Genomic DNA, 55,876 nt, shown 5'->3' on the forward strand with positions numbered 1-55,876 from the left:
TCGGCGGGCTGCTCGCGGGGGAGTGGGGGCTGCGCACCAGTCTGGCTACGACGGCCGCGGGCATGATGCTGTCCCCCGCGATCATGGCGCTGTCGCCCCTGGCCCGCCTGGGCCGGGAACTGCCGTCCCTCCACCGGGAGTCGGGGTCGGCTCGGCGGTCGTGAGACGCCGGCGGTCTTCCCGGAGCCTTGGCCCGGCGAGACGGAGTCCGCAGACGAATTCGAGTCAGTGACGTTTGTGCGGCCGGATTCGGCGCACCCGTTGAGTTAACAAGTTCTTTATACGACGAAGTGGAGACGGACCATGGGCATCATTGCTTGGATCTTCATCGGGCTTCTCGCCGGCGCCATCGCCAAGGCCCTGATGCCGGGCAAGGACCCGGGCGGCATCATCATCACCATGCTCATCGGCATCGCCGGCGGGCTGCTCGGCGGCTGGCTCGGCAAGGTCATCTTCGGTGTCGACTCCATCGACGGATTCTTCAACCTCTCCACCTGGATCGCCGCGATCGTGGGCTCGCTCATCCTGCTGGCCCTCTACCGCGTGATCACCGGCAACCGTCACTCGCACCGTCACGCGTAACCCGCTTCGCCCGGCATACGCCCCCTGGGCTCTGCCCCCACTCCGAACGGCTCCCCTCCCCTCGCGGGACGGGAGCCGTCGGTGCGTCCGGGGTCGTGGACGGCGTCGCCCACCCGGTCCTGCCGAGCCCACCGAGCCCGGGTCGACCGTGTGACACGGTGCCGGGTGACGGCCCCGGTTCCCGGATCCCGACGAGGGGTCGGGGGCATGCTGGGAGCCGTCGCCGAGGACGCTCGTCGCGGACGCCGCGGCGACCGGCGGGCTGCATGGGGCACGACAGGCGAGGGGCACGGGTGACGGACGACCGGCAGGCCGACGGCCCGCCCGCGGCGGACGCGGGTGAGGTGGAGGCGGACAACGCGGATGCGGGCGTCCTGGCGGACCGCCTGAAGGAGCGCATCTACGCGACGATCACGATGATCGCCGTGGTGGTCGGTCTGTCGCTCGGCGACGTGGAGTCCCTCGGTGCTCTCGCCACGGTCCTGACGACGGCCCTGGGCCTGTGGCTGGCGGCGTTCGTCGCCGACCAGCAGGCGCACCGTACGGTCCACCGCCGCTTCGCGACCGGTCGCGAGCTGCGGCGCATGCTGTACGTCAGCAGTCCGTTGCTGTCCTGCGCCGTCGGCCCGGCGCTGCTGATCGGACTCGCGGCCCTGGAGGTCCTGCCTCTGGACACCGCGCTGTCGGCCGCGGCGGGCGTCGCCGTCGTGTCGCTGTTCCTCTGGGGCTGCCTGGGCGGGCTGCGTATGGGAGGCGGTGTGCCGACCGCGATCCTGGCCGGCGTCGTGGACGCGGCGATCGGCGTGGCCGTCGCCCTGGTGAAAGCGGCGGCCGGGCATTGACGGGGCTGCTTCCCGCAGGGGGATCCCAGGGGTGGGCGCCGCCGTGGGGCGTCAGCCGTTCTGCTCGACCAGCCGGCTGAAGGAGGACATGCACGGCGTGCAGTGCCGGTCGGCGTCGATCTGATCGGGTCGGGCCGGCTCCAGCGGCCGTCCGCACAGGGTCACCGTGCCCTGCTTGGCTTTCACGTGCCACACCATGGCCGTGCCGGGCTCGTCGGGGCCGGGGCACATCTCGTACATGCTTCCCCCATAGGACAGGCATTCGTTCCGTCCAGCTGACCGCACCGGGGGGTTCCGCGCCGTGTGAGGGCGGCCGTTCGGGTGAGGCGCTCCGGAAGTCCGGGGCGTCAAGGGTCGAGTGGATCGGTGGTCGACCAGGTCCAGGCAATCCACGACACGGTCGACGCCGCCTCCTCCTCCTCCTGCCGCGGCACCGGCGCACGGGTGAGCCGCCCCCCCCCGGGCCGCATCCAGGGTGGCTCGGTCCGCCGCTGTGCGTGCTGGTGGACCCTCGCGGACCACGGTCACCGGCCGACGCAATACAATCCGGTCGCATGCCGAAGCCTGACGAGCTGATCGTTGACATCGCCGCCCGTGTGGAGTCCGGGCAGAGCACTCGGATGTCCCTGACCGTGGTCACCGGTGGTGCCGTCATCACCGGTCGCCTGGCACCCGAAGCCGTGTGGCGCCAGCGGGTGTCCGAGGTGCTGACCGACTCCGCCCACCTCGGCGAGTTCTCCGCCGTCTTCGAGGCCCCCGACAAGAAGGACGGGCCGCCGACCCATCTGCACTTCCACGTCGCCCGGATCCTCCAGGGGACCGTGGGCATCCCCGAGACGGGCGGGATGTACCGGGTGGCCATCGAGGACGTCAGCGCCTGGACGGTGGGTGACTTCAGCTACTCGGACCAGACGACGCGCTGATCCGCCCTCGTCCGAAGAACCCCCGGCGCCCCTCGCGGCCCGGCCGGCTCCATCCGGCCGGGCCGTTCCCGTCCGCGCGGTGGTCACCCGGCACGTGGCGTGTGGCGCCGCCTGCTTCCCGACAAAGTGACGTCCCGACGCGTTGCAACGGCGCCGGGGTCCGGCCGGTACGACGCGGGTGTTCGTGTGGGAAGACGGCGGCGGCCTGCCGGCGAAGGGCCGCAATGGTTGAAGCCTCCGCCCAGCGGTGCGCCGCGTGAACTGCGCCCCCACGCGGGGCATCTCCCCGCACCCCTGCAAGACGCCGCCTGTCCGAAACGGACGCCCGCTTTTGCGTACGGGGCCGAGGCAGGACAAGTTCAGTTCTCGAACACACCGTCAGCGGAACCGCGGTGGTTGTCGACACTCCTCGAACCGACCTCCCTACGAACGTGAGGATGATCCATGATCAAGCGGGTCATACGGGCCGGCGTCGCTCTCTTCGCCGTCACCTTGTCGAGCTCCGTCCTCTCGGCCCCGGCCGCCCAGGCAACCTCACTCACCCCCGCCCCGGCGTGTGTCGCCGTGTACGAGAGCTGGCGGTATCTCAGCGCCTCCAACAACTGCGGTGACACCGTGCGTGTGAAAGCCGTCTACCAGGACGGCGCCACGGGCCCGTGCCACACGCTCGCCCCGGGAGCCGTGAGCACGGTCGGTGAGGGCTATCTGGGTCAGCACGGCCACGTCGATCACCTCGCCCTCTGCGAGGACGTCTGAGGTGCCGGCTCAGCATGGGCTGCGCCACACTCCGAGTTCCGGCTTCTTCACCATGGACGACAGCCCCAGCCTGCGGGACTCGGCGCAGAACTTTCTCCGCGGCTCGGTGTACTCCACGTGGAACACCGCCTTGCCCGCCTCGACGAACGGGGAGAGCGCGGAGCACTCCTCGTACTGGGCGCACTCCTCGTTGACGGCGAAGTCGAAGTGGTCCACGAGCTGGGGGATCTGGGGCAGGTCGTTCTTCAGCCCCACCGACAGCCCCCGCTCGTGGGCGACGGCCGCGATCATGCGGTTGTACGTCAGCTGATCGCGGGCGGTGAGCGGGAAGCCGGTGTCGTTGCCGTAGCCCTCGACCAGGTCGGGCTCCACCGCGTCGAAGCCCTTGTCGCGGCACATGTCGAAACGGCGCTCCATGATCGGCCGCAGTACGTCCACCTGCCGGATGTCCAGCCACCGTTCGCCCTTCCAGCCGTTGGGCCGGCCGAGCACGGAACGCGGGAACGCCGTGTGGTCCGGCCGGAAGTCCTCCCACGCGCCGACGTTGACGTAGCAGATGACCTTCCGGCCCGCGCGATGCAGCCGGGCCACGTCCGCGGCGGAGTTCTCGAAGCCGTCGATGTCGTACACGGGCACGTCGGCCGACGGGTCCGCCCGGCCGTCGAGTTGCCACTGCCAGGCCAGGCCCGGGCGCGGCTTCCAGCGGGGCCCGGCCGGCGCCGTCTGCGGCGCGGTCGTCGCCGTGCCGTGCGCGTCGGGGGTCCGTCCCTCGCCGCCGGAGCATCCCGTCAGCGCGGCGGCCGCCGCCAGCACGGCCAGCAGGGCGGCACGGGACCGGGCGCCCGTCACTGTTCCGCCCCACGGAGAGCCGGTGTCAACCGGGCCCAAGGATTGGGTGGTTCACCCGTCACCGGGCCGCACACCGCCGCTCCGCGCTCGTGCGCGGTGCGCACGGCGAGCGGGACCAGCGCGTCGGGCACCCCGTAGACGAGGTGGCACAGCCGCTCGGGTGGCCGGCGTGCGGCCCAGGCCGGGCGGCTGAACGCGGAGACGTACGTCGACCAGTGGCCCTCGAAGGTGACCGTCAGGTCGGCGAGGCGGGTGTAGCCCGGCTCCGGGTGGACGCCGGGGTTGAGGACCACCGTCGCCGAACCCGCCCTGCGCAGGGTCCGCACGAGCCGGCGGCAGGCCGCGAGCCCGTCGGCCGTCGCGGTGACACGGTCGAGGAAGCAGCCGTCCGTCGCGTACCACTCCTGGTGGCGGCGCACGTCCTCGACCACGTCCCCGGGATCGCGCACACCGTAGTCGGTGTCGACGTAGCCCAGCAGCCGCGCCCCCGCGTCCCGCAGGGCGGCGGCGGCCGCGGTGAAGGCCGGGTCGGGGGCCTCGCCCGGGCCGCTGGCCGGGTTCAGGACGACCCCGTAGGTGCGGGGCGCGGCACTGATCAGCCGGTGCCACGCGCCCGGGTCCTCGGCCGGGTGGACGTACAGGGGGATCAGCAGGCTCACGGTGTGCGGCCCCCTTCCCACAGCGCGGTCAGGGCCTCGCCGAGGGTGTGGGCCGGGCGCCAGCCCAGGGCCTCCTCGGCGGCGGCGATGTCGGAGCACTGCCACGACACCCGGGCGGAGCGGGCCGAGCCCGCGGTGCTCGCGGTCGTCTCCTCGATCCGGCCGCGGAACCCGGCCAGGGCGGCCAGGTCCCGTACCAGGTCGCGGACGGGGACGGCCCGGCCCCCGCCGACGTTCAGGACCGGCGGCAGGGGGGCCGGGGCCGTGGCCGCGAGGACCGCGGCCCGGGCCACGTCGCGCACGTCGACGAAGTCCCGGTGGGCGGACAGGTCGCCCAGCCGCAGCACCGCCTCCGGGTCGTCGCCGGCCTCGCGCAGCAGAGCGGCGATCCGGCCGGGCAGGCCGGTGGGCGGCGCTCCCGGACCCACCGGGTTGCCCACGCGCAGCACCACCGCGTCCAGGCCGGATCCGGTCACGGCGAAGGTGCCCGCGAGCTTGGTCGCGCCGTAGGAGCCGACGGGACGGGTGGCCGCCGACTCCGTGTCCCTGCCGCCGGGCGCTCCCGGGCCGTACTCGGCAGCCGAGCCCAGGTGCACCAGACGGGCCGCGGGGGCCGCCTCGCGCAGGGCGGCGCACAGCACCGCGGGGCCGCGGGCGTTGACCTCGGCCAGGGTGACGGCGTCGCCGCCGGTCGCGCCCGCGCAGTTGACCACGGCGTCGGGCGCGGCCCGGGCGAGGGTCTTCGCCAGCTGCTCCGGGCCGACGCGGGCCAGGTCCACGTCGACGTCGGCGGCCGGCGACCGGCCGCCGCCGAGGACCAGCGCGCCCGGCAGCGCGCGCAGCCGCTCGGCGACGTGGGCGCCCAGGTAGCCGGTGGAACCCAGGACGAGGATGCGCATAAGGTGCTCAGGCTCCCTTGAGCAGAAGGGACTTGCGGGTGGTGAACTCGGCGTTGGCCTGGTCGTAGTCGTCCGGGCGGCCGATGTCCAGCCAGTAGCCGTCGAACTCGTAGGCGTGCGGCTGGTTGTCCGACTTCAGCAGGTCGAGGACCAACTCGTCGAATCCGAGGGGCAGTCCGGGCGTGTAACCGTCCAGCGTGGCGCGGGAGAGGCCGTAGACGCCCATGGAGACGCGGTAGTCCATGCTCGGCTTCTCGGTGAACGCCACGACCCTGCTGGCGTCGGTGGTGAGCACCCCGAAGTCGATGTGCACCTTGCGGGCGTAGGTGGCGATGGTCAGCGGCGCGCCGGAGCCGCGGTGCCGGTGCAGGACGTCGGCGTAGTCGAGGTCGGTCAGGACGTCGCCGTTCATCACCAGGAACGTCTCGGGCAGCCGGTCGCGCAGGGTGAGCAGCGGGCCCATGGTGCCCAGCGGGCTCTCCTCGGTGGCGTAGTCGACGGCCAGGCCCCACTGCGAACCGTCGCCCACGTAGGCGCGGATGATCTCGCCGAGGTGGCCGATCGCGATGGTGCAGCTGGTGAAGCCGGCGGCGGAGAGCTGGCGCAGCACGATCTCCAGGATGGCGTGCTGGTCGCCGATGGGGACGAGCGGCTTGGGCAGCGCCGTGGTGTAGGGCCGCAGCCGGACGCCCTTGCCTCCCGCCAGGATCACTGCGTGCATCGTGGGCTCCTCCTTCGTGAACGCTTCGGGGACGTGGGTGACGCATGACGTACGTGACCTGCATGACCTGCATGACGCGCATGACCCGCATGCGATGCAGGAGATGCGAGGACGGGACGGACGAGGTCCTCGGGGGTCAGATGTTGTAGATGCCGGTCTTGTAGCGGGCGAGGTTGGCGGGGTCGCGGAAGAACGCCACCGTGCGGTCCAGGCCCTCCTCCAGGGTGTGGGCCGGCTGCCAGCCGGTCGCGGCGGCGAGCCGGCTCGCGTCGGCGACCAGGCGCATCACCTCCGAGTTGGCCGGGCGGATGCGGCTCTCGTCCTCGCGCACGTCGAGCGGGGTGTCCATCACCTTGCCGATCAGGGCGACGAGGTCGCCGACCGAGATCTCGCCGCCCGTACCGGCGTTGAAGGTGCGCCCCACGACCTTCCCGGCCGGTGCGGTGCCGACGGCGAGGAACGCCTGGGCGGTGTCCTCGACGAAGGTGAAGTCCCGGGTGGGGCGCAGGTCCCCGAGGGTGATGGTGCGCTCGCCGGCGGCGACCTGGCCGATGACGGTGGGGATGACCGCCCGCATCGACTGGCGCGGCCCGAAGGTGTTGAAGGGCCGCAGTGTGACGACGGGGGTGTCGAAGCTGGCGTGGTAGCTGTCGGCGAGCCGGTCCCCGCCCGCCTTCGAAGCGGCGTACGGAGACTGGGTGTTGATGGGGTGGTCCTCGGTGATCGGCACGGTCTGCGCGGTGCCGTACGTCTCGCTGGTGGAGGTGTGCACCAGCCGGGGCGTGCCCAGGGCGCGCACGGCCTCCAGCACGTTGAGGGTGCCGGTGACGTTGGTGTCCACGTAGCTGTGCGGCGCCTGGTACGAGTAGGGGATCGCGATGAGGGCGGCCAGATGGTAGGCGGTGTCGGCGCCTTCGAGGAGGCCGCGGACGGACCCGGGGTCCCGTACGTCGCCGAGGACGATCTCCACGTGGTCCAGGACGTCCGGGTGCAGGGTCTCCAGCCAGCCGTAGGAGGAGAAGGAGTTGTACTGGGCCATGGCCCTCACGCGGTGGCCGGAGGCGACCAGGGCCTCGGTGAGGTGCGAGCCGATGAAGCCCTCGGCTCCGGTGACGGCGGCGAGCGGTGCGGAGGTCAACTGGATGGTCCCTTCGATCGGTCGGGAGGTGAGCGGAGGAGGAGCCGGATCAGATGTGCGGGGAGGGCCGGCCGAGCAGCCGCAGCGCGCACGCTGTCAGGCACACGGCGGCGGCCCCGCACGCGAGCGGAAGCGCCGGGCCGATGCCCGGTGGCAGACGCAGGAGCACCACGGCCGCCGGCCCTGCGGCCGCCGCGAGACAGATCGCGGCCGACGGCCAGGCCGCCCCGAAGGCCTGCAGCAGCAGTGCGGTCCACAGCACGGCCGCCAGGAGCAGCAGGGTGACCGGATCGGCGCCCGTGAGCAGGGCCGCGGGCAGCAGCGGGGCGAGGTACACGAGCAGGCAGAGGCCGAGGACGCCGGCCGAGCGCAGCAGGAAGCCGGCGGGTGTGGCGGTGGCGCGCAGCGCGGCGACCGACAGCCCGCGGTAGCGGTACAGCAGCCATTCCGCGGGCCCCATGCTCAGCGTCAGGACGATCACCGCGTACGGCTCCTCCCGCCCCTCCAGCAGCACCAGCACCCCGGCGGCCAGTCCGAACAGGCCGTACGGCAGCGACCACCGCAGGCGTGGGCTGCCCGCCCCGGCGACGGCCGGGACGGCGAGGACGCCGTGCAGGACCCGTGCGGTGACGGCGAGCGTGGCGAGCAGCGCCAGCGCCGGCAGGCCGGTGCGGACCACGGGGCCGGGATCCCACCAGGGCAGCACGGCGGCACCCGCGGGCAGCGGGCCGAGCGCGGCCAGCAGCAGCCGTTCCCTGCCGAGCACGAGAAGCACACCGGCGGCGGCCAGATAGGCGGACTGCGCGGCGGCCACCAGCGTCACCCACCCGCCCTCGGCGAGCAGCGCGGCGACCGCCGTGGCCACGACCGCGCCGGCCGGGGCGCCGGCCAGGAGAGTACGACCCGCCTCCCGGCGCCCGGTCGCCAACCGCAGGTGCGCGCGGTGACCGAGGGCCTGCCCCCCCGCCCAGGACACCAGCCCGGCGACGACGAGTGGGGGAACGTTTCCGCCGGCGTCCCACAGCGGAGCGGTCAGCAGGTAGGCGAGCCCCGGCAGGGCGAACAGCACACCGCGCAGCAGGCAGCGCACGGTGTCGGGGCGCCACGGGTCGGCCGCGGCAGCGGGCTCGGGGAAGGTGCGCGGCACCCGTTCGTACAGCGCGGAGGCCAGGGAGAACAGGTTCGCGTGACCGTAGCGCTCGTTGATCACGGAGGCGGACAGCCCCTCCGCCTCCAGGAGCGCGGCCACCTCGTAAGGGTGCACGGCAGGCCCTATGCGGTCCGCGAGTTCGGCGGCCAGTTCACTGACCGCCCGCTCGTCGGGGCCGCTGCGCGGGAGCCGGATGGCGAGTGTGGCGTCGTCGAGGGCCCAGCGCGGGCGGCGGCGCGGCGGGCGGGGGCCGGCCAGCCGGATGGCCAGGGTGTCCTGCTCGGAGCCCCCGGGTTCCAGGGATATCGGCCCGCTCACAGGGCGAGACTTCCGGTGCCGTGGACGGCCGGTGCGGGGATCCTGACGGCGGTGGGCATGGCCGTCGACTCCTGTTCGGGGTGGGCGAGTTCCAGGTACACGGAGCGAAACGTGTCAATGGTCTGGCGGAGGGTGAACTGTTCGATGACCCGCAGCCGGGCCGCCTCGCCCATGGCCCGGCGCCGGCCGGCGTCGCCGAGCAGTTCCAGCGCGGCCGCGGCCATCGCCTGCGGATCGCGCGGGGGGACGACGAGCCCGGTCTCCCCGACGGCCTCGCGCACGCCGCCCACATCGGTCGATACGGTCGCCCGGCCGCAGGACATGGCTTCGATCAGCGTGAACGGGAAGCCCTCGCTGATGCTGGAGAGCATGACCACGTTCCCCGCCGCGTAGGCGTCCTTGATGTCCTCGACGCGCCCCTCGAAGGTGACGGCGTCCGCGTGCCCGAGTTCGGCGGCCAGCGCCTCGCAGCGTTCCCGGTAGGCCTCCCCACCGCGCGGGGTTCCGCCGAACAGGCGCAGCCGCGCCTGGGGAAGGCGCGCCCGGACGAGGGCGAAGGCGCGGATCAGGGTCTCCAGGTCCTTGATGGGGTCGACGCGGCCCGCCCAGCTGAGCGTGGGGACCTCGGGCTCCGGGCCGGCCGCCGGGAAGGCCGCCGGGTCGACGCCGTTGTAGACGGTGCGGATCGACCCCGGGTCGGCGCCGCCCTCCTCCTCCCACAGCCGGTTGTAGCGGTTGCCCGGGGTGATCAGGGCGGCCCGCAGATAGCTCTCCCGCGCCAGCAGCCGGAAGAACCCCAGGATCACGGCCTTCACCGGCCACCGGTAGGGCGCGGTGCGGTAGCCGAGGTAGCGCTCGCGCAGATAGACGCCGTGCTCGGTCAGGAGCAGGGGCACACCGTGGTCCGCCAGGGCGGCCAGTCCGGGCAGCACGGCGACCCCGCCGCTGACCGCGTGCGCCACCCCGCTCTCGGGTGCCGGGGCGGCCAGCGGGCGCAGGGCGTGCTCCAGCAGCGCGGTCGCGGTGAGCGCGTCGTGCAGGGTCGGCCGGGCCTCGCGGACGGCGAGGCCGGGGCGGTTCCACAGGGCGGTGAGGATCGTGACGGCCCGGTCACCGCGCAGGAAGGCGCTCAGCGTGCCGTCCGACGCGGTCCGCGCCAGCGCGTACAGGGCGGGTGCGAACCCGTCCTCGGCGCCCGGGTCCAGCAGCGCGGTCACGAACTGCTCGTAGGCGGCGGCGAGTCGGCCGCGCGCCCGGCCCCGGGGCGGCCGTCCTTCGGGCGGGGCGCCCCACATGGGGACGGACAGCACGCCCGACACGTGCGCGGGCAGGTCCCACACGACCGGCTCCCGTCCGGTGCCGGTGACGGCGATGACGTCGAAGTCGAGGTCGGGCATGCCCTGGACGAGCTGGTCGCACCAGACGCTGACACCGCCGTGGCTGTGCGGGTAGGTGCCTTCGGTGAGCAGGGTGACGCGCGTCGCTCGGGTGGGTCGCGCGCCCTGGGGAAAGGGCATCGATGTGCTCCACGGCTGAGGTGTGGGGTGGTTCGGGCCGGACCCGGCCGCCGCCCAGGGGACGGCCGGGACCTTCGGTCGGTGCGGGGCGCGGGTGCGCCGCTCAGCCGTCTGCGGTGTGGCCGACCGGGCCGGTGATGCCCGGCGTGACACGCGCCGGCGCCTCGGTCACGCCCGCCGGGACCCGGGTGCGCGGCGCGGGGCGGGTCACCCGGGCCGGTCCGGTGGTGTCGTCGACCGCCCGGGCGGCGGACGCCGGCAGGGTGAAGACGAGAGGCGTGCCCGTCGAGGAGGTCCAGCCGGACACGGCACCCGCGTACGCCTGGCCGAACGCCGTGCCGCGCAGGGTGCTGCCGGCCGGGAGGGTCGCGGTGACCGCCAGGCCGGCCGGGGCGTCGACGCTCACCGTGGTGCCGATGCGGTACGCCGTGACGTTCCCGGCGCGGAGCGCGGCCCGCCAGTCGGCGCGGCGCTTCAGCTCGACGCCGATGTCGCGCATCCGCGGGTTCAGCAGCGGCGTGTTGTCGGCGAACAGGGCCTTGTAGCCGTCCAGGACGCCGTCGAGGACGGGGTAGGCGATGCGGTCCTCGGCGAGGTTGGACTGGTGGATGAAGTGCGGCTTGGGATCGTTGGACAGCACGTGGCCGAGGGCGATCCGGGTCTCCAGCGGCACGATGTGGCCGGCGTAGCCGGTGGCGGTGTCCAGGGGCGCCGGCAGGCAGGTGGTGGTGCCCGGGTTGTCCTCGCAGATGCCGCTGCCGCCCTGGGCGCGGCTGGTGTAGATCCAGTTGTACTCGTCGACCTGCTCGGCCGCCCGGCCGGCGTTGTAGAAGATGTTCATCGGGTAGCGCGGCACGGTCGTGGCCGGGCCGACCCGGCGCTGGTCCGGCTCGCGGGAGTTGTCCGAGCCGAGCCAGGCGATGCCGTTGTCGCCCAGGGCGGGGGCCAGGTTGGGGTTGTCCTGGGGCTGCTGCGGGAGGACCTTCATGCCCGAGTGCTCACCGGTGACCAACTCGTCGTTCACCAGCGGCAGCAGGGCGAGCTGGCCCCAGACCCGGTTGACGGCGATCTCGTCGGAGATGTCGTAGCGGCTGGTCCAGCGGGTGCTGCCGTCGGGGTTGGTGGCGCACTTCCACGGCACCACGGAGGTGTCCTGCACACAGCCGAGGAAGGGGTGCGAGTAGGTGTGGTTGATCCAGCGGAACTCGCCCCGCCGCGCGATCAGCCGGTCGGCGAGCGGATCCCGGCCGTTGTTGTCCTCGCGGTGGTCGACGCTGCCGGCGCCGTTGTAGGCGAAGTCGAGGGTGAAGCCCTTGCTGTCCTGCCACGTGACGGCGTGGTCCACGTCGGCGGCCGTCATCCGGATGGGGTCGGGCGTCGCGCCCGGGTCCGTGCAGTCGACGTCGCCCGGTGTGCAGTTGAGGGCGCTGTTCCACCGGTCGTCGGCGGCGAAGACGTCGTCCACGTGCACCGAGAAGTAGTTCCGTGCGGCGCCCAGATGCACCCCGCCGGTCATCCATTCCACGATGCCCCGGGCCAGGAGCCGGAACTGCTGCTGGTACCGGTTGTAGACGAAGGTGACGACCAGTTCCCGTCTCCCGTCGTGCCGGTACTCGCCGACCAGCGTGCCCTTGGCCGTCTGGCCCGGGATCGCGGCCTCCACGTACGGCGTGAAGTCGGCCCCCGCCACGGGCTTCGACAGATAGGCGTAACTCTCGCCCACGGCAGGGTCGTTGTCCTCGAAGGGCACCGCACCGTCGAGGTAGCCGAAGGGGCCGGACCGGCCCGCGGCGGTCACCTGGGCCTGCTCGCCGTCGAGACTGCCGGCGTAGCCGCCGTTCACCGGGTACTGGAGGCCGGCCTCGGGACGTGCGTAGGTGTAGGCGTCCACCTGCGGGATGTCGTACGTCCGCTCGTAGGCCGCGAGGGCGGCCATCTCGGCGGAACCGGCCGGGAACGGATTGTCGTTGGGGAGCACCACGGCCTGGAACCTGGCGCGCGGCCGGCCGTCGACGGTGTCCGCGAGGAAACCGGCGTCGATCACGGTCCGGCCGGACTGCGTCAGGTCGATCGTGGTGTACGGCGTGCCCGCCGCGGCCAGTTCGGCGGCGATGGCGTCGGTGGACGGTCCGCCGTCGCTCACCACCAGCACCCGCAGATCGATGCGGGGCGTGGGATCGGCGTGCGCCGCGCCGGCCGGCAGGCCCAGTGCGGCGATGAGCGCGCCCACCGTGACCGCGGTGGTGCGTATGGTCCGCTTCATGCGGTGATGTCCCCTCCCGGGCAGGGGTGGGCACGGCTCCCGTGGAGCGGACGCACCCCCTTGCGCGCCGCCGGCGTCCCCCTCAGAAGCCGGTTCGTCACGCATCCGTCGCGTCACATAGTGAGGTCTGTGTGGAGATTTCGAGGTCCTGTTGCACAACATGACGAAAAAGCGCAGGTGTCGAACGGGGGCGTTCCGGAAGGGAGGGGGAGCGCCCCGGATCGCCGGGGGAGCCCGGAGCGGGCGGTGGTGAGGGCGTCGCCGCTGGTCCGGGCCGTGTGCGGCGCACCGGCGGGCCGCGGGGGCCCACCGGTCGTCGTGCCAGTGGTCCAGACCGGTGCCCGGAGCCGGGCAGGGCGACTTTCAGGTCACGCGTGCCGGGCTCCCCGGGGAGGTCAGGCGCAGAGCACGCGGGTCACGGGGCTGTACACCGGACCGCCGCTGACGTTCGTGGAGTCGCTGAACTCGGCGTAGAAGTAGGAGTAGAAGCCGATGTTGCCGTTGCAGCCGGAGTCGGCGGCGATGTCCAGCTTCAGGGTGACCGTGCGGCTCTGGCCGGGCGGGATGGTGGTGCCGTAGTTGCCGCCGAGGTTGGCCGGGCCGGTCCCCGCACAGGGCGTGGCGCCGTTCGCGGTGGCCAGGGTGCAGCCGGAGAAGCTGAACTTCAGGTCGGGCCGCTGCGTGGTCAGCCAGGTCGGCTCGATCGTCTGGTACACGAACCAGACGTCGTAGGTGTGGTGGTTGGTGAGTGTCATCGACAGGTTGACCGTGCCGCCCGGGGTGGCGGTGGCGCTGTCGGTGGCGAAGGTCAGCTCGGCCGCGGCCGGATCGACCGCGGTCGCGGAGGGGGCCAGGCCGAACACGGCCAGCACGGCGGCGAGGACGGCGCCGAGCCCGAAACGTCTCATCAGGGGTGATCGCATGGCCAGGGAGGCTAGGCAGGGCCCGTCCGCACCGTCTGCCCCACGCGGCACCGCCCGCGGAACGCCCGGCCGGAAGTGTTCAGGGCGTGCGTGAAGTGTGACGCAGATGTGGAGTCGCGGGGACGTGGGCGATCGCCCAGGTGATCGGCGCGCAGCCGGAACCCGCGGAGCCCTGCGTGGCACCGGCTGTTGCCGGGGCGCCGGAAGATGACATTGGCGCGTATGAGCCGCGACCCGCCCACCCGGCCTCCGTACGGCCCGTGGCCATCTCGGCCATCCGTCGGTTTCCGGACGGTGGCCCGGTGGCCCGGTGGCCCGGTGACCCGACGCAGGTGCCGCAGGTGATGCAGGCGGCGGGCCGAACCGGTCATCCACCGGACCAGGTCTCACAGCGCCCGGATCGCCGCGTGCAGCGCGTCCGCCGTGGGGGCGATGACGAGGCCCCCCTCCCGCAGCCCGGCCGGGAGGTGACGACGGTCGTCCTCGTCGAAGATCAGCGCAGGCCCGTCCTGCGGCACGATCACGGCCCCGAGGGCGGTCGCCAACCGGGCGAGCACACCGGTCATGGCGCCGGTCGTGACGTGCGTCGCCGTCACGCACGACATGCCGCTCCCGCCGCGGCGGGAGTGATAGAGGTCAGCCCCGCCGCCGTCCTCCCCGCGCAACTGCGAGAAGTCCTCGTCCGCGCCGCCGACCACCACATACGGTTGCGTCACCTGCCGCAGCCGCTCGGCGTCCAGGGGCACGGCCTCCCCGTCCCGGAAGCGGAGCAGGAAAAGGCTGTAGCTCATCCGCACACCCTGCCACCTCCGTGATCCGCCGGGCACCCCCTTCTGACATGCGGCGATGTGACGAGCCGCATGGAGCCGCGCGGCCCGGGCCGGGCGTGCTTCGCGCGGTTCGGGGGACACGAGGCGGTATGGCGAGAAATGGCGGGAACAGAGTGCTGGCGGAATCGGCGGGCCAGGGGGCGGCCCCGGAGGGAACGGCGCTCAAGCGGGCGCTGACGACCCCGCTGCTGTACTTCTTCATCCTGGGCGACGTCCTCGGCGCGGGCGTCTACGTACTGGTCGGGCAGGTGGCGGCCGACACCGGGGGAGCGGTGTGGGTACCGCTCGTCGTCGCCCTGCTGCTGGCACTGCTGACCGCCGCCTCCTACGCCGAGCTGGCCACGAAGTACCCCCGGGCCGGTGGAGCCTCGCACTACGCCACGCGCGCGTTCGGACCGTTCGCCGGTTTCGTCGCGGGCTTCTGCATGCTGGCCGCGGGCATCGTCTCCGTGGCCGCACTCGCCCGCGGCTTCGGCGGCGACTACCTCTCGGCCTTCGTGACCCTGCCCGTCGGCCTCGTCGCCGTCCTGTTCCTGGCCCTCCTCGCCCTGGTCAACGCGCGGGGCATCAAGGAGTCGACCCGGGCCAACGTCGTCGCCACCGTCATCGAGGTGGGCGGGCTGATCGTCATCGTCGTCCTCGGCGCGTGGCTGCTGCTCCGCGGCGACGGCGACGTCGGACGGCTCACGCAGCTGGGCACGCCCGAGAAGGGCGCGGCCGCCGCCGTCCTGAGCGGCTCGGTGCTGGCCTACTACTCCTTCGTCGGCTTCGAGACCTCCGTCAACGTCGCGGAGGAGACCCGCAACCCGAGGCGCTCCTACCCCCGCGCCCTGTTCGGCGCCCTCGCCACCGCCGGAGCGGTGTACGTCCTGGTGGGCATCGCCGCGTCCGCCGCGGTACCGACCGCCCGGCTGGCCGGGTCGAGCGGCCCGCTGCTGGAGGTCGTGCGGGAGGCGGGGGGTGTGCCGACCCGCCTGTTCAGCGCCATCGCGCTCGTGGCCGTCGCCAACGGCGCGCTCCTCACCGGCATCATGTCCTCCCGCCTCGCCTACGGCATGGCGAGGGACGGGCTGCTGCCGGCCGCGCTGACCAAGGTGCTGCCCGGTCGTCGCACGCCGTGGGCCGCGATCGCCGTCACCTCCCTGCTCGCGATGCTGCTGGCACTGACCGGCAGCGTCGCCACCCTCGCCTCGACCCTGGTCCTGCTGCTCCTGATCGTCTTCCTCATGGTCAACACGGCCGTGCTGGTGCTGCGCCGCGACACCGGCGAAGCCGACCACTTCCGGGCCCCGACCGTCCTGCCGGTCCTCGGTATCGCCTCCTGCGTCCTGCTGGCCACGCAGATCGAGGCGGACGTGTGGCTGCGCGGCCTCGTGATCGTCGCCGTCGGCATGGTCCTCGGCGCGGTGAGCGCGGCGCGGCGCGGCAAACGGGCCGAGCAGGGCGCGCGCGACACCGCCTGAGCCCGGTGCGGGAAGCGGCTGCCCGGCCGGAACGGGCCGGGAGTGAGCGGCGGGAGCCGGGGAAGACGTGGTCGAGGTCGGAGTGCTCGACGCGGGCTGTGCCCGCCCGAAGGGAAGGACGTGGGTGTGCCCGGGGTGCCTGGCCTCCTGCTCAGGAGAATGACCGTGGTGTCGTGCCGGACGAGACGGACGGTGCGCACGACGGTGCACAACGCCCTGTCCACTCTCAGTCGGGTTCGCCCCTGCCCCTACTGCCGGGCCTGGATCGCACCCCGGAGCGTCGTCTGCCCCGGCGGCCACCGCCTGGGCTGAGCACCCGGCGGCCACCGACCGGGCCGAGCACCCGGCGGCCACCGACCGGGCGAGCACCCCCGGCGCGCGCCGACCCCGTGCCCTCGACCGCGGCCCCGCGGGAGGCCGCTTCGCGGACGGCGGTCGCCGAGTGGCCGCGCCGGGCGTTTCCGGGGGACGCTGGAGAAGGGCTGCGACCGGCATGCCCCGGCGGTCCTGGGTCACCGGGAGGGCGGCGGCCGGCCCGGCGGCGGATGGGAGAAGGCCATGAGGGTCGGAGTGCTGACCGGCGGCGGCGACTGCCCCGGCCTCAACGCCGTGATCCGCAGCGTCGTGCGCAAGGGCGTACAGGAGCACGGGTTCGACTTCCTCGGCGTCCGGGACGGCTGGCTCGGCCTGCTCAAGAACGACGTCGTCCCCCTCGGCATCGACAGCGTGCGGGGCATCCTGCCCCGGGGCGGAACGATCCTCGGCTCCTCGCGCACCAACCCGCTCAAGCACGACAACGGACTGCAGCGGGTGCGGGAGACGCTCGCCGCGCACGAGATGGACGCGCTCGTCGTGATCGGCGGGGAGGACACGCTGGGCACGGCCACGGAACTGAGCCGTCAGGGCATCGACGTGGTCGGCGTGCCGAAGACCATCGACAACGACGTCTCGTGCACCGACTTCACCTTCGGCTTCGACACGGCGGTGGGGATCGCGACGGAGGCGATCGACCGCCTCCACACCACCGCCGAGTCCCACATGAGGGCCCTGGTGGTGGAGGTGATGGGGCGGCACTCCGGCTGGATCGCCCTGCATGCCGGGATCGCCGGCGGCGCCAACGTCATCCTCATCCCCGAGCGGCCCTTCGACCTGGACCAGGTGTGCGAGCAGGTGATGCGCCGCTTCGAGATCAACTACGCGCCGATCGTCGTGGTGGCCGAGGGGGCGGTCCCGAGGGAAGGGCAGCTGATCGTCAAGGACCAGTCGCTGGACGAGTTCGGTCACGTGCGGCTGTCCGGCATCGGCGAATGGCTGGCGCAGGAGATCACGGCACGCACCGACAAGGACGCCCGTACCACCGTCCTGGGCCACATCCAGCGCGGCGGCACCCCCAGCGCCTTCGACCGGTGGCTCGCCACACGGTTCGGCCTGCACGCCATCCAGGCGGTCGCCGACGGCGACTTCGGCCGCATGGTGGCCCTCGAGGGCACGCGGATCGTCCGGGTGCCGCTCGCCGACGCCACGGCACGGAACAAGGTGGTGGACCCGTCCCTGTACGACGAGTTCGAGGTGTTCTACGGCTGAACCGTCACGCTCCGGGCGGCACGACCGCGACGGGACGACGCACATGGTGCAGCACGGCATGCGCCACCGGACCCAGTCGCCCCGCCGGTTGCGCCTCGGCGGACCGTCCCACGACGAGGAGGTCCGCGTCCCGGGAGGCGTTGAGCAGCGCTTGCGCCGGGTGGAGCAGGCGCAGGTCGAGCGTGGCCCTCACCTGCGGGTACTTCTCCTGCCACGGGCGCAGGGCGTCGGACAGGTCCAGAACCTCCCGGTCCTCCCAGGTGGCGCGGTCCTCCTCGGTCACCACGAACGAGCGGGGGGAGACGGACTCGGCGGGCAGGACCCACGCCTGCACCACGCGCAGGCGGGACGCGCGCAGTTCGGCGGTGGAGAAGGCGAAGTCCACGGCCGCGCCCACCGGACGGTGGGCGTCGAAGCCGAGGACGACCGGAGGGGCGCCGCGGCCCGTGACGGGGCCGCCGGAGAACGCCCCCGGGCGAGGAGGCACGAGGACGACGGGGCAGGGGGCCGCCGCCGCGAGGCGCAGCGCGGTCGAGCCGACCACCAGGTCCGGGAAGCCGCCCGTGCCGCGGGTGCCCGCCACGAGGAGCCCGGCGCCCCGCGCCGCGTCGTCGAGGACGGCCTCCGCGGGGTCCCCGTCGGTCTGCACGCCGTCCACGTCGAGCTCCGGGCAGCGGGCGGTGAGGTCCTCCGCGGTCCGGCGCACCAGCCGGGTGCCGATCTCGCGCAGGCGGTCCGCGGCCGACACCGGGACGGCGGCTCCGGGAAGGCGGGGCGAGACGTGCAGCAGCCGCAGCGCCACGCCCCGCAGCCTCGCCTCACCCGCGGCCCACGCGGCCGCCGCAGCGGCACACTCGGAGCCGTCGACGCATGCCAGTACAGGGGAACGCATTCGGCCTCCTCGCCCGGCCCGTGCCGTCGCAGGTGGCTTCTCCTGTTCTCCACTGTTCCACGACAGGCCGGGTCCGGCTCCACGAGGGCCGGCTACCGCCGCACGCGGTACCGCAGGTAGACGACCTTCGAGCCGAAGGTCCGGGTCTCGGCCAGTTCGAGACCCACCCGGCGCTCGTGCCGGGGGAAGAAGGGGATGCCGCCGCCGAGGAGCACCGGGTGCACCATGATCCGGTACTCGTCGATCAGGTCCGACGCGGCGGCCTCGGCGGCGAGAACCGCACCCCCGATGGCGATGTCACCGTCCCCGGGCTCGGCCCGCAACCGCTCGATCTCCTACGCCACCGGGCCGGAGGCCAGGCGGGCGTTGCCCTGCACCGTCGTCAGCGTCCTCGAGAACACGACCTTCGGCAGCGGGTTCCACAGCGCCGCCCACTCCCGCTCCGCCTCGTCGAGCGAGGACTTCTCGTCGGCGTCCTCCCAGTACAGCATCGTCTCGTACAGCCGCCGCCCCATCAGGTGGACGCCGACCTGCCGGATGTCGTCGATCCAGAAGCGGAAGACCTCCGGATCGGGCGTCGACCAGTCGATACCGCCATCGGGCGCGACGATGTAGCCGTCGAGTGAGACGCTCATCGAGTACGTGACGCTGCGCATGAGTACTCCTCCTCCGTGCCGGGTTCGACAGTACGACCGCGGGACGCCGCAGAACTCATCGGCCGCGGAACCCTCGCCCCGACGGCCCAGCGGCATCCCTCACCGGGCCTCGCGCAGCCGCAGGAGATACGTGGCGGTCAGGGCGACCGCCCGGTCCTCGTCGTGGGACAGCCGCGTCAGGGCCTGCGCGGCGGTCGCGCCGGGGATGTCCGCCAGGGCCTGGGTCAGACGGCCGCGGGCCGGCGCCGCCGTACCGTCGCGGGCGAGGCGGTCGACGAGTGCGGTCGCGATCCGTTCGGCCGTCGCCGTGTCGCTCGACAGGGCGCCCAGCGCGTCGGCCGCATCCGTGTCGTTCCTCCCGGCCACGATCATGTCGACGAGGGTCGGGATCGCGTCCCCCACACCCCGCGTCCCCAGTGCCAGAGCCGCGTACCCCCGCACCCCGGGGTCGGGATCCGCGAGGGCGTGCCGCAGATGTGCGGCCACCTCCTCGCCGGGCAGCTCGGCGAGCGACTGCACGGCACGGGTCCGCACCGCGGCCACCGGCGAGCCCAGTCCCTCGGCGAGCAGCGCGGGTGCGCCGTCGGCCGACTGCGCCAGCGCCCAGCGAAGGGCGCCGGCGACGTTCGGCTCCGTCTCGTGCAGCGCCGCGTCGACCAGGGCCTCGACCGGGACCGCGCCCCCGTCGGCGGACGAGAGGGCCGCACGCTGACGGACGTCCGCGCTGTGCGAGCCCAGCGCCTGGAGCAGCGACACGGTCCGCAGGACCCCCTCCCAGTCGGTGGGGTCCGCGGAGTCGATGCTGCTCAACCGCGTCAGCAGCTCGGTCTCGGCGGCGATGCGCTCGCGTGTGCGCCGGATGAGGTCGCCCACGAGCGCCGAGGGCGTGAAGTGCGGATCGTCCAGGGCACGCCCGATCTCCCGCAGGGACAGACCCAGCGACCGCAGGCTCTCGACGTGGAAGATCCGGCGGATGTCCTGCGCGGAGTACTCCCGGTAGCCGGAGCCCGTGCGGCCCGAGGGCCGCACCAGTCCCAGCGCCTCGTAGTGCCGGAGCATGCGGGCGCTGACCCCGGACCGTCGCGCCACCTCACCGATCAGCACGGTCCTATCCTCCTCCCTTCGGGGCCCCGTTGAGGGCCACGATGCGCTTGGCCTCCTCGAGCGCCGACTCGAACCCCGCCTCCGGGTCCTCCAGCAGCCTGCGCGTGGCCAGTGCGTGCGCCCGCACGTCCGGCTCCCCGGCCACCGCCGCTTCCCGCAGCACCGGCACGATCACCTCGCCGAGCCCGGCCAGCGCCTGGCTGAGACTCAGCTGGACCGTGCGGTCACCGCGCCCGAGCTGCGTCGCCAGGACGCGGGCCAGGCCGGCCTCCTCCCCTTCCGGTACGAGGACGACCGCCGTCCGCCAGGCACTGCGCGCCACCTCGTCGTCGGCGTCGGACAGCAGGGCGTGGGTGATCGCCGGCCATGCCCGCCGGTCCCCGATCTTGGACAGGGTGTGCAGCGCCTGGCTGCGGGCCTGCGGACGTTCCGAGTGCAGCTCCCGCAGCAGCCGCGGGAGGGTCAGCGGCACGGGGTGGCGGGTGAGCGCCCAGGTGAGCATGTCCCGCACGAAGAACTCGGGCTCGACGGCGCACCGCTCGACGAGCTTGCCGACGAAGGCGGGGTCGGGCGTCGAGCCGACCGCCATGGCCGCACGCAGCCGCACGGGCGAACGGCCGTCCTCCAACGCGTGCAGCGCTCGCTGCACGTCTGCGTCCCGTGATGTCGTGGTCATCGGACCACCTCCTCGGGCAGCAGTGAAGACCTTGTCACGGTGTCAAGGTCAAGCGGCGCCGACCGCCCGTCCCGCCGGACGCGCGCGAGCCCGCCGCCGTCGTGGTCCGGGACGGTGGCGGGCCCGCTCGGTGCTCTCGCGTCGGGTGGTCAGGCGGTGTGCAGTCTCAGCCCGTAGCGGTTGAGGATCTCGTTGACCGGCTGGTGCCAGGTCTCGCCGCCGCTGCTGCAGTTGCCCCAGCCGCCGGAGGTGACGCCCTGGGCCTGGTCACCGCTGATGAAGGAGCCGCCGGAATCACCGGGTTCGGCGCAGACGCTCGTCTTCGTCATCTGGTGGACGGCGCCCTGGCTGTAGTTCACCGTCTCGTTCTTCGCCAGCACCCTGCCGCAGTGCCAGTGCGTGGTGGAGCCGGAACGGCAGATGGAGGCGCCCACCGGAGCCTCGGCGGAGCCGCGGACGAGCTGGTCGGAGACCGTGCCCCAGCCGAGCACGACCGGCACGGTCCACCAGCCGCTGCCGACGTTCACCCAGGCGTAGTCGTTGTCCGGGAACGACGACCCCTGGAAGTTGCCGACGTACGACCGGTCCCAGCCGTACACGGCCGAGCCGGGCGAACCGCAGTGTCCGGCCGTGACGAAGCCGCCCTGCACGGAGAAGCCGATGGAGCAGCGGACGTTGCCGGTGTAGTACGGGTCGCCGCCGACGGTTCCGGCGGCGAACGTGCGCGGTGCGGCGGCGGTCTGGCGGACCGTCACCGGACCCGCCTCGCGGGCTCGGGCGAGGAAGGCCCGGACATCGTTGTCGTCCCGATGCTCGCCGACGACGTTCACGACGACCTTGTTGGCCTTCGGGTCCACGTGCCAACTGCCCACACCGGCAGGCGCGGACAGGGCGTCGATGCGCTTCATCGCCGCGTCGAGCTGCCGCGCGCTGTGTCGCACGAGGCGTACGGACGCTCCCGTCGCGCGCACGGCGTCGGCGCGCTCGTCGTCGGTGAGGGCCACGGTGAGGCGGCCGCGTTCGGCGTCGAACCAGGAGCCGCCGTAGGCGGAGCCGGCGACGTCGCGCGCCGTGCGATCGGTGGCCGTGGCCTTCTTCTCGGCCGCGAGACGTGCCTCGGCCGCGTCGCGGGTCAGGCCCAGGTCCCGCTGCATGGCGTCGAGAAGCCCCGGGGAGGCGGGAGCCTGGGGGGAGCGCGCGGGACCCTCGGCGGCGGAGGCGGGCAGGGCGCTGGCGGTGGCCCAGGTACCGAGCAGGAGGAGTGCGGACAGCGCGGTGCGCAGGGTCGTGGTGCGTCTCAAGGGATGCCCCTTCGTTGTTCCAGCAGGGTGGGGGTGGAACAGCAGAGCTTGAGAGCGCTCTCTGGCATGCGCGGCAGAGCCTAGCCCGTGATCAAGGAAAGGTCTATGCCATGGGCGCGGTCGTCCCGGGCGGGGGTGCCGACCGGTCAAGTGCGCGCGTCTGGCCCGGGGTTGCGAACCGGTGCACGGTCGTCTGTCAGGATGGCGCCATGGGTGCCGATGTCCTGCGTCTTCCCGAGCCTCCGGCGCGCGAGGCCGACTTCCACGACGACTTCGCCGCTGCGGACCTCCGGCGGGACCGGTGGGTCGATCACTACCTGCCGCACTGGACGACCCCCGAGCGGTCGCGGGCCCGGTACGACATCGACTCCGCCGGACTCCGGCTGCGGATCGACGCCGACCAGCCGGACTGGCGCGAGGAGGACGCCCCGCTGCGGGTGTCCAACGTGCAGACCGGTGTCTTCTCCGGCCCTCTCGGCTCGCGCCGGGGGACGCATCGGCATCGGCCGGACGGACTGGCCGTCCGCACGGAGACCCCCGAGCGGCTGCTCTGGGCACCCACCGCCGGACGCGTGGACGTGACGGTCGGTGCGAGCCGGGACGAGGGGTGCATGCTCGCGGCCTGGCTCGTCGGGACGGAGCACCTGTCGGACCGGGACACCGGTGAGATCTGCCTCTTCGAGATCGACGCCGCAGCCGTCGGTGAGCGGGAGAGCCGCGCCCGCTGCGGGGTGAAGGCGCATACGGACGGGCGGCTGACGACCGACATGGCGGAGGTGGTCCTGCCCCTGGACGCGTCCGCGCCGCACACGTGGACGGTGATCTGGGACGGGTCGGGGACGGTCATCGGCTGCGAGGGAGTCGTCGTGAAACGGTCTCCCCAGGCGCCCGCCTATCCCCTGTTCCTCCTGATCGACCTGTTCGAGATCGGTCCCCGGTCGGGATCCGGCACGGCCTACCCGAAGACGGCCCGCGTCCACCGCGTCCGCGGCTGGGACGCCGGTGGAGACCTCGACAGACAAGACCCGGGTCGTCAGAACGCGTAGCGCACCCGCAGCCAGGGGGCGTGGCGGTCGATCAGGGTGCGCAGGGTCTGCACGGCTTCACCCTTGATCCCGTTGCGGTAGCGGACGTTCAGCGCGCCGTTCTCGGAGCGCTTGGCCTGCTGGATGTCCGGCCGCCACAGGGCCTCCTCCGCCCGGGGGTGCCAGCCGAGGTTGACCTCGTGCAGCTCCTGGTTGTGGGTGAGCATGATCACCTCGGCGGCGGCCTGCCGCTTCACGCGCTCGGGCAGCACGTCGTCGAGGTGGATCAGCAGCTCGGACCATGCGTCCTCCCACCCGGGGCGGACGACCACGGGGGAGAGGTTGAAGTGCACCTCGTACCCCGCGTCGAGGAAGTCCGCCGCGGCGGCGATCCGCTCCGGGACGGGCGAGGTGCGCACGTCGAGCAGCCGGGCGTCCTCGGGCGGCATCAGCGAGAAGCGGATGCGGGTCCGGCCGCGCGGGTCCAGGGCCAGCAGGTCGGGATTGACGAACTTGGTGGCGAAGGAGGCCTTGGCGGTCGGCCACTGCCGGAAGGCGTGCACCAGATCCGCGGTGTTGTCGCAGATCAGCGCGTCCACCGAGCAGTCGCCGTTCTCCCCGATGTCGTACACCCACGCCTCGGGGTCGCACTGGTTCGGCTCGGGCTTGGGCCCCTGCCGCGCGATGTGCCGGCCCAAGTGGGCGATGATCCGGTCGATGTTGGTGAAGACGGTGATCGGGTTGGCGTAGCCCTTGCGGCGGGGCACGTAGCAGTAGGCGCAGGCCATGGCGCAGCCGTTGGAGGGGCCCGGAGCGATCCAGTCCGCCGAGCGGCCGTTGGGCCGGGTGGTGAGGGTCTTCTTCTCGCCCAGGACCAGCGTCTCGCCCTTGACGCGCACCCAGCGGTCGACGTTGCCCTCGTTGCCGTGCAGGCCGGGGATGCGCCAGTGGGAGTCCACCGTGGTCAACCGCGCGTCGGGGAACCGGGCGCGGATCTGCCGCCCGCGCGGGGACGCGGCGGCCCCGGGCTCCGCATAGATCTCCCGCACGGGCAGCAGGCGGCGGGCGGTGGCGGAGGTGCGGAACGACGGGGCCTGCCGGTCGGTCGTCGCGACGGACCCGGGGAAGAGCGCGTCGAGACCGAACAGCGCCCCGGAGTCGTCGTCCGGGACGCCGGACGGGTGGTGCATGGGTGCTCCTGTACGGACGGGTGCCAGGAGGAGAAATGTCCCCTACGTGCAACTGTACGGGGCGCCCGGTACCCGGTCAGGCGTTGAGCTGCCAGATGGCGAGGTTGAGCGCGGCCGCGTACAGCGTCCACAGCGCGTACGGCACCAGGAGCAGGAACGCGGCCCGGCTCCGGCGCCGGAAGAGCAGCATCGTGACGCCCAGCGCGCCGAGCAGCAGGCAGATGTCGAGGAACGCGAGACCGTACCGGTCGGCCCCGAAGAACAGCGGGGTCCAGGCGAGGTTGAGGAGGAGCTGCGTCCCCCAGGCGGTGGCGTCGGCGCGGACGTGCGCCGGTGCGCGTCCGCGCAGCACCAGCCAGGCGGAGACGGCGATGGTGGCGTAGAGCACGGTCCACACCGGTCCGAACAGCCAGGACGGCGGCGCCCACGCGGGCCGGTCCAGCGAGGCGTAGGTGCTGCCGGCGTCCGCGGCGGCCGTGCCGCCGACGGCGGCCACGCCGTAGCACAGCCCCAGCAGCAGCAGGAGCAGCAGCCAGTGCGCATGGCCGTGCGGCCGGTGGCTGTGGTGGTGTGCGGCTTGCGTCACCGGGTGTCTCCCTTCCGAGGGTGCGGCCGCGCGGGCACGGCGCGCGCCGCCCGGGTGCCCGGCGGCCGGGCGCCCATGCCGGCACCCGCGGCCCGGGCATCGGCCGGGGCACCCCGCGGGTTCGTGCGTCCGCGTGCCGGGCCGCCGGGAACGGGCCATGGCCATCCGTGCGCCGCGCACCTAGCATGGAGAGCGCGACCCCTGCCGGGCCTGCGGCCTCGTCCTGCCGCAGCCCACCCACCGGCCCAGCCGGTGCCACGCGGAGGTGCGCCGTGCCCGAGAACCGCTGGTTGCTGTACCGCGATGCCGTGGCGGAGGTCCTCACCGGCGGCGGTCGCGCCTGGCTCCGGGACGCCGCCTGCATCGGCGAGGACCCCGAGCTGTTCTTCCCGCTGGTGGAGCGGGAGACGGACGCCCGGGTCGCCGAGGCCCGCGCGGTGTGCCGCCGCTGCCGCGTCCTGCTGGCCTGCCGATCCTGGGCCATCGAGCACGGCGAGGACGCCGGCATCTGGGGCGGCACCACCGCCCGGCAGCGCCGCGCCATCAGCCGGGAGATGCGCATCGGCGAGGGCGGCGAACGGCGGACGCCGTGACGGCGGAGCCACCCCGCGCCCCCGGGCGCGGGATATCCGTACGGCCGTCCTGGACGGGCAGGCCGGTACGGGCGGTGGTTGCCTGGCCGGGAGACGTCTTCCCCGCCGGCAGGAGAAAGGTACGGCCGTGGCCCCTGAGTCCTCCCTCCAGTACACCGTCCCGGGCATGACCCCCGAGGACAGTGCCGAGATCATCACGCTGCTCCAGCGGCGGCTGCACTCGCTGAACGATCTGCACCTGACCCTCAAGCACATCCACTGGAACGTCGTCGGCCCGCACTTCATCGCGGTGCACGAGATGCTCGACCCCCAGGTCGAGCAGGTGCGGTCCATGACCGACGACCTGGCCGAGCGGATCTCCACCCTGGGCGGAGTGCCGCAGGGAACGCCGGGCGCGCTGGTCGCCGACCGGTCCTGGGACGACTACTCCATCGGCAGGGCCGAGGCCATCGAGCACCTGGGCGCCCTCGACGTGGTCTACACCCGGCTCATCGAGGACCACCGCGAGGCCATGGCGGCCACCGAGTCCTCCGACCCCGTCACCCAGGACATCCTCATCGAGCAGCTGCGCGGGCTGGAGCTGTTCCAGTGGTTCGTCCGCGCCCACCTGGAGAGCAGCGGCGGCCGTCTGAGCACCGCGGACGCCAGGACGGAACAGGCCGCGGCGGACCGGGCCGGCGAGCAGGCCCGTCAACAGCCCTGACACCACGGGGAGTCGAGGCCCCGCCCGGGTGCGGCGGGGGCCGCCCGCTCGAGACGCTGCGTGCGAGAATGCGGCCCGTGACCGGATCGTCCTCCTCGTCCGACGCCGAGAGCACGCCCGGCCGCGCCGGGCTGGGCCCGCGTGCCGCAGTGGTGCTGGTGTTCGGCTCCTCGGCGGCCGTCCTCGTCATCGAGATCGTCGCGCTGCGGCTGCTCGCGCCCTATCTGGGACTGACCCTCGAGACGAGCACCATGGTGATCGGCATCGCGCTCAGCGCGATCGCCTTCGGCTCCTGGCTGGGCGGACTCGTCGCGGACCACGTCGATCCACGCCGGCTCATCGGCCCGGCGCTGGGCGTGTCCGGCGCGGTGGTGGCGCTCACCCCGGCCGTGCTGCGCAGCACGGCCGAGTGGGCGCCCGTGGTGCTCCTGCTCGTCGCGGGGCTGACCATCCTGGTGCCGGGCGCCCTGCTGTCCGCGGTGACGCCGTTCGTCACCAAACTGCGTCTGACCAGCCTGGCGGAGACCGGCACGGTCGTCGGCCGGCTGTCGGGGGTCGGTACCGTCGGGGCCATCGCCGGCACGGTGCTGACCGGCTTCGTCCTCGTGTCGCGGCTGCCGGTCAGCGGCATACTGCTCGGCCTCGGCGCCCTGCTGGTGGCGGGTTCGGCCTGGTTCGAGTGGCGCACCCGCGGCTGGAGCGGCGCACCCGCCCTGACCCTGGTGGTCGTCGCGGGCGGTCTCGCGGCCACGGCCGCTCCCGGGGGCTGCGACGTGGAGACCACGTACCACTGTGCACGGGTCGTCGCGGATCCCGGCGGGGGTGGCGGCCGCACCCTCGTCCTGGACGGCCTGCGGCACTCCCACGTCGACCTCGCCGACCCGACCCGTCTGGAGTTCGCCTACGTGCGCGCCGTCGCGTCGGTAATCGACGCCGCGTTCCCGGAGGGACGCCCGCTCGTCGCCCACCACGTGGGGGGCGGCGGGCTCACCCTGCCCCGGTACCTCGCGGCCACACGGCCCGGGACGCGCAGCGTCGTCTCCGAGATCGACGGCGGGGTCGTGCGCCTCGCCCACGACCGGCTGGGGCTGCGCCCGCGAGCCGGTGTCGAGGTGCGGGTCGAGGACGGCCGGCTGGGTGTGCGGCGCCTGGACACCGGCAGTCGTGACCTCGTCGTGGGTGACGCGTTCGGGGGTGTCGGCGTGCCATGGCACCTCACCACCGCGGAGGCGGTGTCCGACGTGCGGCGCGTGCTCGGCGCGCAGGGGGTGTACGTCGTCAATCTCATCGACCACGGGGAGATGGCCTTCGCCCGCGCCGAAGTGGCCACCCTCTCCGCGACGTTCGGGCACGTGGCCGTGCTGGGCGAGCCCGCCGGCACCGCCCCGGGCCCGGCCGGCGAGGGCGGCAACCTCGTGGTGCTCGCCTCCGACCGGCCGGTCGACCTCCGGGCGGTCCAGCGGGAACTGGACGCCCGGGGCACCGGCTGGCGCGTCACCTCCGGTGAGCGGCTGGACGCCTGGACGGGTGCCGCCGAGCCGCTCACCGACGACCACGCCCCGGTGGACCAGCTCCTCCAGCCCCGCGGCCCCTGACGAGGGCGGCGGTCGGGGAGGGCCGGCCGCTCCGCGGTCAGCCGCCCGCGGCGAGAGCTTCGCCCACCAGCTCGCGCACGGCCCCCAGAGCCTCGGCCCGGTCCGCCGGGACCAGACCGATGCGGGTACGCCGGTCGAGCAGGTCGGCTTCGTCCAGGGCGCCCTCGTGCCGCAGCGCCCACAGCAGTTCGGCGCCGGTGACGGGGTGACCGGGCACGACGGGCTCACCCAGGCGCGGGTCCCGTGCCGCCAGGGCGTGGACCGCCGGTGCCTCGGTGCCGTAGCGCTGGACGAGGCGGCGGGGCGCGCGGAGCGCGGACAGGGCCGCGGGGGCCGCGGCACCGACCAGGGGGAGTGCGGCGGTGGGGGAGGGGCCGGCGGCGAGGCCGCGTGCGCCGACCGCCGCGTCCACGGCGTCCTCGGCCATCCGGCGGTAGGTGGTGAGCTTGCCGCCGACGACGCTGACCACGCCGTCCGGTGACGTCAGCACGGCGTGCCTGCGGGAGACGTCGGCCGTGCGCGGGACGGCGCCCGGCTGTGCGGCGGGTGTGGTGTCCAGCAGTGGGCGCAGCCCCGCGAAGGCGCCGACCACGTCGCTGCGCCGGACCGGGACGTCGAGGACCGAGCCGAGGACGTCCAGCAGGAAGCCGATGTCCGTCTCCGGGACGTCGGGGACGTCCGGGACGGGCCCGTCCAGGGGTTCGTCGGTGAGTCCGACGTAGATGCGGCCGTCGTCCTGGGGCAGGACCAGGACGAAGCGGTTGGTCTCGCCGGGGATGGGGACGTGCAGGCCGGCGGGGAGGGGGCCGAGGTGGTCGGCGCGCAGGACGAGGTGGGTGCCGCGGGAGGGCCGGATGCGGAGGCCCTCGACGAGGTCGCCGGCCCACACCCCGGAGGCGTTGATCACCGCTCGGGCCCGGATCTCGCCCTCCTGGCCGGTGAGTTCGTCGCGGACGCGGGCGCGGGTTCCGGTGAGTCCCAGGGCCCGCACCCGGGTGAGGACGCGGGCACCGCGTGCGGCGGCGGTGCGGGCGAGGGCGGTGACCAGGCGGGCGTCGTCGGTGAGCCGTCCGTCCCAGGAGAGCAGTCCGCCGCGCAGTCCGCCGGAGCGCAGCGCCGGGGCCAGGTGGCGGGTCTCGACCGCGGACAGCCGGCGGGGCGCGGGCAGGGTGGCGCGGGCCGTGCGGGCCGACAGCCGCAGGGCGTCGCCGGCCCGGAACCCGGCCCACGCCAGCGCGGCCTGGCCGCGCGGGACGAGTGTGGTCAGGGGCAGCACGAAGGGCTGGGCGCGCACCAGGTGGGGCGCCGTCCGCTCCATCAGCACGCCGCGTTCGACAGCGCTCTCGTGGGCGACGTCGAACTGGGCCGAGGCCAGGTAGCGCAGCCCGCCGTGGATGAGTTTGGAGCTCCAGCGCGAGGTGCCGAAGGCGAGGTCGTGGGCGTCGACGGCGACGACGTCGAGGCCGCGGGCGGCGGCGTCGAGGGCCGCTCCCGCGCCGGTGGCTCCGAGGCCGACGACCAGCACGTCCACCACGCGGCCGTCGGTCGCCTCGGTCAGCTCACGGGTGCGCCGGGCCGCGGACAGGGAGGCCCCGCCGGCCGGGACGGTGGTCTGGCTCATGGGGTGAGGGTCCTCTCCAGGACGGTGTGCAGTTCGGCGAGGAACGCCTCGGACGTGAGGCCGTCGTCGTCCTCGTCGGTCATGGTGCGCAGGGACAGGGCGAACGACTGGAGGATCAGCAGCACGGTGCGTGCCTGAAGCCGGGCGGGAGCCCTGCGCACCGAACCGTCCGCGTGTCCCTCCCGCAGGGCCCCGGCGAGCAGCTCCAGCAGGGCTTCCTGGCTCGCCCCCCGCCGGTCCAGCACGTAGGGCAGGAGGAGTTCGGGGTCCACGTCGACGATCTTCTGGAACAGCGGGTGGGCGCGGAAGGCCTTCACGCCCGCCACCAGACCGTCGACCAGCGGCGGGCGCGTGCCCGGTTCCGGCCGGTGTTCGGGCATGGCGCCGGTGGCGACCGCGATCCACTCACGCGTCATCAGGTCGCCGACGAGGGAGCGGACGTCGGGCCACCGGCGGTAGAGCGTCATCCGCGAGACACCCGCGCGGCGGGCGACGTCGGTCATGGTCGTCCGGCGCACGCCGACGGCCAGGACGCAGTCGCGGACGGCGTCGAGCGCCACGTCGTTGTCCGAGGACTTCTGCTGAGCCGAGCTGTTGTGACGGTTAGGCGTCATGTGTAACAGTGTAACGCGCAGGGCCGCTCCGGCGGCAACCCCGACGACCGGTGAGGACGACACGCATGGACATGCTGTGGAACGGCTGGGGCGACCCCGCCAGGGCGACGCCGCTGCCCGACACCGTCACCGGGCTGCTGCGTGACTGGCTCGGTGTCACGGCACAGCCCACGGCATCGGCCCGCCTGGAGGAGATCGAGGTCTCCACCCCCGCCCTGGAAAGCACCGCCCTGCACGCCCTGCACGCCGCCCTCGGCGGACGGGCGGACAGCGTCCGCACGGACGCCGAGAGCCGGGTGAGGCACACCCGGGGCAAGTCCACCCCGGACCTGCTGCGCATCCGCGCCGCCGACACCTCCGACGCCCCCGCGGCCGTCGCGCTCCCGGAGAGCCACGACGAGGTGCTCGCCGTGCTCCGCGTCTGCGCCGAACACGGCCTCGCCCTCGTCCCGTTCGGCGGCGGCACCTCCGTCGTCGGCGGACTGGCCCCCACCGGCCCGGCGCCCTTCGTCGCCCTGGACCTGCGGCACATGAACCGCCTGCTCGACCTCGACCCGGTGTCCCGGACCGCCACCCTCCAGCCCGGCCTGCGCGCACCCGAGGCCGAGGCGCTGCTGGCCGGACACGGCTTCACCCTCGGCCACTTCCCCCAGTCCTACGAGTGGGCCACCATCGGCGGCTTCGCCGCGACCCGCTCCAGCGGACAGGCCTCCGCGGGCTACGGCCGCTTCGACGAGATGGTCCTCGGCCTCACCCTCGCCACCCCGCAGGGCACCCTCGACACCGGCCGGGCACCCCGCTCCGCCGCCGGACCCGACCTGCGCCACCTGGTGCTCGGCTCGGAGGGCGCCTTCGGCGTCATCACCTCCGTCACCGTCCGCGTGAGGCCCGTTCCTCGGACGCGCCGCTACGAGGGCTGGCGCTTCGCCTCCTTCGACCAGGGCACCGCCGCACTGCGCCGCCTCGCCCAGGACGGACCGCGCCCCACCGTCCTGCGGCTGTCCGACGAGACCGAGACACTGATCGGCCTGGCCCAGCCCGAGGCCATCGGTGCCGGCGTCGAACAGGGGAACGCGGGCTGCCTCGCCGTGGTCGGCTTCGAGGGCACCGAGGACGACACCGCCCGGCGCCGGGCGGCGGCAGCGGCCGTCCTCGCCGACTGCGGCGGCGAGTTCGCCGGCGACGAGCCTGGGGAGCGCTGGGCCCACGGCCGCTACTCGGCGCCCTACCTGCGCGACTCGCTCCTCGAGGCGGGCGCGTTCGCCGAGACCCTGGAGACCGCCGCCTACTGGTCGAAGCTGCCGGGCCTGTACACGGCCGTCCGCGACGCGCTGACCAGCACGCTCACCGGGAACGGCACCCCGCCCCTCGTCATGTGCCACATCTCGCACGTCTACGAGAACGGCGCCTCGCTGTACTTCACGGTCGTCTCGGCCCAGGGCGACGACCCGGTGGCGCACTGGACGCGCGCCAAGCACGCCGCGAACGACGCGATCCTCACGGCCGGCGGCACGATCACCCACCACCACGCCGTCGGCACCGACCACCGCGACTGGTACGTGCGCGAGGCCACCGACCTCGGGGTCGCGGCGCTGCGAGCCGTCAAGCAGCGGCTGGACCCGGACGGCCTGCTGAACCCCGGCGTGCTGCTGCCGGCCGACTGAACCGGTCCCCGGCCCGCCCGACCGCACCACCCCACCTTCACGACCACCCGGCACCACCCGTCAGCCCGGAGGCACATCGATGCGACAGTTCACCGCCGTCGTCAACCCCACCGCGGGCGGAGCCACCAGCGCGGCGGCGCTGCTGCAGGTGGCCCGTCTCCTGAGGGAGGCGGGCGCCGAGCTGGAGACCGAGTACAGCCGCAGCCTCGCCCACGCCCGTGAGCTCGCCCGGAGCGCCGGGGAGCGCGGCCGCGTGGTCCTCGCCGTCGGCGGCGACGGCATCACCGGAAGCATCGGCGGAGCCCTCAGCGGCACCGGCGCCCTTTTCGGCATGGTCCCGGCCGGGCGCGGCAACGACTTCGCCCGGGCCCTCGGCCTGCCGAGCGACCCGGAGGGCGTGGCCCGGGTCCTGCTCCACGGCACCCCGCGCGCCGTGGACACCATCGAGGTCGTGTCGTCGGTCCACGCCGCCACCGTCGTCCTCGGCAGCGTGTACGCGGGGGTGGACGCCCTGGCCAACCAGCACGCCAACCGGTCCCGGGTGCTGCGCGGCCCGGCCTCCTACTACGCCGGGGCCCTGCGCGCGATCAGCGGCTGGCGCCCCGTGCGCTACCGGGTCACCGTCGACGGCCGGGACCACGCCTACAGCGGCTACACCGTGGTGGCCGCGAACTCCAGCTACTACGGCTCGGCACGCCGCATCGCCCCCGACGCCCGCCTGGACGACGGACTCCTCGACGTCGTGATGATCCGGGACGCGCCGCGCCGCCTGTTCTTCGCCCTGATGAAGGAGCTGGACACCGGAGCCCACGTCCACCGCCCCCAGGTGCAGGTGGTCCGCGGCCGCGAGATACGTATCGAGGCCGACCGGGACCTGCCCTACGGCGCGGACGGCGAGATCGAGGCCGTCCTCCCCGTCACGGCCAGGGTGCTGCCGGGCGCGCTGCGGGTGCTGTGCTGAGGCGGACCGTCACCGGGTGAGCCCCGCGGGGCTCACCCCTGCGGTGCGGTGCCGGGACGTGCCGAGTGGTCCGGGTGGCCGCCGGTGCGCCGCTCCTCCTTGAGCTCGGCCTCGAACAGGTGGTCCTTCCCCTCGGCCAGCTCCTGCCGTGCTGCCTTCTCCGCGGCCTTGAACGGGTCGTAGTAGGTGTCGTTGTACGCCTCGACGATCTGGAACGTCCAGTGCCCCGGGATGACGTTGTGGCCCAGGATCTCGCGCTGGACGCGGTCCGCCCAGGTGTGATGGCCCGCCTCGCGCAGCAGCCGGACCGCACGGTCGAGCTCGAAGTCGGCCCCACCGGTCAGCTGGTGAAAGGCGTACAGGTGCCCGCGGGCGCGTTCGGTCGTCTCCAGCGCCTTGGACAGGGCGCCGAGGGCTTGGACGGTGGTGTCCGACACGCCCTGCGGTCGGCGGTGGGCGGCGTCGGGACCGTCGTGGTGCTCGTTCATGGGGGAGCGAGTGCCCAGTCCCGGGCCGCTCACCGCGCCTGTCCGGGGGACATGTCCGGCCGGCCGGCACGGACGGCGGACGGCCCGCGGCTGCATCCGTCGCAGCCGCCGGCCCGGAAGGATCGGCAAGGGTGCGGGACACCGTCCCGCGCGAGGGCCCGCCGGCACGAGGGATACGGGCGGCGGCGCACTCCCCGGGCCCCTGGCGCGGCGGCGCGGGGGCCCGGGTCCGCACACCGCGCCGACGCCGTAGCGCAACCGTCCGGGTCCTCGGCCTCGAGCGGAGCAACCGTCCGGGTCCTCGGCCTCAGGCGGAGCAACCGTCCGGGCCCTCGGCCTCAAGCGGCGCTGCCGTGCCCGGCCTCCTCCGGCGGTCCCGGGGGCCGGGGCGACTCCTCGTAGTCCCCTGCTCTGCGCCCCGGCTCCGTCGAGTCCAGCTCCCAGTGGTGCCGGCACTCCTCACAGCGGGGGCCTTCCGCCCGCACGTCGAGCACCTCGCCGTTCGGGCAGTCCGTACCGTCCCCCCGCCCGGCGCACGCTTCTTCGCCGACCTCCATGGATCCGACCGTGCGCCGGGCGGGACGCGCACGGGAGGGCGCCGGTGGGGGCGCACGGGGGCTCGGACCCGGAACGGCGCCTCAGGAGGGGTCGGCAGTACCCGGGATGCTCGTCCGCAGCAGGCCCTCGACGCCGTTCAGCAACGTCTCGGAGATGAGCGCCGGGTCGAAGAGGCAGCCCGCCGCCATGGCGCCGTCGCGGAGCATGACGAAGTGACGCCCCGCTGTCTCGGCGGGAACGCAGCCGGCCTCGGACAGCAGCCGGGTGGCGGTGTCCAGGAACCACTGGCGATGCGCCAGGACGGCCCGGTGGACGGGGTGCGCCGGGTCGGGGTACTCGGCCGCCGCGTTCAGGAAGGCGCACCCGCGGAAACCCGGCGTCCGGATGCTCTCCGCGATGGACCGTGCGACGGCGCGGACCGTGTCGGCCGCCGTGAGGTCCTGCTCAAGGACGGCCGCGACCTGGCCCCTGATGCCCTGGTCGGCCTGCTGGAGATAGGCGAGGATCAGGTCCTCCTTGCCCTTGAAGTGCCGGTACAGGGTGGCGCGCGTGACCTGCGCCTCGGCGATGATCCGGTCCACCCCGACCGAGTGGATGCCCTCGGCGTAGAAGATCCGGGTGGCCGTTCCGAGCAGTCGCGACCGTGCCTCCGACGTGCTCCCGCTCCCTGTGCTCGCGCTCATGGCGCCACGGTAGCAGCCCCCTGAGGGAGAACGTTCGGTCTTGACAGGAGAGCGCGGGTGGGCCTTGGATGGGCCGTGCCGTGAGGGAGACCGAACGTTCTCCCTCACCCCATCCCGTCGAGCAGGAAGAAGCCGCTATGGCCAGCTCCGTCGCCCCTCCCGCCCCCACCCCCGCCCCGGCCGCCGCCTCTGGGGCGCTGCGCCGGCTGTACGTCGTGCGCTTCGCGTTCGCCGTCGTCTGGGCCGCTCTGCTGTTCACCACCACGCACACCCTCGGCACCCTGGGCGCGACGCTGCTGGTGGTCTATCCGCTGTTCGACGTCGCCTGCGCCGTCGTCGACCTCAGGTCCGCGAGGGCCGGCCGCGGACCCGTGCGCGGCCTGTACGTCAACGTCGCCCTGAGCACCCTGACCGCCGGGGTCCTGGCCGCGGCGGTCGCCTCCGGCATCCCGGCGGTGCTGCGCGTCTGGGGTGTGTGGGCGATCACCGCCGGCCTCGTCCAGCTGGTCGTCGGCGTCCTGCGGCGCGGCATGGGAGGACAGTGGCCGATGATCGCCAGCGGTGCCCTCTCCACCCTGGCCGGAGCCTCCTTCGTCGGCCAGGCGGGACAGGACGGCACCTCGCTGGCATCCCTGGCGGGCTACGCCTTCCTCGGCGGTGTCTTCTTCCTCGTCTCCGCGCTCCGGCTGGGGCGCACCGGCCCCGCCGCGCGCCCCTGAGACGGCTGCCGTCCAGGAGCGGCACGGAGGAGGCCCCTCGCGTCAGCTCTCCAGGTGCCTGATCACCGAGCGCATCGCACGGAGCAGGGCCGGGCGGGTCTCCTCGGGCGGGTCGAGCGTCTCGAAGCCGTGATGGCCGCGGGGCACGTCGACCAGTTCCAACGCCGCGCCGCTCTTCTCGGCCGCGGTCACGAACGCCTCGACGGTGACGGCGATCTCGGGGGTCTCCAGCCCGGCCCGCAGCAGGACGAGGGGCAGACCGCCCGTATGGGCGACGGCCCGGACCGGATGGAAACGGCTGTCCGTGAGCCCCCAGTTGGGCAGGGGTGCGAGCACCGGGTAGGAAGCGGCCAGGCAGCGCAGCCAGGCCGGCGGGCCGGCCAGCCAGTCCGCGGTGAGCAGGCCCCCGCCGGAGAAGAACCACAGCGCGATCCGCTCGGGGTCCACCCGGGGATCGGCCCGGACCAGTTCGACCGCGGCCGCGACGTCCCCGGCGGCGCGCTCGTAGTCGGCGACGTCGTGCAGGCGGTGGTCGAGGGTCACCCCCACGACGCCCTCGGCGGCCGCCAGCCGGGCGTGGCCCACCAGGGTGGGCCAGTCCCGGGGAGTGGGCCGGACCCCGGCGGGGACCGGGCCGCCGTGGACGAAGACCACTGCCGGACGCGGTGCGCCGCCTGAGGGAACGTACAGATCGACCTGCCCCCGGCGGTCCCGCACCACCTCGGGAACGTCGACCGGGAACGGACGCTGATGGGCGGGTGGCGACTGCGCGCCGGGCGGGAGCAGGCGGCGCCCCTCGCCGGCCGCCGCGCGCAGCAGGACGTCCGCCAGATCGGCGGGGCACGACAGCATCGGCCAGTGCCCGGTGTGCATCTCGAAGAAGCCGATGTGCGGCCCGGCCAGCGCCACCAGCGCGGGGTCGCCGAGATCGACGAGCCGTTGCACCAGGTCGACGCTGACGCCGTTGCCGGTGCACAGCACCCCGGTGACCGGTACCGCGGCCACCGCCCCGCTCAACCGCAACGGCTGGAGCAGCGTGCCCAGGGGCTGCGGTGCCGCGAGGGCGGACAACCGGTCCAGTGCCGCGTCGGGCACTCCTGCGGTGCTGCCCCAGCGCTGCCACTCCTCACCGGTCGGCGGCGCCAGTACCTCGTCCGCCGCGGTGCGCCGGTCGCGCTCGGCGAGCTGCGCGCGCAGTGTGCGGTCGGGTACCGCGGCCAGCGCCGGAACACCGTTCTGCGCCATGCCGCAGTCCAGGTACACGATCCGCGCGATGCGCGCGGCCCGCCGGTCGGCGGCCCCGAGGGCGGGGTGGATCCCGTAGTCGTGACCGACGAGCACGATCTCCTCGCCGGCGTCCACCGCGTCGACCACCGCCAGCACATCCGCGATGTGTGTCTCCAGGTCCGTCCGGACCGACGGGTCGGCGGGCCGGGCCGCGTCGAGCCCCGTCAGGGCCACCGGGAGTGCCTCACTGCCGGCCGCGGCCAACCGGGCGGCCGTCTCCTGCCACACGTGTGTCCCCGTGAACACACCCGCCACCATGATGAACACCGTCATGGGTCTCTCCTCCCCATTCACTGCCTGCCGCGCCTCGCGCACACCGGCCACGAGGCCGGGGCGTGGGCCCGCTCCGTGCGCCGGTACCGTAGGAACTCCCCCTGAGGGAGGTTCAACCGGTCATGTCCGACGAGCAGTTCTGGAGCATCGGCGAGCTCGCGGAGCGCGCGGGCGTCACCGTGAAGACCGTCCGCTTCTACTCCGACCGGGGCCTGCTCCCCGAGTCCGCCCGCAGCGGCGGCGGGCACCGGCGCTACGGGCCCGAGGCGCTGGAGCGGCTGAGGCTGATCCGGTCCCTGCGCGCGCTGGACCTGTCGGTGCCGCAGGTGCGGCGGGTCGTCGAGGACGCGGGCGGGGCGGGCCGCGTCCTGGAGGAGGCGGTCGCGAGCCGACTGCGCGAGCTGGGCAGTGAGTTGACGGCGATGCGCTGGCGTGAGGCGGCCCTGCGGCTGGTGGCGGAGTGCCCGGCCGCGGAGCGGTCCGAACGGCTGCGGATCCTGGGCGCGGTGAGCACCCCGCCGAGCACGGCGCCACTGGTCCGCTTCTGGCGCGGCTGGCTGCCGCCGCGCATGCCGGCCCGCGTGACGGCGGCGTTCCTGGAGGTGGCCGTCCCCCAGCCGCCCGACGACCCGACCCCCGACCAGGTGCTCGCCTTCGCCCGGCTGCACGCGATGACGACGTCTCCCTGCCCGTCCAGCCGTCGGCCCCAGCCGGACGTGCACCGGGTGGCCGGAGCCGGCGGCGCCTGTCTCCTCTACGCCGGACTCATCGAGGCGTTCGACCTCGCGGCCCCGCAGGTGCGCCACGACCGTGCCCCGCACGCGGGCGAGGCACTCGACGCCTATGTCGCGGCGTACGCGCGTGCCTACGGCAGCCGGGACTCACGGGAGTTCCGGCGGCTGCTGGCGGCGCGGCTCGCCACCGAGCCGCGCCTGGACCGGTACTGGGAGCTGACGGCCGTCCTGCGCACACCGCCGTCCGGGCTGCCCGAGCCGACCCCGGGCACCGCGGACGACTGGCTGCGCGGAGCGCTGGAGCTGGACAACGCCGCGGCGGCGTGAACAGCCGCTGCGCCGGAGCAACTTCTCCGGGGCGGGTATGTCACTACCTGCTCTACGGCCGCCCACGGGCCGCGTTTTTCCCGTGCTGTGCATGCACACCGGCCAAGCAAAACAGACCATTTGGTCCAGACAACCGGGACGGATCATGCGCCGAGCAGCGAAGACATGACCCGTGCCTGCTCGGGGAGCGGATCATTCCGGCAGGAGGCCCCCCTTTGCACGGCCGGAGCGGCCCATTCGGCGATCACGGAGTGCATGAACATTCCAACTGGCCCGTGTGAACGGACTCTTGCGTGGCATCGATCCTGCTGGCAGGGTTCGAGGTCATTCGGCATTGCGTCGCGGGGGAGACTCGATGTTGCTCGCCTTTCCGATGGCTCATGACAGCCCTTTCCCTCCTCGGGTGTTCGCTGGGGAGGGAGAGTGAGGGACCACGTCTCGGCTGCCACGCAGCAGCCGATGCAGCAGCATTTAAGTCGTTCAGAATTGTACTTCAGTGGCCTCTTATCGGAGATCACGCGCGTACCGATATGCAGCATTGTGGTCGCGGGTTCCCTTCGGACCACGGGAGAGGACCCACGGCACATCAGCATGCTCGCCGAGGTGTGTTCCGAACTGCCGCCGATCGTGATCCACCGGACGACCATGACGGTCATCGACGGTGTGCACCGGCTCCGGGCGGCGGAGAAGAGCGGCGCCTCGCACATCAGCGCCGTGCTCTTCAACGGTGACGAGCGCCAGGCCTTCGTCCTGGCGGTCAAGCTGAACAGCAATCACGGACTGCCTCTGTCGCTGGCCGACCGCAAGGCCGCGGCCCTCCACATGCTGGCCGACTTCCCCGAGTGGTCCAACCGGCGGCTGGCGAGCGTGGCCGGGCTGTCGGACAAGACGATCGCGGCGCTGAGGCGGGGGTCGGGTGCGGATTTTCCGCACCCGACCCCCGTGCGGCTGGGCCGTGACGGGGTGGCCTACCCGCTGGCTGCGGGCGAGGGCCGAAGTCGCGCCCTGGGGTACCTCGCCGAGAACCCCGGCGCGACCGCGCGCGAGGTGGCGCGGGCCGCGGGCATCTCGCTCACCACGGCCAAGGACGCCCGGCGGCGCGCACGCGAAGCCCAGGACGGCGAGATACGGGCCGGGGAGGCGGAACCCCGGGACGAGCGGCACCCGCAGGGCGAGGTACGGGCCGGCAAGGCGCAACCCCTGGGCGAAGGACGATCGCAGGCCGAGGTACAGGCCGGGGAGGCGCCGGCCCGGGACAAAGGGGCCGGCCACGGCCCCGCGCTCGCGGAGCGCCCCCGGGCGCATCCGCCGTGCGCGGACGTGTCGTCGGCGGTCAGGCGCCTGCGGGCCGATCCCTCGCTCCGGTTCACCGAGGTCGGTCGCAAGCTGCTGCGGACCCTGGATCCCTCGGCCACCCAGCCGCACGACTTCGCCGCGATGGCGAGCAGTCTGCCGATCCACTGCGCGCCACTGATCGCGGAACTGGCGCGGCACCACGCCGAGAGCTGGCGGCTCCTGGCCGATTCATTGACGGAACGGATCAATTCCCGGGACACTGGCGCATAAGTGCCGGACCTGTCCGGCACAGCACCCTCGCCGGCGCCCCGGATCGATGACGGCTCTCGAATCGGCCGTGACGGAGCCGGTGCATTTCCCGGTCTTCTCGGATCTTCCGCTGCTTTTCGATGGACCCTTGCCCTTTCCCGCCAAGCGGGCCGATGATTGTCGACGGGATGATTCCGGAATCTGCAGTACCGCCCTGTGAATGACGCCTCGGCGAGGGTGAATTCAGGTGCGCGATGGTTGAATTTCCATCTCACGTTCACATGGTTGCGCGGCCCGATGCCGCTACGTACGCTGACTTCCACGAATTTCCGGAGCGGGGGAGCGGGGGGAATGTGACTTCGTACAGCCCAGGCCGATCGGGGCATGCGGAAACGCCTGATGATCGACCCGCAGTTCCCGGCGACCGTTCCTTACCGGGGATGCCCACCCAGTGGTACAACTTCCTGCCGGATCTGCCCGGCCCGCTGCCCGAGGTCAGGGACTCCGGAAGTCCTACCGCCGCGGAGATATCCGCGCGGATCCGGCCCCGGGCCCTCATCGAACAGAATGCCCCCGGTGAGCAATGGGTCACGATTCCGGAACCCGTCGCGGAACGGCTCGTGCAGTGCGGCCGGCCCACACCGCTGCACCGGGCACACCGTCTGGAGAAGCATCTCGGCACGGGCGCGAGGATCTACCTGAAGCGTGAGGACGTCCTCCCCAGCGGCAGTTTCAAGCTGAACACCGCGATAGCGCAGGCCTACTACGCGGCCGAGGAAGGGCGGACCACCCTCGTCACCGAGACGGGGGCGGGCCAGTGGGGGATGAGTGTCGCCCTCGCGGCGCAGATGTTCGGTCTGCGGGCCGAGATCCACATGGTGAAGTGCTCGCTGGAGCAGAAGCCCTACCGGCGTCACTACATGGAACTGCTGGGCGCCGAGGTGCGGCCCTCGCCGTCGCCCCACACAGCGGTCGGACGGAAGATCCTCGCGGACAACCCCGAGCATCCGGGCAGCCTCGGCACCGCCATCAGCGACGCCATCGAGCACGCGCTGGACAACCCCTCAGCCGCGTATCTCGCCGGCAGCGGGATGCCGCACGTGTACCTGCACCAGACCCTGCTCGGGCTCGAAGTCGCCCGGCAGCTCAGGGACGTCCACGGCGAGGAACTGGGCGTGGACGGGCGCGGCGACCACCTCGTCGCGTGCTCGGGCGGCGGCAGCAACCTCTGCGGCCTCATCGGTCCCCATCTGCGGGCCAGGGCCGAGGGAGCGGACCTCCACTTCCTCGCCGCCGAATCCACGGCGGCGCCCCGGCTCACCCAGGGTGTCTACGCGTACGCCCGCACCGACCTCGGCGGCTTCACACCCGAGGTGCTCGGCTACACCATGGGAGAAAGCTTCATCCCACCGCCCACGCACGTCGGCGGCCTGCGCAACCACCACAGCTCCGCCCTGGTCAGCCTGCTGCGGCACAAGGGCGTGCTGGACGCCGTCGCCTTCGACCAGCGGACCGCACTGGAGGCCGGACGGCTGCTGCTGCGGACCGAAGGCCTGCTCCTCGCCCCCGAAGCCGGACACGCGGTCGCCGCGGCCCTGGACGTCGTGGCCAAGGCCGACGCCGAGCACCTCCGGCCGGTCATCGTGATCCTGGCCAGCGGCTCCGGCTTCCTGGACCTGCGCGGATACGACGACGTCCTGCTCGACGCATAGCCGGACCCCTCCACCTGCACGGCGTTCTCCGCACCCTGCGATTGGGAAGCCACATGCGCTTGGCGACATTTCAGCCCCAGCACGGCGTTCACTGCGAGACGACCACCCTGCGCAACATGCTCCACCACGCCGGCGTCGGTGTGTCCGAAGCCATGCTGTTCGGGCTCGGCCAGGGGATCGACTTCCAGTACTGGGACGCCCCCGCGCCCGGACGCGTCCCGCCGATGCTGACCGGCCGGATCGAGCCCGTGCAGGTGTCCCGTAACGCCTGCTCGGCCCTGGGCGTGGAGCTGCGCGAGTCCCGGGCGCCCGACGCCGACACGGCGCACGCCGTCGCCAGGGATCTGCTGGAGTCCGGCCACGTCGTGGGGGTGTCCGTCGACATCTTCCACCTCGACTACTTCACCTCCCGCAGCCACTTCGCCGCGCACCACATCGCGCTGTACGGACTCGACGACACCCTCGCGCACGTCGTCGACACCGAACAGCAGGGCGGGGCCCGGTCGCTTCCGACGCGATCACTGCGCCGCGCCCGCGCCTCCGACGAGGGCTTCATGCCGTCGCCCCACCTGTACCTGTACGTCGAGCAGGTTCCGGAGCGGCTCATCACCGACCCCGCAGCGGTGCTGCGCGAGCAGATCTGGAAGGCACTCCGGCTGACCGCGGAACGGATGACCGAACGTCGCGGACCGCGCCACGGTGTTCCCGCACTGCGCCGCGCCGCCGCGGAGGTCGCCGGATGGCACGAGACCCTCACCTCCCCCGAGGAGACCGTGCCGGGCGTCGGACGCTTCTGGCGCTACGCCGGGACCGGAGGAGCCAACTTCCGCACCCTCTACCGCGCGTTCCTGCAAGAGGCCCGGCAGGTGTGCGGCGACGACGAACTCGCGCCGTTCGCCGAGGGGTTCGGTGACGTCGAGCGGCAATGGGACCGGGCGATCGAGATGCTGATGGCCTACCCCGGTGCGCACGGGCCCCGGCAGCTGCACGAGGTCGCGGCCCTGCTGGAGGCCATCGCCGACGCCGAACAGGCCCTCTTCGAGGGGCTTGCGGTGGCGGCGGCGAAGCGGGCAGGTGAACCGGTGTGACGGTCACCCGTGTGACATCCGTCTGCCGCATGTGCCACGGCGGATGCGGCGCCGTCGTGGAACTCGTGGACGGAGTGCCCACCGACATCCACGGCGACCCCGACAACCCCACCAGCGAGGGCTACTTCTGCATCAAGGGCAAGGCGTCACTGGACCTGCTGAAGAGCCCGGACCGGCTGACGACACCACTGGTACGGACCGGCCCCCGCGGCGCGGGGACGTTCGAACCGGTCGACTGGGACACCGCCCTCGACCGCATCGCCGCCGAACTCACCGCCACCATCGACCGGCACGGGCCCGAGTCCGTCGTCCTCGGCCAGGGGACCGACCGCAACTACCAGGAGTGGGTGTTCCGGCTCGCCAACGCGATCGGCACACCCAACGTCGTCGGTCCGGCACACGTGTGCTTCTATCCGCGCGTCATGGCCTCGATCATGACCTACGGCGCCTTCACCTTCTGCGACTACGACGGCGACCCCGAGGTCATCCTGCTGTGGGGCAGCAACAAACCGAACACCCACTCCGACGGCGTGATCGGCATCAAGTTCCTGCGCGCGGTGGAACGCGGCAGCCGCGTCATCGCCGTCGATCCCCGGCGGACCCCGACCGCGGCCCGGGCCGGCCTCCACCTGGCCGTCCGGCCGGGCACCGACTGCGCCCTCGCCCTCGGCATGATCAGGATCGTCATCGACGAGGGCTGGTACGACCACGACTTCGTCGCCGCGCACACCTCCGGTTTCGACGAACTCGCCGCGCACGTCGAGGCGTACGACGTCGACCGGGTCGCAGGCATCACCGGGCTGGCGCCCGGGCTCATCCGCGAGGCGACCCGCTCCTACGCCCGCGCCTCCCGAGCCTGCATCGAGGCCGGCACCGGGCTGTCGCAGAACGAGAACTCCTTCGACACCCACCGCGCCCTCGCGCTGCTCGCCGCGATCTGCGGCAACATCGACGCCCCCGGCGGCGACGTGATCTGGGAGCCGATGCCCATCGAGGGCCGGCGGGCCTTCCCCCGCTCCGACCTGCTGCCCGAGGAACAGGCCAGGAAGCGGATCGGCGGCGACACGCACAAGATCCTGTCGATGTCCGGCTGGGTCGCGCCGGGAGACCTGCACCGGGCCGTCCTGACCGGGTCGCCGTACCCGGTCACCTCCCTGCTGGTCTTCGGCAGCAACATCCTGGCCTCGCACGAGAACACCGAACTGGTCCGCGCCGCCCTCGGCAAGCTGGACCTGGTCGTCGTGTGCGACCTGTTCATGACCCCCACCGCCCGGTACGCCGACATCGTCCTGCCGGCCTCCAGCTGGCTGGAGCGGGACCAGGTCGTCGAGTTCAACTCCTACATCGCGGCCCGGCGCAAGATCGCCACGGTCGAAGGGTGCCGCTCGGACGAGGAGATCATTCTCGCGCTGGCCGAACGGCTGGGTCTGAGCGAACACTTCTACCCCTCCGTCGAAGCCGCTCTCGACGCCAAACTCGCCGGACTCGACCTCACCTGGCAGCAGTTCACGAAGATCGGATACCTCCGCAACGAGAAGCGGTACCGCAAGTACCGCGACGGCGGCTTCCGCACCCGGTCCGGGCGCGTGAACCTGATGCACCCCGGGCTGCGGGCCATGGGGTACGAGCCGTTCCCCGTCCACCGGCACGCCCCGCGGGCGGACCCGGCCCTGCCGTACGTGATGACCAGCGCACATCCGCGCCAGTTCTACAACACCGAGTTCCACCAGCTGCCGACCACCTCACGCGGCCAGAGCTCGGCGCGGGTGACCGTCCACCCGGACACCGCCCGGCGCGAAGGGCTGGCGGACGGCGAGGAGGTGGAACTGTTCAGCCGGGCCGGTGCGCCCGGGGTGCTCATGACGGTCAAGATCTCCGACGCCGTCGCACCCGACGTCGTGGTGGCGGACGCCGGCTGGTGGTATCCGGACGAGCCCTCGATCGACCAGTCACTCAGATCATCGGTCAATCTCCTGACGACCGACGACCGTTCCGACGTGCACATGGGGAGCGCCACGATGAGAGGTGTAGCAGTGGGCATACGGCGGCCGGGGCAGGACCGTGGCTAGCGCGCGGGGCACCGTGGCGGCCCGGGTGCCGGAGACCGACGAGGGCCTCCAGGGCGACGAACTGGCCCTCAAGTACGACGAGATGCAGCGCCACATCCGGGACAACGGCTGGCTCCGGGAAAAGATCGACGACATCCTGGCGGCGGGAATCGACTCCGGCGAGGTACTGGAACTGGGATGCGGCCCCGGCTACCTGGGTCTGGAGTGGCTCACCCGCGCGGACGACTCCGCCCGGCTCGTCGGCCTCGACATCTCACCGGCGATGCTGCGCCGGGCGCGCACCAACGCCGACGGGTACGGCGTCGCGGGACGCTGCGCCTACGAGTGCGGCACGGTCCTGGCCCTGCCGTTCGAGGACGACCGCTTCGACCACGTCGTCAGCGCCTCCTCGCTGCACGAGTGGGCGGATCCGGTGACCGCCCTGGCGGAGCTGCACCGGGTGCTCAAGCCGGGCGGCCGCTACTGCGTCTCCGACCTGCGCCGGGACGTCGACCGCACGACGTTCCAGTTCATGAAGGCGAACATCGCGGCCGACATGCGCCCGGGCTTTCGCACCTCCATCCGGTCCTCGTACGTCAAGAGCGAGATCGAGGAGCTGCTGGAGGGCACCGCGCTCGGCACGGCCGTCGTGACGGAAGTGCAGATGGGGATCGTCATCACGGGCAGGAAGGAAGCGCCATGAACGCACTCGCGGGAAGTTCGCCGGCCATCACCGCCACGCGCGAAGGCCGCTTTCCCGACCGCGCCGGCTTCGACCGGTCCTGGGAGGAGATCCTCCGGACGTCGAGCAGGTGGCGGGACCTCGACTGCGGCCGGTACCTGTCGGCCTGGTGCGGATACGCGCCGGACCACGTCGTCGAGAAGCTCGCCGGGGTCAACCACGTCGGCATCTACATGGGCGACTACGACGACGACGAGCAGGTCTTCGACTGGAACGCCTACCTGAACGAGCACCGGGCCTCCGGCCTCGTCACCACCGTCGAGATGGGCCCGTCGTACATCTCGCCCCGCCAGTACGGCACGCCGGGATGGTGGAACTCGATCGCGCTCGCCGACGGGCGCGTCATCGAGATGTTCGCCTGCCGCCGGTTCGGCCCCTGGGCGGAACGCCCCGCCGGTGAACGCGGGAGGCTCATGTCGCACGTCGCCATCGACGTGCACACCGACGACGACGTGCGCTACCTCCTGGACGTCCTCGACCGGGACGTCGACCACCTGGAGAACATCGCGTTCACCGAGGCCGACGAACTGGGCCACACCTACGGGCACCTGCGCAACAACGACAGCGGCTCCGTGCTCGAGATCGTCTTCGAGGCGCCGCGCGACGGGACGGGGCACGGCGATGGCGGTCATTGAGATCTCCCCGTACTCCGGCGAGCACTGCGAGTCCACCGCGCTGCTCAACATGCTGCGCAACCACGACATCGAGCTGAGCGAGCCGCTGATCTTCGGCCTCGGGCAGGGCCTGTCGTTCCTGTACTGGCACTCCAAGCAGATGCCCAGCCCGTTCCTCGCCGGCCGGGTCAAACCCGACCACCTCATGCGCAACGTGGCCGACGCGCTCTGCCTCGAACTGCGCACACAGGAGACGGCCTCCTCGGCGAAGGCCGAGGCCACGCTCGTCCAGGCCCTCGACGAGGGCGACGTGGTGGGACTCAAGCTCGACCGCTACCACCTCGACTACGCGCGGGAGAACCACCACTTCGCCGCGCACTACCTCGCCTGCATCGGCTACGAGGACGACCGGTTCGTCGTCGTCGAGACCCGGTCGCTGGGCGTCCGGTCGACCTCCCGGGAGAGCCTCGCCCGGGCCAGGGCCGCCAAGGGGCCGATGTCCTCGCGCAACCTGTCGGTGCGGGTGGACCCGCGCGGCTACGACGAGTCGGTCCTCCCCAAGGCCTGCCAGGCCTCGATCCTGGCCACCGCACGGGAGTTCCTGGCCCCGCCGATCACCAACATGGGCTTCAAGGGCATCGCCAAGGCCGGCTCGCTGATGCGGGGATGGCACGACCGGCTCGACCGTCCCGTCGAGGCGATGGCCGCCGTCGGCACCAGCATGGAGGAGGGCGGAACCGGGGGTGGGCTCTTCCGCACCCTGTGGGCGCAGTTCCTGGAGGAGGCGCACGAACTGACCGGCGTCGCGGCCTACGACGACCTGGCCGTCGAGTACCGCCGCATCGCCCGGCGCTGGACGGAGGTCGCGAACCTGCTCCGCGAGACCGACGACGTCGGCGCCCGGCAGGCCCTCGACGAGGCGGCGTCCCTCGTGGCCGGCCTGGCGGCCGAGGAGCGGACGGCCATGGCGCGGCTGGAGGAGGCCTCCCGATGACCACGCTCGCCCGGCCGGCCGGCCACGACCCGCGCACCAGGCTGCGCGACACCCTCGCCTCCCGCCTCGACATCGCCCGGAAGGTCGCCGCGGTCACCGCACTGGACCGTGCGGCACTCGACACCTGGGCGGCTCGGGCACGCGCGGCGACCGTGGAGCACGCCTGCCGCAACTCACCGTTCTACGCCGCCTTCGTCCCCGCCGACATCGCCCGGGCGGCGGCGCAGGGCCGCCCGGGCGCCTTCGAGACCCTCCCCTTCACCCGGCGTGGGCACCTCTCCGCCGCCTACCCGCTGGGCATGCTGGCGGTGCCGCGGCGCGAGGTGATCCGCTTCGACGAGAGCTCCGGCACCGGCGACGGGCGCCCGATCGCGGCGTTCTTCACGATGGCGGACTGGCTGGAGAACAACCTCACCGTCGCCGGGCTGCTGTCCACCGTGCTCGACGAGCGGGACGTCGCGGCCATCGCGGTCCCGTACGAACTGGCCGGAGTGGGCCAGGACCTCGACCGGGCGATCGAGATCCTCGGCTGCACGATCGTGCCCCTCGGCGCGGCCTCACCCTCCTGCACACCCGACCGCATGGTCGACGCCCTCCAGCGCTCGGGCGCCACGACCCTGGTGTGCTCCGGCACGCGCGCCCTCTTCCTCGGTGAGATCGCCCGCCGCCGCGGCATCGACCCGCGGGTCGACCTGGGGGTCTCGAAGATCCTCATGGCGGGCGAGGGCGCGTCGCCCGCCAAGAAGCGGCGGCTCGCCGACCAGTGGGGCGCCGTCGCGTACTCCATGTTCGGCATGACCGAGACCAACACGCTCGCCATGTTCTGCCGCGAGCGGGAACTGCACCTGGTCGAGACGCGGACGTACTTCGAGGTGGTCGACCCGGAGTCCGGCCGGCGGCTGCCGGACGGCTCCGTCGGGGAGCTGGCCGTGACCACGCTGGCGAGCCGGGCCATGCCGCTGCTGCGCTACCGCACCGGCGACGTGTGCCGGATCGAGGCGGCGCCCTGCGCGTGCGGCTCCCCGCTGCGCCGGTTGCAGCACCGCGGCCGCATGGGCGACCGGATCCCCGTCGGTGACCGCTGGACGTCCCAGCTGGAGATCGAGGACATCGTCCTGGGCGCCATGACCACCGGGCCCTACTACTTCGCCTTCGACGTCGACGGCGACGAGCTGCGGATCGCCCTGCCGCCCTCCAGTGCCGACGACGCGACCCGGGCAGCCGTGGCGGCCGGGGTCCGTGCCCGTCTCGGCGCGTCCACCCGCTTCGGCCCGCTGGACACCGAGCGGTTCGAGACGGCCCTGCGGACCTCGGCCAAACCGACGATGCGCAACTTCAGTGCCTACGGGGGAGGAGGAGCCGCCGGTGCGAGTTGAACTGCCGCTTCCCACACGCGTCCCGATCGACGGGCGTTTCGAGATCGACGACACCTGCATCGACTGCAAGCTCTGCAACGACCTGGCGCCCGACAACTTCGACGCGGACCTCGACAACGACGTGCACTACGTGTGCAAACAGCCCGACACACCCGACGAACTCGAACGGGTCCTCGACGCCTTCGACTCATGTCCCACCGAATCGATCCGGTACTCAGCGGCACCCAGCGAGGAGTGATGGCGCAATGGCAAGCCTGGACGATCCGGTGACAGCCGACATGTGCCCCGCCGGACGGAGGACGACCGAACTCGGCCCGGTGGCCGAGAGCTACGACCAGCTGCACCGCATCGACCTGCTGGGCGAGGCACGGGCCGCACGGGGGGTGCCGGAGGGCACCTACGACTCGACGGTGTGCGCCGTCCTGCAGGCGTCGGAGGTGTGTCTGCTCAACCTCGCCCGGCTGGCGGGCAGGACGCAGGCGTGCCTGCTGGCCGACGACATCCCGGCCGCCTCCCGGTACGTGCAGTGGGCCGTCGGCTTCCACCGGCTGCTGCGCCGGCTCGGCACCGTGGTGTTCGACGTCCGCAGCGTGTTCGGGGCCGGCGCGGCGGCGGGGCCGGCGGCCGTGAGCATCTCCGAGTCCGCCGGCTACGCGGCCTACGTCGAATCCCTGCGGGGACTGGAGGACGTCGCCAAGGGCACGCTGCTGGCCGGTGCGCCCGAGCTGACCCGCACCACCATCGCCACCAGGAGCATCGACGACTCGCTGTACCGCGTGCTGCACGGCATCCGGACCGCGTGCCACGACGCGACCAAGTGGGAGAGCGACCTCACCGCGGTCCCCGTCGGGGTGAGCCGGAGCACCGACGAGCTGATCTCCGCCGAGACGCTGGCCCGCGCCGTCGCCGCGACGGAACTGGACCCGGGCACCCTGCACGGCGAGTTCGTCGCCCTGCACCAGGTCCCGGAGATCCTGTGCGCCGAGGCGAACGACCATCTGGAGGTCGCGATCAGGGCGATCCGCGCCCAGGCCCTGAGCCGGGCTGCGCAGCACCTGACGGCCTGCCGGGAACTGCTCGACCCGGTGGTCGAGGCACAACGGGTGATGGCCGAACACCTGGCGACGGGGGAGTACCACGGCTTCCGCACCAACCTGGGCCCCGCGAGCGGCACCCACTCGCTGTCGATCAAACAGCACATGTTCCGGGACCTGTTCAAACACCTGTGGAACGACCTGGGGGCATGGCTCGACTCGCTCGGCGGGTCCACGCTCGAGGAGACCCTCCGGGACATCGACGCGCGCCGCCACGACGACCCGGAGGCATGGCTGCGGCACACCGTGGTCGACCAGGCGTTCAAACTGCACACCGCCCACCAGCAGTGGCGGCACGAGCACCTGCACATGCCCCGCAACTGCCTGGGCAGCGGCGGCACCAAGTCCATGATCGGCATTCCGGACGGCCCCCAGGCCGTCTACAAGATGCGGGACGCGGCCAACGCCCAGCACGCGCTGGCCACGATCCACCGGGCACGCCGCACGCCCCTGACCAACGCCGTGCCGGACTCGCCCCTGGCCAAGCTGATCACGGACCCCAGCTCCCTCGACTCCGAGCTGATGCGGGTCGTGGGCGAGGCGACACGCGAGTACTTCCCGCAGGTGCAGGAGCAGAGCTACCAGCCCTTCCGGTCGGGTGCGGCCGAGCGGAACCCGTAGGAGCGCGGACGGTGACCACCACAGGACCCACGGCCTCTGACAGCGTCATGCCCACCGACGAGACGGCCTCCGCGCCGGGTCCCCTCACCGGGGCCTGGCGGGGAGCCGAGTACATCGCCAGCCTCAAGGACGAACGGGAGGTCTGGAGCGACGGGCGCCGGATCGACGTGACCGGCGATCCGGGCTTCACTCCCATGCTCCACACGCTGGCCGGCCTGTACGACGCCCAGCACCTGCCCGGCCGGGCGGACGAGATGCTGTACCGGTCGGAGACGTCCGGGAACCCCGTCAGCCTGTCGTACCTGGCGCCGGCCGACCGGGAGGGACTCGGCCGCAAGTGGGCCAACTCCCACCGGTGGGCCGAGGCCTCCTACGGGCAGCTGTCCCGGATCCCCGACTTCATGTCGAACGTCGTGGTCGGCCTGTACGACTTCCGGTTCGAACTGGCCAAGGTGGACCCCGAGTTCGGGCGCAACGCGGAGAACTTCTACCACCGCTGCCGGGAGGGCGACCTCACCCTCACGCACGGCCTGGGCGACCCGCAGATCGACCGCTCCTCCACCCCCGCCGACCGGCCCGAGCTGGGCCTGCGGGTGGTGCGGCGCGGCGCCGACGGCATCGTCGTACGGGGCGCCAAGCAGATCGCCACGCTCGCGCCGTACGCCCACGAGGTGCTCATCTACCTCTCGCCCGCCAACTACCTGCGCGACGACCCCCGTTACGTCTGCTGGTTCGCCGCACCCCTGGCCAGTCCCGGCCTGCGCGTCCTGTGCCGCTCGTCCTACGCGGACGGCTCCGGCGGCCTCTCGGCCCGCTACGACGAGCAGGACGCCATGCTGGTGTTCGACGACGTGTTCGTCCCGATGGACCGGGTGTTCCTGCTCGACGACTCCCCGACGGCCGTCCGGGGCTTCGGCGAGCTGAACAAGTGGTCCCTCTACACCGGCCAGGTGCGCTACTACCACCGGCTGCGCACCATGCTCGGGGTCGCCTCACTGCTGGCGCAGGCGATCGGCGTCGACACGTTCCGGCAGGTCACCGACCTGCTCGGGGAACTCACCTCGTACGTGGAGATCGTCCGGCTCGGCCTGGCCGCCGTCGACGCCGAGAGCCGTCCCACCGCCTCGGGACTGCTCGCCCCCGGCTCCACGGCCGCGCTCGACGCCGTCGCCGGCCGCTTCTCCACCCGCGCCTCGGAGATCATCCGGCAGATCGGGGCCTCGGGCCTGATCATGCAGCCCTCGGAGGCCGATCTGGGGACAACCGGGCTGCGGGCGGTGCTGGACACCTACATGTGCGGACGCGACATGGGCGTGGACGAGAAGTCGCGGATCTTCCGGCTCGCCGCCGACCTGGCTGTCGACCGGTTCGGCATGCGCCAGGAGCTGTACGAGACCTGGAACCGCGGCGACCCCGCCCGGGTCCGCTCGATGCTCTACACCCGCTATCCCGACCTGCGGCGCTGCGAGGGCCGGGCCCGCGACCTGGCCGAAGGGCGGAACGACATCACATGAGTCTCGACAGCATCCGGCTCGAGGGAGTCACCACCCACAACCTCAAGTCGGTCGACGTCTCCTTCCCCAAGGGGAAACTGGTCGTCGCCGCGGGCGTGTCCGGATCGGGCAAGTCGTCCCTGGTCATCGACACCCTCTTCGAGCACTCCAAGACGCTCTACCTGGGGGCCCTGTCCAGCAAGTCCCTCGACATGGGCGACGGCGACTACCACTTCGACCGGATCGCGGGGACGCAGCCGCCGGTGGCCCTGCGCCAGCGCGACGGCGGCACGTCCAACCCCCGTTCGACCGTGGGCACGCTCACCGGACTCGACGGCCTGTACCGGCTGCTGTTCGGCGCCGGCTCGCGCCCGGTCTGCCCGGCCTGTCTCGGCCCGACCGGCGCGGACCTGTTCTGCGACGACTGCGGCTGCTTCGCCGAACCGCACTCCGCCAAGCACTTCAGCCCCAACCGCAAGGAGGGCAAGTGCCTCCAGTGCGACGGCATCGGCGAACTCGTCGGCTTCTCCCTGGACCGGATCGTCCCGGACCGGTCGAAGACCCTCACCGAGATCTGGGACGGGGCCGACCCCGGCACCTTCGCCGTCCCCAACGTGCGCAAGGCCTTCGAGGCGATGGCCGCGGACATCGGCCTCGACCTCGACGTGCCGTTCGAGAAGCTTAGCCCGGAGCAGACCGAGCGGGTACTGCACGGCTCGGACACCGTCTACACGCTCAAGATCCGCAAGGTCACCAACGACGTCCGCTTCGAGGGCATCCTGGGATTCCTGGAGCGGGCGTACCGCAACGCGTCGTCCGCCGCCCGCAAGAACGCCTTCACCAACTACCTCGGGCGGGAGGTGTGCCCGGCGTGCCACGGCGGCAGGCTGCGCCCGGAATCGCTCAGGGCGACGGTGGCCGGCCACACCTTCCCCGACTTCCAGAGCGACGAGCTGTCCCGCTCGATCGCCCGGCTGCGCGCCGGACTCGCCTCCGGCGCGGTACCGGCCCAGGTCCGCGAACTGGCCGCCGCGATCGTCAAGCAGAGCACCGACATCGAGGACGTCGGCCTGGGACACCTGCAACTGCGGCGGCCGGTGACCACCCTCTCCGGCGGCGAACTGCAACGGCTGCTGCTCGCCCAGCACCTGGCCAGCGACCTGACCGGCGTCATGTACGTCCTGGACGAGCCGACCGCCGGTCTGCACGAGGCCGACACCGGCAGGATCCTCGACTCGCTGCGGCGGCTGCGCGACCTCGGCAACACCGTCATCGTCATAGAGCACGACGAGTCGGTGATCCGTGCCGCCGACTGGATCGTCGAACTCGGGCCCGGCGCCGGATCCCGCGGCGGTGAGATCGTCTTCGAGGGCCGCTACGCCGACCTGCTGAGGTGCGCCGCCTCCCCGACGGCGGCCGCTCTGGCCTCGGACGGGCCGGCCCGCACCACGACGGACCTGTCGGGAGCGCCGTGGCTGGAGGTTCGGGGCATCACCCGCAACAACGTGCTCGACCAGACGGCCAGGTTCCCGCTCGGCGCACTCACGTGCGTCTCCGGGGTGTCCGGCGCGGGCAAGAGCTCGCTGGTGGCCGGCATCCACACCGCCGTCTCCCGGGCCCTCGCCCACCGGTCGGCCGGCGCGGCGGAGGAGAACCCGGGCATCGAGGGCGCCGAGGCCCTGGACGACGTCATCCACGTCGAGCAGCGGCCGATCGGCCGCTCCAGCCGGAGCACCCTCGTCACCTACATCGGCATCAGCGACCACATCCGCGACGCCTTCGCCGCCAGCGCCGAAGCGGTGGAATGCGGCCTCGGACGCGGTGAGTTCAGCCCGAACGTGGCCGGCGGGCGGTGCGAGTCGTGCAAGGGACTCGGGCTGGCCGAGATCGAGATGACCCTGTTCAAGAGCGAGTTCATCGTCTGCCCCGAGTGCGAGGGCCGCCGCTTCCAGGAACACGTCCTCGGCGTGCGGCTGGACGGGAAGAACATCCACGACGTGCTCTCGATGACCGTCGAGGACGCCCTCGCCTGGTTCGACGCCGAGCACAGTCCCAAGGTCGTCCAGGCGCTCGGCGTCCTCAGCGAGTTCGGCCTGGGCTACCTGCAACTCGGCTGCTCGACCACCACCCTCTCCGGGGGCGAGGCGCAGCGGCTCAACCTGGCGGGCGAACTGCTCAAGCAGCGCCGCAGCCGCACGCTGTTCATCTTCGACGAGCCGACCCGCGGTCTGCACACCGCCGACATCCGCCATCTGCTGGCGCTCTTCGAGCGGCTGATCTCCAGCGGCAACACGATCGTCGTCATCGAGCACAACGTGAAGGTGATCGCCCTGGCCGACTGGGTCATCGACCTCGGCCCCGGTGCCGGCCGCGAGGGCGGCCGTGTGGTGCACAGCGGGACGCCCGGCGAACTCGCCGCCGACCCGGACAGCGTGACCGGCCGGTTCGTGCGCCGGCTGCGCGGCGAGGGCGCCGCGGCGACGCCGGCGCCCGTGACCGAGCAGGAACCGCGGGTCGGCGCGCCACCGGACCTCGGGGTGCTCGGCGAACTCCTGCCCCGGGCCGTCACGGTGGTCGCCGGCACGACCCGGCAGTCCGAACGGCAGGGGCCGACACCCTACGGCCTGGTCATCGGCTCGCTCACCGTCGTCTCGGACGAACTCGCCCTGATCGGCTTCCTGGTGCGCTCGGGCAGCACCAGCTGGAACGCCATCGCGGACACCGGCCGCTTCTGCGTCAACATCCTCGGCGAGGACCAGCACGCCGTCTCCGAGGCCTTCTCGCAGGGCAGGCCGGACAGCCGCTTCGACGCCCTGGCCTGGACGCCCTCGGCCAACGGCTGCCCGCGGCTGTCCGACGCGCTCGGCACCATCGACTGCAGCCTGAAGTCGTCCTACCGGATCGGCGACCACGAGTTCGTGCTGGCGACGGTCGTCAGCGCCGACATGGAGACCGGCACCGGACGCCGGCCCCTGCTGCGGCCCGCACGGGGCGACAGCGCTCTCGACGACTACGGGTGGCGCCGGTTCGCCCGGGAAGCGGAGGCCCGGTGACGACGGCCGCGTCCCTCACGACGCACTACGAGCAGTTCCTGGACCTCCTCGACCGCGACGCCGGCGACCCGCTCAGTCCCCCCGCCGCGGCGGACGGCCGGGCCGCCGTCCGGGCCCGCTACGGCGAACGGGTCGACGCCTCCGGCGGATCGCAGCCGATCCTGCTGACCCGCGACGAGTGGATCCACCACCAGATCGACCTCACGCTGGCGCTGGGCCGGCTGCTCACCGAGGACGACGTCGTGGTCTCGGCGGTGCCGTACGAACTGTCGTTCATCGGTGCCGAGGTGGACCGTGTGGTCGAGATGGTCGGCGCCTCGGTGATCAGCGTGGGGACCAGCGGCACCATCTGCCCGATGGGCCGTCTGCTCGGGCTGATCGAGCAGTACGGCGTGACGGCCCTGGTGTGCTCCCCGCGTTTCGCCGCGGAGCTGGCGGGCCTCGCGGTGTCGCTCGGGAAGCGTCCGGCGGACTCGACGGTGCGGACGATCGTCTGCGTGGGGGAGCCCTGCTCCGCCGAGCGCCTCGAGCGCATCGGCGCCACCTGGGCGGCGCGGACCTCCGCCCTCTACGGCACACCGTCGGCCCCGACCGTCGCCGTGACCTGCGCGGAGGGCGCCCTGCACCTGTGCGACCACCGGCTGCGGGCGCAGGTGCGCGGCGGACGGCGCGGTGAACTGCTCCTGGACGGCGCCCCGACGGGCGAGGCCGTCGAGCTGCGGCCGGCGGACCACCGCTGCGCCTGCGGCTCGGCCAGCCCCGTCCTGGTGCCGCTCGGCAGCGTGGCCTCGGCGGTCCGCGGACCGGACGGGCTGGTCACGGCGCTGGACGTGGAACGGATCGTGTTCGGGCACCGGCGGCTCGCACCGCACTTCGCCTGTGACCTCCGGGACGGCACCTTCCACGTGACCTGCGCCGTGGCCGACCCCCGCGCCGTCGACCCGGACGCGATGCGACGGGCCGTCCGCGGCGGCATCCACGAGGCGCTCGGAGTCGAGGCCGAGGTCACCGTCGTCGCCGCACAGGACTGGAGTACCGCCACGTCATGACCCGCACCCGGTCGCGGCAGGCAGCCGCCGCGGCCGATCCACCGGTGGCATCCCGAGGAGACAAGACGCATGAGGGTAGCGGTAGTACAGACCCAGTGGGTCGACGATCACGAGGACGGCCTGCGCAACGCCTACCAGGCGATCGAGGACGTCTGCGGTGCCGGCGGCATCGACCTGGTGTGCTTTCCCGAGTTCCTGCTCGGCCCGCCGTGGTACATGCCGGGGCAGGACGGGCGCAGGGGGCTGACCGACACCCCCATTCCGGGGCCGGTCGTCGACGGGTTCCAGTCCCTGGCCCGCAAGCTCGACACACACATCCTGCTCGGTTCCCTCGTCGAGGACATGCAGGACGGCATGTACCGCAACACGTCCCTGCTGATCGGCCGGCAGGGCGTCATCACCGGGCGCGCGGTCAAGGCACACGCCTTCGGCAACGAGATGGTGGTGTGCCGCCAGACCGACTCCCTCGGGGTCCTGTCGACCGAGTTCGGGCAGATCGGCATCGCCGTGTGCTCGGACTTCTGGATCCCCGAGGTCGTCCGGATGCTGGCGCTCGCCGGGGCACGGACGGTCTTCGTGCCCGGCGGCACACTCGGGCAGAACCAGCCGCTCATGGTGAACGCCCTGCGCACGGCGGCCTACCTGAACGACGTCAACATCGTCTACGCCAGCTCCGTCGGCGTCGTGCGCGGCAGGCGCGGGGACCGGCTCGTGGAGATCCACTTCGCCGGCACCAGTCTGGTGGCCGGTCCGCAGGGTGTGATCGCGCAGGCCGGCAGC

Annotated in this window: 52 protein-coding genes and 1 pseudogene (2 of these 53 only partly in view); 29 read left to right on the forward strand and 24 right to left on the reverse strand. The window is 72.9% G+C overall.

What is annotated here, in order from left to right; genetic code table 11:
* The 3 genes from ACZ6ZN_RS17930 to ACZ6ZN_RS17940 form a co-directional block, all read left to right on the forward strand.
* Positions 1-164, forward strand: partial view of an MFS transporter gene (locus ACZ6ZN_RS17930; RefSeq protein ID WP_469647244.1) — the 3' end only. 1,090 nt of this gene lie to the left of the window's left edge; the window shows 164 of its 1,254 coding nt (coding positions 1,091-1,254); the start codon falls outside the window, past its left edge; its stop codon occupies positions 162-164.
* A gap of 139 nt (positions 165-303) precedes the next feature.
* Positions 304-582 carry a GlsB/YeaQ/YmgE family stress response membrane protein gene (locus ACZ6ZN_RS17935; protein WP_398108078.1) on the forward strand — a complete coding sequence of 93 codons (279 nt, stop codon included), beginning with the start codon at positions 304-306 and terminating at the stop codon, positions 580-582.
* 293 nt (positions 583-875) lie between these two features.
* A complete protein-coding gene (locus ACZ6ZN_RS17940) occupies positions 876-1,424 on the forward strand; it encodes a hypothetical protein (RefSeq protein WP_469647247.1) in 549 nt (182 codons plus the stop codon).
* A gap of 51 nt (positions 1,425-1,475) precedes the next feature.
* Here ACZ6ZN_RS17940 and ACZ6ZN_RS17945 read toward each other — a convergent pair whose 3' ends face one another.
* A complete protein-coding gene (locus ACZ6ZN_RS17945; protein WP_398108076.1) occupies positions 1,476-1,664 on the reverse strand; it encodes a hypothetical protein in 189 nt (62 codons plus the stop codon).
* Between the two features lie 314 nt (positions 1,665-1,978).
* On the opposite strand from ACZ6ZN_RS17945, the gene ACZ6ZN_RS17950 reads away from it, so the two are divergent.
* Positions 1,979-2,347 carry a hypothetical protein gene (locus ACZ6ZN_RS17950; protein ID WP_451880328.1) on the forward strand — a complete coding sequence of 123 codons (369 nt, stop codon included), beginning with the start codon at positions 1,979-1,981 and terminating at the stop codon, positions 2,345-2,347.
* A 444-nt stretch (positions 2,348-2,791) separates the two neighbouring features.
* Positions 2,792-3,103, forward strand: coding sequence for an alpha-amylase (locus ACZ6ZN_RS17955; RefSeq protein ID WP_451880327.1), 312 nt, complete (start codon positions 2,792-2,794; stop codon positions 3,101-3,103).
* 9 nt (positions 3,104-3,112) lie between these two features.
* On the opposite strand, the gene ACZ6ZN_RS17960 is transcribed toward ACZ6ZN_RS17955, so the two are convergent.
* From ACZ6ZN_RS17960 to ACZ6ZN_RS18005, 10 genes are all read right to left on the reverse strand, one after another.
* A complete protein-coding gene (locus tag ACZ6ZN_RS17960) occupies positions 3,113-3,952 on the reverse strand; it encodes an endo alpha-1,4 polygalactosaminidase (protein ID WP_469647251.1) in 840 nt (279 codons plus the stop codon).
* The gene (locus ACZ6ZN_RS17965) at positions 3,949-4,611 is read right to left on the reverse strand and encodes a spherulation-specific family 4 protein (RefSeq protein ID WP_469647253.1); all 663 of its coding nucleotides are present in this window, start codon (positions 4,609-4,611) and stop codon (positions 3,949-3,951) included. Before ACZ6ZN_RS17965 ends, ACZ6ZN_RS17960 begins: the two co-directional genes overlap by 4 nt.
* On the reverse strand, positions 4,608-5,510 hold the full coding sequence (locus ACZ6ZN_RS17970; protein WP_469647256.1) for an NAD-dependent epimerase/dehydratase family protein: 903 nt from the start codon (positions 5,508-5,510) through the stop codon (positions 4,608-4,610). Before ACZ6ZN_RS17970 ends, ACZ6ZN_RS17965 begins: the two co-directional genes overlap by 4 nt.
* A gap of 7 nt (positions 5,511-5,517) precedes the next feature.
* Positions 5,518-6,231, reverse strand: a complete 714-nt coding sequence (locus tag ACZ6ZN_RS17975; RefSeq protein WP_398108070.1) for a nucleotidyltransferase family protein — start codon at positions 6,229-6,231, stop codon at positions 5,518-5,520.
* A 136-nt stretch (positions 6,232-6,367) separates the two neighbouring features.
* On the reverse strand, positions 6,368-7,369 hold the full coding sequence (locus ACZ6ZN_RS17980) for a GDP-mannose 4,6-dehydratase (protein WP_451879935.1): 1,002 nt from the start codon (positions 7,367-7,369) through the stop codon (positions 6,368-6,370).
* 49 nt (positions 7,370-7,418) lie between these two features.
* Positions 7,419-8,837 (reverse strand): hypothetical protein, encoded by a 1,419-nt coding sequence (locus ACZ6ZN_RS17985; RefSeq protein ID WP_469647260.1) that lies wholly within the window; start codon positions 8,835-8,837, stop codon positions 7,419-7,421.
* The gene (pelF, locus tag ACZ6ZN_RS17990; RefSeq protein ID WP_469647263.1) at positions 8,834-10,354 is read right to left on the reverse strand and encodes a GT4 family glycosyltransferase PelF; all 1,521 of its coding nucleotides are present in this window, start codon (positions 10,352-10,354) and stop codon (positions 8,834-8,836) included. Before pelF ends, ACZ6ZN_RS17985 begins: the two co-directional genes overlap by 4 nt.
* A gap of 103 nt (positions 10,355-10,457) precedes the next feature.
* A complete protein-coding gene (locus tag ACZ6ZN_RS17995) occupies positions 10,458-12,617 on the reverse strand; it encodes a hypothetical protein (protein WP_469647266.1) in 2,160 nt (719 codons plus the stop codon).
* Positions 12,618-13,012: 395 nt separating this feature from the next.
* Complete coding sequence (locus ACZ6ZN_RS18000; RefSeq protein ID WP_451879939.1) at positions 13,013-13,525, reverse strand: COG1361 family protein; 513 nt, start codon at positions 13,523-13,525, stop codon at positions 13,013-13,015.
* Positions 13,526-13,926: 401 nt separating this feature from the next.
* Positions 13,927-14,331 carry a hypothetical protein gene (locus tag ACZ6ZN_RS18005; protein WP_469647268.1) on the reverse strand — a complete coding sequence of 135 codons (405 nt, stop codon included), beginning with the start codon at positions 14,329-14,331 and terminating at the stop codon, positions 13,927-13,929.
* A gap of 152 nt (positions 14,332-14,483) precedes the next feature.
* Here ACZ6ZN_RS18005 and ACZ6ZN_RS18010 point away from each other — a divergent pair, with 152 nt between their 5' ends.
* A complete protein-coding gene (locus tag ACZ6ZN_RS18010) occupies positions 14,484-15,833 on the forward strand; it encodes an APC family permease (RefSeq protein ID WP_469647270.1) in 1,350 nt (449 codons plus the stop codon).
* 558 nt (positions 15,834-16,391) lie between these two features.
* On the forward strand, positions 16,392-17,417 hold the full coding sequence (locus tag ACZ6ZN_RS18015) for a 6-phosphofructokinase (protein ID WP_451879942.1): 1,026 nt from the start codon (positions 16,392-16,394) through the stop codon (positions 17,415-17,417).
* Positions 17,418-17,421: 4 nt separating this feature from the next.
* On the opposite strand, the gene ACZ6ZN_RS18020 is transcribed toward ACZ6ZN_RS18015, so the two are convergent.
* From ACZ6ZN_RS18020 to ACZ6ZN_RS18040, 5 genes and pseudogenes are all read right to left on the reverse strand, one after another.
* Positions 17,422-18,309, reverse strand: coding sequence for a universal stress protein (locus tag ACZ6ZN_RS18020; RefSeq protein ID WP_469647274.1), 888 nt, complete (start codon positions 18,307-18,309; stop codon positions 17,422-17,424).
* Positions 18,310-18,401: 92 nt separating this feature from the next.
* Positions 18,402-18,965 (reverse strand): annotated as a pseudogene (locus ACZ6ZN_RS18025) (dihydrofolate reductase family protein).
* A 99-nt stretch (positions 18,966-19,064) separates the two neighbouring features.
* Positions 19,065-20,069 carry a MerR family transcriptional regulator gene (locus ACZ6ZN_RS18030; RefSeq protein WP_469647277.1) on the reverse strand — a complete coding sequence of 335 codons (1,005 nt, stop codon included), beginning with the start codon at positions 20,067-20,069 and terminating at the stop codon, positions 19,065-19,067.
* Positions 20,070-20,073: 4 nt separating this feature from the next.
* Entirely contained in the window at positions 20,074-20,745 is a 672-nt protein-coding gene (locus ACZ6ZN_RS18035; protein ID WP_469647279.1) for a HEAT repeat domain-containing protein, read from the reverse strand.
* 149 nt (positions 20,746-20,894) lie between these two features.
* Positions 20,895-22,046, reverse strand: a complete 1,152-nt coding sequence (locus ACZ6ZN_RS18040) for a S1 family peptidase (RefSeq protein WP_398108057.1) — start codon at positions 22,044-22,046, stop codon at positions 20,895-20,897.
* 209 nt (positions 22,047-22,255) lie between these two features.
* On the opposite strand from ACZ6ZN_RS18040, the gene ACZ6ZN_RS18045 reads away from it, so the two are divergent.
* Positions 22,256-23,092 carry a LamG domain-containing protein gene (locus ACZ6ZN_RS18045; protein ID WP_469647281.1) on the forward strand — a complete coding sequence of 279 codons (837 nt, stop codon included), beginning with the start codon at positions 22,256-22,258 and terminating at the stop codon, positions 23,090-23,092.
* On the opposite strand, the gene ACZ6ZN_RS18050 is transcribed toward ACZ6ZN_RS18045, so the two are convergent.
* Complete coding sequence (locus tag ACZ6ZN_RS18050; RefSeq protein WP_469647283.1) at positions 23,080-24,261, reverse strand: spore photoproduct lyase family protein; 1,182 nt, start codon at positions 24,259-24,261, stop codon at positions 23,080-23,082. The genes ACZ6ZN_RS18045 and ACZ6ZN_RS18050 overlap by 13 nt on opposite strands.
* 76 nt (positions 24,262-24,337) lie before the next feature.
* Complete coding sequence (locus ACZ6ZN_RS18055) at positions 24,338-24,847, reverse strand: TspO/MBR family protein (RefSeq protein WP_469647286.1); 510 nt, start codon at positions 24,845-24,847, stop codon at positions 24,338-24,340.
* A 272-nt stretch (positions 24,848-25,119) separates the two neighbouring features.
* Between ACZ6ZN_RS18055 and ACZ6ZN_RS18060 the strand changes: the two genes are divergently transcribed.
* From ACZ6ZN_RS18060 to ACZ6ZN_RS18070, 3 genes are all read left to right on the forward strand, one after another.
* On the forward strand, positions 25,120-25,440 hold the full coding sequence (locus tag ACZ6ZN_RS18060; RefSeq protein ID WP_398108053.1) for a WhiB family transcriptional regulator: 321 nt from the start codon (positions 25,120-25,122) through the stop codon (positions 25,438-25,440).
* A 166-nt stretch (positions 25,441-25,606) separates the two neighbouring features.
* A complete protein-coding gene (locus ACZ6ZN_RS18065; RefSeq protein WP_469648030.1) occupies positions 25,607-26,143 on the forward strand; it encodes a Dps family protein in 537 nt (178 codons plus the stop codon).
* Between the two features lie 68 nt (positions 26,144-26,211).
* Positions 26,212-27,738, forward strand: coding sequence for a fused MFS/spermidine synthase (locus tag ACZ6ZN_RS18070; RefSeq protein ID WP_469647289.1), 1,527 nt, complete (start codon positions 26,212-26,214; stop codon positions 27,736-27,738).
* Positions 27,739-27,775: 37 nt separating this feature from the next.
* Here ACZ6ZN_RS18070 and ACZ6ZN_RS18075 read toward each other — a convergent pair whose 3' ends face one another.
* A complete protein-coding gene (locus ACZ6ZN_RS18075; protein WP_469647291.1) occupies positions 27,776-29,359 on the reverse strand; it encodes a glycerol-3-phosphate dehydrogenase/oxidase in 1,584 nt (527 codons plus the stop codon).
* Complete coding sequence (locus ACZ6ZN_RS18080) at positions 29,356-29,973, reverse strand: TetR/AcrR family transcriptional regulator (RefSeq protein ID WP_469647293.1); 618 nt, start codon at positions 29,971-29,973, stop codon at positions 29,356-29,358. Before ACZ6ZN_RS18080 ends, ACZ6ZN_RS18075 begins: the two co-directional genes overlap by 4 nt.
* Positions 29,974-30,038: 65 nt before the next feature.
* Between ACZ6ZN_RS18080 and ACZ6ZN_RS18085 the strand changes: the two genes are divergently transcribed.
* Positions 30,039-31,637, forward strand: coding sequence for an FAD-binding oxidoreductase (locus ACZ6ZN_RS18085; protein WP_469647294.1), 1,599 nt, complete (start codon positions 30,039-30,041; stop codon positions 31,635-31,637).
* Positions 31,638-31,716: 79 nt separating this feature from the next.
* On the forward strand, positions 31,717-32,598 hold the full coding sequence (locus tag ACZ6ZN_RS18090; RefSeq protein WP_469647297.1) for a diacylglycerol/lipid kinase family protein: 882 nt from the start codon (positions 31,717-31,719) through the stop codon (positions 32,596-32,598).
* 32 nt (positions 32,599-32,630) lie between these two features.
* On the opposite strand, the gene ACZ6ZN_RS18095 is transcribed toward ACZ6ZN_RS18090, so the two are convergent.
* The 3 genes from ACZ6ZN_RS18095 to ACZ6ZN_RS18105 form a co-directional block, all read right to left on the reverse strand.
* Positions 32,631-33,086: a hypothetical protein gene (locus ACZ6ZN_RS18095; RefSeq protein ID WP_469647299.1), complete on the reverse strand. Its 456-nt coding sequence runs from the start codon at positions 33,084-33,086 to the stop codon at positions 32,631-32,633.
* Between the two features lie 338 nt (positions 33,087-33,424).
* Positions 33,425-33,643, reverse strand: coding sequence for a hypothetical protein (locus ACZ6ZN_RS18100; RefSeq protein WP_469647300.1), 219 nt, complete (start codon positions 33,641-33,643; stop codon positions 33,425-33,427).
* Between the two features lie 81 nt (positions 33,644-33,724).
* Positions 33,725-34,327, reverse strand: a complete 603-nt coding sequence (locus tag ACZ6ZN_RS18105) for a TetR/AcrR family transcriptional regulator (protein ID WP_469647302.1) — start codon at positions 34,325-34,327, stop codon at positions 33,725-33,727.
* A gap of 137 nt (positions 34,328-34,464) precedes the next feature.
* On the opposite strand from ACZ6ZN_RS18105, the gene ACZ6ZN_RS18110 reads away from it, so the two are divergent.
* Positions 34,465-35,046, forward strand: a complete 582-nt coding sequence (locus tag ACZ6ZN_RS18110) for a hypothetical protein (protein ID WP_469647303.1) — start codon at positions 34,465-34,467, stop codon at positions 35,044-35,046.
* Between the two features lie 42 nt (positions 35,047-35,088).
* On the opposite strand, the gene ACZ6ZN_RS18115 is transcribed toward ACZ6ZN_RS18110, so the two are convergent.
* Complete coding sequence (locus tag ACZ6ZN_RS18115) at positions 35,089-36,606, reverse strand: alpha/beta hydrolase (RefSeq protein WP_469647305.1); 1,518 nt, start codon at positions 36,604-36,606, stop codon at positions 35,089-35,091.
* 122 nt (positions 36,607-36,728) lie between these two features.
* On the opposite strand from ACZ6ZN_RS18115, the gene ACZ6ZN_RS18120 reads away from it, so the two are divergent.
* The 15 genes from ACZ6ZN_RS18120 to ACZ6ZN_RS18190 form a co-directional block, all read left to right on the forward strand.
* A complete protein-coding gene (locus ACZ6ZN_RS18120; protein WP_469647308.1) occupies positions 36,729-37,667 on the forward strand; it encodes a helix-turn-helix domain-containing protein in 939 nt (312 codons plus the stop codon).
* 603 nt (positions 37,668-38,270) lie between these two features.
* Positions 38,271-39,233 carry a ParB/RepB/Spo0J family partition protein gene (locus ACZ6ZN_RS18125; protein ID WP_469647309.1) on the forward strand — a complete coding sequence of 321 codons (963 nt, stop codon included), beginning with the start codon at positions 38,271-38,273 and terminating at the stop codon, positions 39,231-39,233.
* A gap of 419 nt (positions 39,234-39,652) precedes the next feature.
* Complete coding sequence (locus tag ACZ6ZN_RS18130; RefSeq protein ID WP_451879801.1) at positions 39,653-40,924, forward strand: TrpB-like pyridoxal phosphate-dependent enzyme; 1,272 nt, start codon at positions 39,653-39,655, stop codon at positions 40,922-40,924.
* Between the two features lie 53 nt (positions 40,925-40,977).
* Positions 40,978-42,012: a BtrH N-terminal domain-containing protein gene (locus ACZ6ZN_RS18135; protein WP_469647312.1), complete on the forward strand. Its 1,035-nt coding sequence runs from the start codon at positions 40,978-40,980 to the stop codon at positions 42,010-42,012.
* Positions 42,013-42,023: 11 nt separating this feature from the next.
* Positions 42,024-44,081, forward strand: a complete 2,058-nt coding sequence (locus ACZ6ZN_RS18140) for a molybdopterin-containing oxidoreductase family protein (RefSeq protein WP_469647315.1) — start codon at positions 42,024-42,026, stop codon at positions 44,079-44,081.
* Entirely contained in the window at positions 44,074-44,763 is a 690-nt protein-coding gene (locus ACZ6ZN_RS18145) for a class I SAM-dependent methyltransferase (protein WP_398108037.1), read from the forward strand. Before ACZ6ZN_RS18140 ends, ACZ6ZN_RS18145 begins: the two co-directional genes overlap by 8 nt.
* Positions 44,760-45,437: a hypothetical protein gene (locus tag ACZ6ZN_RS18150; protein WP_469647317.1), complete on the forward strand. Its 678-nt coding sequence runs from the start codon at positions 44,760-44,762 to the stop codon at positions 45,435-45,437. The genes ACZ6ZN_RS18145 and ACZ6ZN_RS18150 overlap by 4 nt, the downstream gene beginning before the upstream one ends.
* The gene (locus ACZ6ZN_RS18155) at positions 45,424-46,410 is read left to right on the forward strand and encodes a BtrH N-terminal domain-containing protein (RefSeq protein WP_469647320.1); all 987 of its coding nucleotides are present in this window, start codon (positions 45,424-45,426) and stop codon (positions 46,408-46,410) included. Before ACZ6ZN_RS18150 ends, ACZ6ZN_RS18155 begins: the two co-directional genes overlap by 14 nt.
* Positions 46,407-47,786 carry a phenylacetate--CoA ligase family protein gene (locus ACZ6ZN_RS18160; protein ID WP_469647321.1) on the forward strand — a complete coding sequence of 460 codons (1,380 nt, stop codon included), beginning with the start codon at positions 46,407-46,409 and terminating at the stop codon, positions 47,784-47,786. Before ACZ6ZN_RS18155 ends, ACZ6ZN_RS18160 begins: the two co-directional genes overlap by 4 nt.
* Entirely contained in the window at positions 47,776-48,024 is a 249-nt protein-coding gene (locus tag ACZ6ZN_RS18165; RefSeq protein WP_391836229.1) for a ferredoxin, read from the forward strand. The genes ACZ6ZN_RS18160 and ACZ6ZN_RS18165 overlap by 11 nt, the downstream gene beginning before the upstream one ends.
* Before the next feature lie 7 nt (positions 48,025-48,031).
* The gene (locus ACZ6ZN_RS18170; RefSeq protein ID WP_398108033.1) at positions 48,032-49,501 is read left to right on the forward strand and encodes a hypothetical protein; all 1,470 of its coding nucleotides are present in this window, start codon (positions 48,032-48,034) and stop codon (positions 49,499-49,501) included.
* An 11-nt stretch (positions 49,502-49,512) separates the two neighbouring features.
* Complete coding sequence (locus ACZ6ZN_RS18175; RefSeq protein ID WP_469647325.1) at positions 49,513-51,015, forward strand: 4-hydroxyphenylacetate 3-hydroxylase N-terminal domain-containing protein; 1,503 nt, start codon at positions 49,513-49,515, stop codon at positions 51,013-51,015.
* A complete protein-coding gene (locus ACZ6ZN_RS18180) occupies positions 51,012-54,047 on the forward strand; it encodes a flavin reductase (RefSeq protein WP_469647327.1) in 3,036 nt (1,011 codons plus the stop codon). Before ACZ6ZN_RS18175 ends, ACZ6ZN_RS18180 begins: the two co-directional genes overlap by 4 nt.
* On the forward strand, positions 54,044-55,096 hold the full coding sequence (locus ACZ6ZN_RS18185; protein ID WP_469647330.1) for an AMP-binding protein: 1,053 nt from the start codon (positions 54,044-54,046) through the stop codon (positions 55,094-55,096). Before ACZ6ZN_RS18180 ends, ACZ6ZN_RS18185 begins: the two co-directional genes overlap by 4 nt.
* A gap of 69 nt (positions 55,097-55,165) precedes the next feature.
* Positions 55,166-55,876, forward strand: the 5' portion of a protein-coding gene (locus ACZ6ZN_RS18190; protein WP_398108029.1) for a carbon-nitrogen hydrolase family protein. Its footprint extends 228 nt past the window's final position; only the first 711 of its 939 coding nucleotides appear in the window; the start codon lies at positions 55,166-55,168; its stop codon lies off the right edge, out of view.

The organism is Streptomyces sp. NPDC053665, from assembly GCF_055585285.1.

Coding starts and splice junctions, on each gene's coding strand:
- ACZ6ZN_RS18015 (WP_451879942.1), top strand. CDS start 16,392: ATGAGGGTCGGAGTGCTGACCGGCGGCGGCGACTGCCCCGGCCTCAAC.
- ACZ6ZN_RS18045 (WP_469647281.1), top strand. CDS start 22,256: ATGGGTGCCGATGTCCTGCGTCTTCCCGAGCCTCCGGCGCGCGAGGCC.
- ACZ6ZN_RS18135 (WP_469647312.1), top strand. CDS start 40,978: ATGCGCTTGGCGACATTTCAGCCCCAGCACGGCGTTCACTGCGAGACG.
- ACZ6ZN_RS18105 (WP_469647302.1), bottom strand. CDS start 34,327: ATGAGCGCGAGCACAGGGAGCGGGAGCACGTCGGAGGCACGGTCGCGA.
- ACZ6ZN_RS18005 (WP_469647268.1), bottom strand. CDS start 14,331: ATGAGCTACAGCCTTTTCCTGCTCCGCTTCCGGGACGGGGAGGCCGTG.
- ACZ6ZN_RS18065 (WP_469648030.1), top strand. CDS start 25,607: ATGACCCCCGAGGACAGTGCCGAGATCATCACGCTGCTCCAGCGGCGG.
- ACZ6ZN_RS18170 (WP_398108033.1), top strand. CDS start 48,032: ATGGCAAGCCTGGACGATCCGGTGACAGCCGACATGTGCCCCGCCGGA.
- ACZ6ZN_RS18115 (WP_469647305.1), bottom strand. CDS start 36,606: ATGACGGTGTTCATCATGGTGGCGGGTGTGTTCACGGGGACACACGTG.
- ACZ6ZN_RS18120 (WP_469647308.1), top strand. CDS start 36,729: ATGTCCGACGAGCAGTTCTGGAGCATCGGCGAGCTCGCGGAGCGCGCG.
- ACZ6ZN_RS18150 (WP_469647317.1), top strand. CDS start 44,760: ATGAACGCACTCGCGGGAAGTTCGCCGGCCATCACCGCCACGCGCGAA.
- ACZ6ZN_RS18110 (WP_469647303.1), top strand. CDS start 34,465: ATGGCCAGCTCCGTCGCCCCTCCCGCCCCCACCCCCGCCCCGGCCGCC.
- ACZ6ZN_RS18130 (WP_451879801.1), top strand. CDS start 39,653: ATGCCCACCCAGTGGTACAACTTCCTGCCGGATCTGCCCGGCCCGCTG.
- ACZ6ZN_RS18180 (WP_469647327.1), top strand. CDS start 51,012: ATGAGTCTCGACAGCATCCGGCTCGAGGGAGTCACCACCCACAACCTC.
- pelF (WP_469647263.1), bottom strand. CDS start 10,354: ATGCCCTTTCCCCAGGGCGCGCGACCCACCCGAGCGACGCGCGTCACC.
- ACZ6ZN_RS18075 (WP_469647291.1), bottom strand. CDS start 29,359: ATGAGCCAGACCACCGTCCCGGCCGGCGGGGCCTCCCTGTCCGCGGCC.
- ACZ6ZN_RS17995 (WP_469647266.1), bottom strand. CDS start 12,617: ATGAAGCGGACCATACGCACCACCGCGGTCACGGTGGGCGCGCTCATC.
- ACZ6ZN_RS18035 (WP_469647279.1), bottom strand. CDS start 20,745: ATGACCACGACATCACGGGACGCAGACGTGCAGCGAGCGCTGCACGCG.
- ACZ6ZN_RS18050 (WP_469647283.1), bottom strand. CDS start 24,261: ATGCACCACCCGTCCGGCGTCCCGGACGACGACTCCGGGGCGCTGTTC.
- ACZ6ZN_RS18080 (WP_469647293.1), bottom strand. CDS start 29,973: ATGACGCCTAACCGTCACAACAGCTCGGCTCAGCAGAAGTCCTCGGAC.
- ACZ6ZN_RS18000 (WP_451879939.1), bottom strand. CDS start 13,525: ATGAGACGTTTCGGGCTCGGCGCCGTCCTCGCCGCCGTGCTGGCCGTG.
- ACZ6ZN_RS17950 (WP_451880328.1), top strand. CDS start 1,979: ATGCCGAAGCCTGACGAGCTGATCGTTGACATCGCCGCCCGTGTGGAG.
- ACZ6ZN_RS18085 (WP_469647294.1), top strand. CDS start 30,039: ATGGACATGCTGTGGAACGGCTGGGGCGACCCCGCCAGGGCGACGCCG.
- ACZ6ZN_RS18090 (WP_469647297.1), top strand. CDS start 31,717: ATGCGACAGTTCACCGCCGTCGTCAACCCCACCGCGGGCGGAGCCACC.
- ACZ6ZN_RS17945 (WP_398108076.1), bottom strand. CDS start 1,664: ATGTACGAGATGTGCCCCGGCCCCGACGAGCCCGGCACGGCCATGGTG.
- ACZ6ZN_RS18100 (WP_469647300.1), bottom strand. CDS start 33,643: ATGGAGGTCGGCGAAGAAGCGTGCGCCGGGCGGGGGGACGGTACGGAC.
- ACZ6ZN_RS18020 (WP_469647274.1), bottom strand. CDS start 18,309: ATGCGTTCCCCTGTACTGGCATGCGTCGACGGCTCCGAGTGTGCCGCT.
- ACZ6ZN_RS18095 (WP_469647299.1), bottom strand. CDS start 33,086: ATGAACGAGCACCACGACGGTCCCGACGCCGCCCACCGCCGACCGCAG.
- ACZ6ZN_RS18070 (WP_469647289.1), top strand. CDS start 26,212: ATGCGGCCCGTGACCGGATCGTCCTCCTCGTCCGACGCCGAGAGCACG.
- ACZ6ZN_RS18160 (WP_469647321.1), top strand. CDS start 46,407: ATGACCACGCTCGCCCGGCCGGCCGGCCACGACCCGCGCACCAGGCTG.
- ACZ6ZN_RS17970 (WP_469647256.1), bottom strand. CDS start 5,510: ATGCGCATCCTCGTCCTGGGTTCCACCGGCTACCTGGGCGCCCACGTC.
- ACZ6ZN_RS18155 (WP_469647320.1), top strand. CDS start 45,424: ATGGCGGTCATTGAGATCTCCCCGTACTCCGGCGAGCACTGCGAGTCC.
- ACZ6ZN_RS17955 (WP_451880327.1), top strand. CDS start 2,792: ATGATCAAGCGGGTCATACGGGCCGGCGTCGCTCTCTTCGCCGTCACC.
- ACZ6ZN_RS17975 (WP_398108070.1), bottom strand. CDS start 6,231: ATGCACGCAGTGATCCTGGCGGGAGGCAAGGGCGTCCGGCTGCGGCCC.
- ACZ6ZN_RS17935 (WP_398108078.1), top strand. CDS start 304: ATGGGCATCATTGCTTGGATCTTCATCGGGCTTCTCGCCGGCGCCATC.